This is a genomic window from Psychrobacter sp. TB67 (assembly GCF_000511065.1).
Classification (GTDB): Bacteria; Pseudomonadota; Gammaproteobacteria; order Pseudomonadales; family Moraxellaceae; genus Psychrobacter; species Psychrobacter okhotskensis.
Genome location: NZ_AYYA01000057.1, coordinates 1 through 57,671, shown reverse-complemented (window position 1 = coordinate 57,671; position 57,671 = coordinate 1). Strand labels below are relative to the sequence as shown.

General features: G+C 43.7%; 50 protein-coding genes and 1 riboswitch (1 of these 51 running past the window's edge). Of the genes, 34 read left to right on the top strand and 16 right to left on the bottom strand.

Features of this window, described 5'->3' with window-relative positions; all coding sequences use genetic code 11:
• From rimP to pnp, 10 genes are all read left to right on the top strand, one after another.
• Window positions 1-2, top strand: a 2-nt sliver of a protein-coding gene (gene rimP / locus W293_RS0111495) for a ribosome maturation factor RimP (protein ID WP_025652588.1). Its footprint begins 499 nt before the window's first position; a 2-nt sliver of its 501-nt coding sequence is all that appears in the window; its start codon lies beyond the left edge, outside the window; the stop codon is cut by the window's left edge — 2 of its three bases fall inside, at window positions 1-2.
• Between the two features lie 136 nt (window positions 3-138).
• Entirely contained in the window at window positions 139-1,623 is a 1,485-nt protein-coding gene (gene nusA / locus W293_RS0111490; RefSeq protein WP_025652586.1) for a transcription termination factor NusA, read from the top strand.
• A gap of 166 nt (window positions 1,624-1,789) precedes the next feature.
• The gene (infB, locus tag W293_RS0111480; RefSeq protein WP_025652585.1) at window positions 1,790-4,516 is read left to right on the top strand and encodes a translation initiation factor IF-2; all 2,727 of its coding nucleotides are present in this window, start codon (window positions 1,790-1,792) and stop codon (window positions 4,514-4,516) included.
• A gap of 185 nt (window positions 4,517-4,701) precedes the next feature.
• Window positions 4,702-5,115, top strand: coding sequence for a ribosome-binding factor A (locus tag W293_RS0111475; protein WP_025652584.1), 414 nt, complete (start codon window positions 4,702-4,704; stop codon window positions 5,113-5,115).
• Window positions 5,112-6,170: a tRNA pseudouridine(55) synthase TruB gene (gene truB / locus W293_RS0111470; RefSeq protein WP_025652583.1), complete on the top strand. Its 1,059-nt coding sequence runs from the start codon at window positions 5,112-5,114 to the stop codon at window positions 6,168-6,170. Before W293_RS0111475 ends, truB begins: the two co-directional genes overlap by 4 nt.
• Before the next feature lie 408 nt (window positions 6,171-6,578).
• Window positions 6,579-7,103: a type 1 glutamine amidotransferase domain-containing protein gene (locus W293_RS0111465; protein ID WP_025652582.1), complete on the top strand. Its 525-nt coding sequence runs from the start codon at window positions 6,579-6,581 to the stop codon at window positions 7,101-7,103.
• A 74-nt stretch (window positions 7,104-7,177) separates the two neighbouring features.
• On the top strand, window positions 7,178-7,339 hold the full coding sequence (locus W293_RS17260) for a hypothetical protein (protein WP_156915649.1): 162 nt from the start codon (window positions 7,178-7,180) through the stop codon (window positions 7,337-7,339).
• Window positions 7,340-7,514: 175 nt separating this feature from the next.
• Window positions 7,515-7,688, top strand: a complete 174-nt coding sequence (locus W293_RS17375; RefSeq protein ID WP_198015448.1) for a hypothetical protein — start codon at window positions 7,515-7,517, stop codon at window positions 7,686-7,688.
• 405 nt (window positions 7,689-8,093) lie between these two features.
• Entirely contained in the window at window positions 8,094-8,360 is a 267-nt protein-coding gene (rpsO, locus tag W293_RS0111450; RefSeq protein ID WP_025652581.1) for a 30S ribosomal protein S15, read from the top strand.
• A 658-nt stretch (window positions 8,361-9,018) separates the two neighbouring features.
• A complete protein-coding gene (gene pnp / locus W293_RS0111445; protein ID WP_037025879.1) occupies window positions 9,019-11,139 on the top strand; it encodes a polyribonucleotide nucleotidyltransferase in 2,121 nt (706 codons plus the stop codon).
• A 583-nt stretch (window positions 11,140-11,722) separates the two neighbouring features.
• Here the strand turns inward: pnp and W293_RS0111440 are convergent.
• The 6 genes from W293_RS0111440 to W293_RS0111415 form a co-directional block, all read right to left on the bottom strand.
• Window positions 11,723-12,367, bottom strand: coding sequence for a hypothetical protein (locus tag W293_RS0111440; protein WP_025652579.1), 645 nt, complete (start codon window positions 12,365-12,367; stop codon window positions 11,723-11,725).
• A gap of 200 nt (window positions 12,368-12,567) precedes the next feature.
• Complete coding sequence (locus W293_RS0111435; RefSeq protein WP_025652578.1) at window positions 12,568-13,488, bottom strand: haloalkane dehalogenase; 921 nt, start codon at window positions 13,486-13,488, stop codon at window positions 12,568-12,570.
• A 139-nt stretch (window positions 13,489-13,627) separates the two neighbouring features.
• Window positions 13,628-14,251 (bottom strand): hypothetical protein, encoded by a 624-nt coding sequence (locus W293_RS0111430; RefSeq protein ID WP_025652577.1) that lies wholly within the window; start codon window positions 14,249-14,251, stop codon window positions 13,628-13,630.
• Between the two features lie 28 nt (window positions 14,252-14,279).
• Entirely contained in the window at window positions 14,280-14,846 is a 567-nt protein-coding gene (locus W293_RS0111425) for a hypothetical protein (protein WP_025652576.1), read from the bottom strand.
• A 145-nt stretch (window positions 14,847-14,991) separates the two neighbouring features.
• Entirely contained in the window at window positions 14,992-15,249 is a 258-nt protein-coding gene (locus tag W293_RS0111420; RefSeq protein ID WP_025652575.1) for a YheV family putative metal-binding protein, read from the bottom strand.
• Window positions 15,250-17,457 carry a M3 family metallopeptidase gene (locus tag W293_RS0111415; RefSeq protein ID WP_025652574.1) on the bottom strand — a complete coding sequence of 736 codons (2,208 nt, stop codon included), beginning with the start codon at window positions 17,455-17,457 and terminating at the stop codon, window positions 15,250-15,252.
• 600 nt (window positions 17,458-18,057) lie between these two features.
• Here W293_RS0111415 and W293_RS0111410 point away from each other — a divergent pair.
• From W293_RS0111410 to W293_RS0111400, 3 genes are all read left to right on the top strand, one after another.
• A complete protein-coding gene (locus W293_RS0111410) occupies window positions 18,058-19,170 on the top strand; it encodes a hypothetical protein (protein WP_025652573.1) in 1,113 nt (370 codons plus the stop codon).
• Between the two features lie 296 nt (window positions 19,171-19,466).
• Entirely contained in the window at window positions 19,467-20,225 is a 759-nt protein-coding gene (locus tag W293_RS0111405; protein WP_025652572.1) for an endonuclease/exonuclease/phosphatase family protein, read from the top strand.
• A 52-nt stretch (window positions 20,226-20,277) separates the two neighbouring features.
• Entirely contained in the window at window positions 20,278-21,273 is a 996-nt protein-coding gene (locus W293_RS0111400; RefSeq protein WP_025652571.1) for an NADP-dependent oxidoreductase, read from the top strand.
• On the opposite strand, the gene W293_RS0111395 is transcribed toward W293_RS0111400, so the two are convergent.
• From W293_RS0111395 to W293_RS0111385, 3 genes are all read right to left on the bottom strand, one after another.
• Window positions 21,270-21,887 (bottom strand): alpha-ketoglutarate-dependent dioxygenase AlkB family protein, encoded by a 618-nt coding sequence (locus tag W293_RS0111395; RefSeq protein WP_025652570.1) that lies wholly within the window; start codon window positions 21,885-21,887, stop codon window positions 21,270-21,272. The genes W293_RS0111400 and W293_RS0111395 overlap by 4 nt on opposite strands.
• An 11-nt stretch (window positions 21,888-21,898) precedes the next feature.
• Window positions 21,899-22,789 (bottom strand): alpha/beta fold hydrolase, encoded by an 891-nt coding sequence (locus W293_RS0111390; protein WP_025652569.1) that lies wholly within the window; start codon window positions 22,787-22,789, stop codon window positions 21,899-21,901.
• A 90-nt stretch (window positions 22,790-22,879) separates the two neighbouring features.
• A complete protein-coding gene (locus W293_RS0111385) occupies window positions 22,880-24,793 on the bottom strand; it encodes an ABC transporter ATP-binding protein (protein ID WP_025652568.1) in 1,914 nt (637 codons plus the stop codon).
• A 341-nt stretch (window positions 24,794-25,134) separates the two neighbouring features.
• Between W293_RS0111385 and W293_RS0111380 the strand changes: the two genes are divergently transcribed.
• From W293_RS0111380 to W293_RS0111365, 4 genes are all read left to right on the top strand, one after another.
• A complete protein-coding gene (locus W293_RS0111380; protein WP_025652567.1) occupies window positions 25,135-25,983 on the top strand; it encodes a DMT family transporter in 849 nt (282 codons plus the stop codon).
• 181 nt (window positions 25,984-26,164) lie between these two features.
• Window positions 26,165-27,055 (top strand): fructose bisphosphate aldolase, encoded by an 891-nt coding sequence (locus W293_RS0111375; RefSeq protein ID WP_025652566.1) that lies wholly within the window; start codon window positions 26,165-26,167, stop codon window positions 27,053-27,055.
• 125 nt (window positions 27,056-27,180) lie between these two features.
• Complete coding sequence (locus W293_RS0111370) at window positions 27,181-28,248, top strand: hypothetical protein (protein WP_156915648.1); 1,068 nt, start codon at window positions 27,181-27,183, stop codon at window positions 28,246-28,248.
• Between the two features lie 6 nt (window positions 28,249-28,254).
• A complete protein-coding gene (locus tag W293_RS0111365; protein ID WP_156915647.1) occupies window positions 28,255-29,391 on the top strand; it encodes a hypothetical protein in 1,137 nt (378 codons plus the stop codon).
• 64 nt (window positions 29,392-29,455) lie between these two features.
• On the opposite strand, the gene thiC is transcribed toward W293_RS0111365, so the two are convergent.
• A complete protein-coding gene (gene thiC / locus W293_RS0111360; RefSeq protein ID WP_025652563.1) occupies window positions 29,456-31,444 on the bottom strand; it encodes a phosphomethylpyrimidine synthase ThiC in 1,989 nt (662 codons plus the stop codon).
• 248 nt (window positions 31,445-31,692) lie between these two features.
• Window positions 31,693-31,817: riboswitch (TPP riboswitch) on the bottom strand.
• 314 nt (window positions 31,818-32,131) lie between these two features.
• Between thiC and pstS the strand changes: the two genes are divergently transcribed.
• The 5 genes from pstS (at window position 32,132) to phoU (ending at window position 37,465) form a co-directional block, all read left to right on the top strand.
• Window positions 32,132-33,298, top strand: coding sequence for a phosphate ABC transporter substrate-binding protein PstS (gene pstS / locus W293_RS0111355; protein WP_025652562.1), 1,167 nt, complete (start codon window positions 32,132-32,134; stop codon window positions 33,296-33,298).
• 209 nt (window positions 33,299-33,507) lie between these two features.
• On the top strand, window positions 33,508-34,461 hold the full coding sequence (gene pstC, locus W293_RS0111350) for a phosphate ABC transporter permease subunit PstC (protein ID WP_025652561.1): 954 nt from the start codon (window positions 33,508-33,510) through the stop codon (window positions 34,459-34,461).
• Between the two features lie 61 nt (window positions 34,462-34,522).
• Entirely contained in the window at window positions 34,523-35,428 is a 906-nt protein-coding gene (gene pstA, locus W293_RS0111345; protein ID WP_025652560.1) for a phosphate ABC transporter permease PstA, read from the top strand.
• Between the two features lie 56 nt (window positions 35,429-35,484).
• Window positions 35,485-36,417 (top strand): phosphate ABC transporter ATP-binding protein PstB, encoded by a 933-nt coding sequence (gene pstB / locus W293_RS0111340; protein ID WP_407074171.1) that lies wholly within the window; start codon window positions 35,485-35,487, stop codon window positions 36,415-36,417.
• A 259-nt stretch (window positions 36,418-36,676) separates the two neighbouring features.
• Window positions 36,677-37,465, top strand: coding sequence for a phosphate signaling complex protein PhoU (gene phoU / locus W293_RS0111335; RefSeq protein WP_025652558.1), 789 nt, complete (start codon window positions 36,677-36,679; stop codon window positions 37,463-37,465).
• Between the two features lie 104 nt (window positions 37,466-37,569).
• Here the strand turns inward: phoU and W293_RS0111330 are convergent, their stop codons facing one another.
• Together W293_RS0111330 and argH are read right to left on the bottom strand one after the other, a co-directional pair.
• The gene (locus W293_RS0111330; protein ID WP_025652557.1) at window positions 37,570-37,860 is read right to left on the bottom strand and encodes an oxidative damage protection protein; all 291 of its coding nucleotides are present in this window, start codon (window positions 37,858-37,860) and stop codon (window positions 37,570-37,572) included.
• A gap of 189 nt (window positions 37,861-38,049) precedes the next feature.
• On the bottom strand, window positions 38,050-39,423 hold the full coding sequence (gene argH, locus W293_RS0111325) for an argininosuccinate lyase (protein WP_025652556.1): 1,374 nt from the start codon (window positions 39,421-39,423) through the stop codon (window positions 38,050-38,052).
• A 101-nt stretch (window positions 39,424-39,524) separates the two neighbouring features.
• Here argH and W293_RS0111320 point away from each other — a divergent pair, with 101 nt between their 5' ends.
• The 6 genes from W293_RS0111320 to W293_RS0111295 all read left to right on the top strand — a co-directional run bounded on the left by W293_RS0111320 (window position 39,525) and on the right by W293_RS0111295 (window position 45,639).
• A complete protein-coding gene (locus W293_RS0111320) occupies window positions 39,525-40,676 on the top strand; it encodes a histidine kinase (RefSeq protein ID WP_025652555.1) in 1,152 nt (383 codons plus the stop codon).
• A 176-nt stretch (window positions 40,677-40,852) separates the two neighbouring features.
• A complete protein-coding gene (locus W293_RS0111315; protein ID WP_025652554.1) occupies window positions 40,853-41,590 on the top strand; it encodes a LytR/AlgR family response regulator transcription factor in 738 nt (245 codons plus the stop codon).
• Between the two features lie 206 nt (window positions 41,591-41,796).
• Complete coding sequence (gene hemC / locus W293_RS0111310) at window positions 41,797-42,831, top strand: hydroxymethylbilane synthase (RefSeq protein ID WP_025652552.1); 1,035 nt, start codon at window positions 41,797-41,799, stop codon at window positions 42,829-42,831.
• Between the two features lie 145 nt (window positions 42,832-42,976).
• A complete protein-coding gene (locus tag W293_RS16810; protein WP_025652551.1) occupies window positions 42,977-43,963 on the top strand; it encodes a uroporphyrinogen-III synthase in 987 nt (328 codons plus the stop codon).
• Between the two features lie 97 nt (window positions 43,964-44,060).
• Window positions 44,061-45,077, top strand: a complete 1,017-nt coding sequence (locus tag W293_RS0111300; protein WP_025652550.1) for a hypothetical protein — start codon at window positions 44,061-44,063, stop codon at window positions 45,075-45,077.
• 70 nt (window positions 45,078-45,147) lie between these two features.
• Window positions 45,148-45,639: an acyl-CoA thioesterase gene (locus W293_RS0111295; protein WP_025652549.1), complete on the top strand. Its 492-nt coding sequence runs from the start codon at window positions 45,148-45,150 to the stop codon at window positions 45,637-45,639.
• Between the two features lie 95 nt (window positions 45,640-45,734).
• Here the strand turns inward: W293_RS0111295 and ribBA are convergent, their stop codons facing one another.
• Window positions 45,735-46,847: a bifunctional 3,4-dihydroxy-2-butanone-4-phosphate synthase/GTP cyclohydrolase II gene (gene ribBA, locus W293_RS0111290; RefSeq protein ID WP_025652548.1), complete on the bottom strand. Its 1,113-nt coding sequence runs from the start codon at window positions 46,845-46,847 to the stop codon at window positions 45,735-45,737.
• A 285-nt stretch (window positions 46,848-47,132) separates the two neighbouring features.
• Complete coding sequence (locus W293_RS0111285) at window positions 47,133-48,425, bottom strand: replication-associated recombination protein A (protein ID WP_025652547.1); 1,293 nt, start codon at window positions 48,423-48,425, stop codon at window positions 47,133-47,135.
• A 324-nt stretch (window positions 48,426-48,749) separates the two neighbouring features.
• Between W293_RS0111285 and W293_RS0111280 the strand changes: the two genes are divergently transcribed.
• Window positions 48,750-49,250 carry a hypothetical protein gene (locus W293_RS0111280; RefSeq protein WP_051395139.1) on the top strand — a complete coding sequence of 167 codons (501 nt, stop codon included), beginning with the start codon at window positions 48,750-48,752 and terminating at the stop codon, window positions 49,248-49,250.
• A 257-nt stretch (window positions 49,251-49,507) separates the two neighbouring features.
• Window positions 49,508-50,485, top strand: a complete 978-nt coding sequence (locus tag W293_RS0111275) for a hypothetical protein (RefSeq protein WP_025652545.1) — start codon at window positions 49,508-49,510, stop codon at window positions 50,483-50,485.
• Window positions 50,486-50,573: 88 nt separating this feature from the next.
• Here W293_RS0111275 and gltA read toward each other — a convergent pair whose 3' ends face one another.
• Window positions 50,574-51,854, bottom strand: a complete 1,281-nt coding sequence (gltA, locus tag W293_RS0111270; protein ID WP_025652544.1) for a citrate synthase — start codon at window positions 51,852-51,854, stop codon at window positions 50,574-50,576.
• Window positions 51,855-51,881: 27 nt separating this feature from the next.
• Window positions 51,882-52,319, bottom strand: coding sequence for a hypothetical protein (locus W293_RS0111265; protein ID WP_025652543.1), 438 nt, complete (start codon window positions 52,317-52,319; stop codon window positions 51,882-51,884).
• A 580-nt stretch (window positions 52,320-52,899) separates the two neighbouring features.
• Here W293_RS0111265 and sdhC point away from each other — a divergent pair.
• The 4 genes from sdhC (at window position 52,900) to W293_RS0111245 (ending at window position 56,872) form a co-directional block, all read left to right on the top strand.
• Window positions 52,900-53,286, top strand: a complete 387-nt coding sequence (sdhC, locus tag W293_RS0111260; RefSeq protein ID WP_084212321.1) for a succinate dehydrogenase, cytochrome b556 subunit — start codon at window positions 52,900-52,902, stop codon at window positions 53,284-53,286.
• Between the two features lie 2 nt (window positions 53,287-53,288).
• Window positions 53,289-53,693: a succinate dehydrogenase, hydrophobic membrane anchor protein gene (sdhD, locus tag W293_RS0111255; protein WP_025652541.1), complete on the top strand. Its 405-nt coding sequence runs from the start codon at window positions 53,289-53,291 to the stop codon at window positions 53,691-53,693.
• A 428-nt stretch (window positions 53,694-54,121) separates the two neighbouring features.
• On the top strand, window positions 54,122-55,972 hold the full coding sequence (gene sdhA / locus W293_RS0111250; RefSeq protein ID WP_025652540.1) for a succinate dehydrogenase flavoprotein subunit: 1,851 nt from the start codon (window positions 54,122-54,124) through the stop codon (window positions 55,970-55,972).
• Window positions 55,973-56,161: 189 nt separating this feature from the next.
• Window positions 56,162-56,872 (top strand): succinate dehydrogenase iron-sulfur subunit, encoded by a 711-nt coding sequence (locus W293_RS0111245; RefSeq protein ID WP_025652539.1) that lies wholly within the window; start codon window positions 56,162-56,164, stop codon window positions 56,870-56,872.
• The last annotated feature ends 799 nt before the right edge of the window (window positions 56,873-57,671 follow it).

Here is a 57,671-nt window from a genome sequence, read left to right as displayed (position 1 = left end):
AATTGCAATATTCAATGGTAATGTAGTATTAATCCATATTTTGACCCCTAAATAGCGTATAACTGACGGTGACAATACAACGTCAATATGCCAATTATAAAATTTAAGTCAATTATAAAATGATAGGACAGGTATAGCATGAGTCGTGAAATCTTAATGGTAGTAGAAACTGTCAGTAATGAAAAGGGCTTAAATCCTGAAGATATCTTTGAAGCGATAGAAGACGCTTTGGTGGTATCGACTAAGAAAAAAGTATATACCGAACAGCCAGAAGTGGCGGTGCGGGTATCAATCGATCGTGCAACTGGCGATTATGATACGTACCGTTATTGGACAGTGGTTGCCGATGAAGACCATGAAATGCCAGCCTGTCAGCTGGCTATTACCGATCTTGATCAAGAAGAATGGTCAATTGGGGATATCAAAGAAGAGCAGATTGAGTCGATTGAATTTGGTCGTATTGCTGCCACCCAAGCCAAGCAAGTTATCATCCAAAAAATTCGTGAAGCTGAGCGTGCGCTAGTAGCAGACGCTTTCGAGCCACGTGTTGGTGAGATGATGTATGGCGAAGTCAAAAAACAGACACGCGATGGCTATATTATTGATCTAGGGGATAATGCTGAAGGCTATCTGTCACGTGATCAAATGCTGCCCCGTGAGCAATTACGTGCAAAATCTCGTATCAATGCCATTTTATATCATGTCAACCGCGAAAATCGCGGTGCACAGTTGCTTTTATCACGTACCCATCCCGAAATGCTCTCAGCTTTGATGCAAAAAGAAGTGCCTGAGATTGCCGAACAAATTATTGAAATTCGTAACGTCGCTCGTTTGCCGGGTACTCGTGCTAAAATAGCGGTCAAAACCAACGATCATCGTATTGATCCGGTTGGCGCTTGTATTGGTATGCGTGGTACGCGTATCCAAGCGGTTCAGCAAGAGCTTGATGGTGAGCGTATTGATGTGGTGGTTTGGTCAGATGATCCAGCCCAATTTATCATCAGCTCTTTAGAGCCTGCGGATGTTAGTAGTATCATCCTAGATGAAGACATGCAGACCGCTGATATCATCTTTAGCACCAACGATCAGTTAGCGCGCGCCATTGGCTCACAAGGTCAAAACGTCCGTCTGGCCTCTGAGCTAACGGGTTATAAGCTCAATATGATGCTAGAAGAAGAGTATCAGCAGCGCCAACAAAACGAATCAAAAGCGTTCATCGAGTTATTTTATGAGCGCTTAGAAGTTGATAAAGATTTGGCCCAAGCGCTCGTCGATATTGGTTTTACCAGTATTGAAGAAGTGGCTTACGTACCGGTCGAAACCTTCTATGACATCGAAGGTCTCGACGACGAAGCGATCGACATGATTCAAGAACGTGCTAAAGAAGTCGTCATCGCTGATGAGCTGGTTAAACAACAGAACATGAAAGAGCCAAGTCAAGAACTGCAAGATCTTGAAGGAATGACGGTCAGTTGGGCTTATAAAATGGCACAAAAAGACATCATTACCGTTGATGACTTGGCAGAACAAGCCGTCTTCGATTTAGAAGATATCGAAGGATTAGATACCGAAACCGCAGGAAAACTCATCATGAAAGCTCGGGAATCTTGGTTCAATGAATAAGCGGTAACTGCATATCGCTGTCTTTTAGTGATATGCTATCGATAATAAAGTGCTGGTATTTATGTCGCATCATCAAATGCAACACAACCATCAGCCTTAACCCAATCATTTGTAGCCAACAACTGAATTGAACATATAGCAAATAATAGACAGTAGGTGATAATAAATGGCAGATAAGACCGTCAAAGAACTGGCAGATATGGTAGGCAAAACCGCAAGTGCTGTACAACAGCAACTGGTGGACGCTGGGCTGCCTGCTCGCGCAGAGGGTGACCTAGTCACCGAGCTTGAGCAAGAGAAGTTGGTGACGTATTTAAAGCAAAGTCATGGTCAGCAAGAAAAGCGTCGTATTAGTCTCAAGTCTAAAACAACGAGCACTGCGCGTGTGACCGGCTCTTCAGGTAAATCGAAGAGTGTCAATGTGGAAGTGCGTAAAAAGAAAGTGTTCGAGAAGCCTGATCCAGAAAAAATGGCTGAAGAATTGGCTGCGCGTGAGCAAGCGATGATCGAATCGCAAGAGCGTGCTGCTAAAGATGCTGAAGAGCGTGCGGCGACTAAGAAAAAAGCCGAAGAACGTCAAGCGGCAACCTTAGCGGCAATGCGTGCAAGCTTAGGCTCTAGCAAAAAGTCAGACGATAAGAATGACGATATTTCTACTTCAGTGGTTGTGAAGAAGGGTGGCAAGGCGACTGTAGAAGTCAAGCCGAAAGAGCAACCGAAGAAAAAAGTCGCGGCGACGAAACCAAAAGTTGAAACCGCCGCTGAGCGTAAAGCTCGCGAAGTACGCGAAAAAGAAGAAAATCGTCTACGCGAAATCGAGACAGAAACACGCCGTGTTCAAGCGGAAGAAGCGCAGAAGCGTACACTTGAGCAAATGCGTAAAATGGCTGGTAAATATACGGACCAGCCTGCTGCGGAAGTTCGTAAAGATGAGCCACTAGCCGAAGGTTTGGTCGGTGACGCACTAGAAGAATCATTCGAAAAAGAACGTCGCGAAATCAAGCGCGGTACTAGTAGTACTAGTGCCCGTGGTCGTGGTCGTCGTAAGAATCAAGACGAGCGTGAAATGAAAAACCGCAAAAACGGTTTACGTTCAACGCAAGCGTCACAGCATAAGTTTGAAAAACCTGTCGAAAAAATCGTTTATGATGTCGAGATCAGTGAGCAAATTACCGTCGCAGATCTTGCCCAACGTATGGCAGTTAAAGCTCGTGAAGTCACTAAATTACTCATGAAAATGGGTGAAATGGCTCGTGAGTCAGATACCATTGATCAAGCGACAGCCAGTCTAATCGTTGAAGAGATGGGTCATAACCCTGTACCAGTCAGCGACACCAAGGTTGAAGACGATTTACAAGTTGCAGTCAATGAGCGCAGCAGTAACGTACAAACGCGTCCACCAGTTGTCACTATTATGGGCCACGTCGATCATGGTAAAACGTCTCTACTAGATAAAATTCGTGAGACTAAAGTTGCCACAGGTGAAGCTGGCGGTATTACTCAGCATATCGGTGCTTACCACGTTAAAACCGATCGTGGTGTGATTACTTTCTTAGATACTCCAGGTCACGCAGCCTTTAGTGCAATGCGTTCACGTGGTGCGCAAGCGACAGATATCGTCGTAATCGTTGTCGCTGCTGATGATGGTATGATGCCTCAAACAGAAGAAGCAATTGATCATGCACGCGCCGCTGGCACACCGATTATCGTTGCTATCAACAAAATGGATAAGCCAAGCGCTGATCCTGATCGTGTCCTTAATGAATTGACTGCTAAAGAAGTCGTTTCAGAAGAGTGGGGTGGTGATACACCAATGGCGCGTATCTCAGCCAAAACCGGTGATGGTATTGATGGGCTATTAGAGCTTATTAGCTTACAAGCAGAACTAATGGAGCTAGAAGCACCGTTAGATGGTGCTGCGCAAGGTGTGGTGATTGAATCAAGACTTGAAAAAGGTCGTGGTCCTGTTGTTAGTGTCCTCGTCAAAAAAGGCACACTAAAGCAAGGCGACTTGGTCTTAGCGGGCGAGTATTATGGTAAAGTCCGTGCGATGACTGATGAACATGGTCAACGTATCCAGTCAGCTGGCCCTTCTATTCCAGTAGAGATCTTAGGCTTGCCTGAAACGCCGGCTGCTGGTAGCGAATTCTTAGTCGTCACTGATGAGAAAAAAGCCCGTGAAGTCGCTGATTTCAGAACCAATCGTGAGCGTGAGCGTCAGCTTGAACGTCAGAACGCCATGCGCTTAGAAAGCATGTTCGATCAGATGGAACAAGGCGATGTGTCATTCTTGAACATCGTACTTAAGACCGATGTCCGTGGTTCGCTTGAAGCGTTACTATCGGCATTGAATGAGCTGTCTACTGATGAAGTAAAAGTCAGAGTCATTAGCTCAGGTGTCGGTCCCATCTCTGAGTCTGATGTTACGCTTGCCGAATCTAGCGAAGCGGTACTGTTAGGCTTCAACGTTCGTGCAGATGCGACCGCACGCCGTAAAGCAGACGCCGCTAACATGGATATTCGTTATTATAGCGTTATCTATGGCTTGATTGACGATGTGAAAGCAGCCATGAGTGGCATGCTTGCGCCTGAACATCGCGAGAAAATCTTGGGTGTTGCTGATGTTCGTGAAGTATTCCGCTCTAGTAAGTTCGGTGCAGCTGCCGGTTGTATGGTGGTTGAAGGCACGATCTATCGCAACAAGCCTATCCGCGTATTGCGTGATGACCAAGTTATCTTTACCGGTCAATTGCAATCGTTACGTCGCTATAAAGAAGACGTCAACGAAGTACGCACTGGTATGGAATGTGGTCTAGCGGTTCGTGGCTATGATGTCGAAGCTGGTGATAAGATCGAAGTCTTTGAAATCCAAGAGTTCGAACGTACTATCTAAGCCTTCTTGTAGCATTGCATTATATGTGCTGAGCAAGTTAAGCTTAGACTACCGTAATAACGATATGCTTAGGCCTAACAGGTACATCCTGCTAGGCCTTTTTTGACAAATATCAGTTCTTCAGCTTATTCGTAAGCCAATATAGCAACCAATAAAAAAAGCTATTTTAAAAACAAGGTAATAACATGAACCAACGTTTACAACGCTTAGCGGATCAAATCCAGCGTGAGCTTGCCGTTCTTATTCGCGACGCAGTCAATGACCCACGTCTGACGGGTTTTGTCACCATCTCTAGTGTCAAGGTCAGCCCAGACTTAGGGTATGCGGACGTCTATGTCACTATCATGGAGCCAGAGCTTAATGATGCGATGACCAAAACCAACCACGAAGAAAGCATCAAGGTACTGAATAAAGCCGCCGGTTTTTTGCGTACCGAATTGAGCCATAGCCTCAAGACTCGTACCACGCCGCGTCTGCGCTTTCATTATGATGAAGTAACGGCTCGTGGCAACTATATGATGGACTTAATCAGTCAAGCGGTTATCAAAACTGAGCAGAATGAAGATGAAGTCGATAGTAAAGAAAATGATGACTCATGACAATGACTAGTCAAAAGACAACGGATAAACAAAAGGTCTCCGGCGTTATCTTAATTGATAAGCCGCAGGGTATGACCTCACAGCAAGTGGTCTCAAAAGTGAAGTATTTGCTTAAGTCTCCTATCCATGACAGCAAAAAAGCAGGTCATACGGGTACGCTTGATCCAATGGCTACCGGTCTCTTGCCTATTTGCATGGGTGAGGCCACAAAGTTTAGCCATTATCAGCTTGATGCTGACAAATCCTATCAAGCGACGATACTGTTTGGTAGTCAGACAGATACCGGTGATGCAGATGGTCAAATCGTTGCACAGGCGGCTATTCCAATATTTGATGAAGCGCTATTAAAAGACGTTGCCCAGCAGTTTTTAGGCGCTCAGCAACAAATTCCACCAATGTATTCGGCCTTAAAGAAAGACGGTAAAAAACTCTACGAATACGCCCGTGCGGGTATCGAAGTCGATAGACCACCAAGAGATATCGTGATCAAAGCAATCGAGTTAAAAGCTATTGATAATGAGCAGGTTCAATTGACGGTGACTTGTACCAAAGGTACTTACGTGCGTGTATTGGCAGAAGATATTGCCAAGGTAATGGGTACATTAGGACATTTAATCGCACTGCGCCGTACGCAGGTTGGCAAGTTTGGTATAGCTGAAGCGACTTCTTTATCAGCGTTAGAGGCGCTATCGTTAGATAAGCGGCAGGCACAAATCCTTCCGATCGATGCGTGTGTTGATATAAAGGCTGAGCTTACATTAAGCGCCGAACAGTATGCCCGTGTCCATATGGGGCAACGCTTGAATGTCTTTGAGCAGCTTACTGATAATTTGCGTGATTATATTTCAACCAGTATTAGCCATCAGCCTTCTGTGTCAGCAAGCAATGCTACCCAATTAGATAGTGAGGTTATTAATAGTGACGATGAACAGCAACCATTAGCCCATGAGATATCAGTTGATATACGCTTGCTAGATGAGCATGGGCAGTTTATTGGCTTGGGTGCTGTTAGTCTTAATGGTCGACTACAACCTAAAAAGTTAATTCAGCGTTAGAATCTTCTTTGCTAAGCTCATCATTGTTCGTACGTTTCGTATGACTGTAAGCCCATGAATCCTCCTAAAACTTACTAACAGTTTACACTAATCACATATCCTCACATTTTATTGCAGGTTTCACCTATGGTGAGACCTGTTTTTTTTGTACAGTAGATACACCAGCTAGGGAAGACTGGATCAAAAATAAACTGGAAAAACAATATAACAATAAAAAATAAGAATAAAAAGTATGTAGAAAGGACATTCTTTAATAAGAAAAAATATGTCAGAGGATGACTATTATTAATGCAAAAATCATTTATCAAATCATAATAAACAACAAAAATTATCGCGCAATAATAAATTCGATTATAAAAACTCAAATGTAAATAAACAGAAACAAGTATAGACAGAAAAGGAAATATTATGAAAACGATCGCTTTTTTACTACACAATAATTTTGAGCAAGCAGAATACGAAGACGTTAATAACCAGCTGAAAGACAAAGGTTACAAGACCCTTCTGATCACTACTAATGAAGATAAAGAAGTGCAAGCTATGCAGCAAGATGTAAATAAAGGTGATACCTTTACTGCTGATATCTTCGTAAAAGATGCAAATGTTTCCGATTATGATGCATTGGTATTACCAGGTGGTACGGTCAATGCGGATACCATTCGCGGTAATAAAGAAGCCCATGATATTATCAATGCTATCAATGATGCAGGTAAACCATTAGCTGTGATATGCCACGCTCCTTGGGCGCTTATCAACACGGGCATTGCTAAAGGCAAAACACTAACAGCCTATCATACGCTGCAAACCGATCTAGAAAATGCTGGTGCGACGTACGTCGACAAGACTGTACAAGTCGATGGCAATTTAATTACTTCGCGTAATCCAGACGATATCAGTAACTTTGTCGATGCTATCGATAAAGCATTGTCTTAAATTTTGCTTCATTTATTGAAAGATGAAAAATTAAAAATTCTCAACTATTTATAATTACAATTAAGGAAAATATTATGTCTAACTCTAACCCAAATGATGCTGAACTTGAGCAACAACGTGCTGAATCGGCAACCGCCGCTCTTAAGAGCCAAACTGAAAACAACCATACCGAAGAATCAGAAGCGGCCGCTGATCGCATCGCTGATAATTTAGAGAATGCAAAAAAAGATAAATAAAAAGGCTCTGCGTTATGTAGCGGTCTACGCTATTTAATGTAAGCATTATTTTATATAAACATTATTTCGTTGAGTCTTTACGCATTGATTCGAATATTCATAAGTTTGAATGCTAATAAGTATGAACGGTGCGGTAAAGAGTTCACTTAATGAAAATGCTAATCTAGGAGTCATTATGAGTAATTCATCAAAAAACATGGATTCACAAGAACAAGAGATTGAAAAGCTAGCAGAAGATATCAACCCTAGCGAAGATGCTAGCCCTGATAGCTTAGCAGAAGCCACTACAGCCCCTCTTGCTGATGACGAGCTAGGTGGAAATGCAAACGAAGATGACGTGAAAAAGTAAGTCATTAGACTTTTCTAACAATTTATCAGGATCTTGCAAAATTATAGCTGTTATATAAGATTTCTGAATCGATGAATTCTATCGGCATAAAACTATTATGAAAAACTGCTGCTAGTTCAGCAGTTTTTTGTTATAATTGCCGTCACATTTAATAATGCTTTTAGATTAAGCCGATTATTTAGCTCACTGCTCGAAGCAGATTAATGAGTTGAGTGAATTTTTGCTGATATCTGGCTTATTTTTAAATGGTTTTATCATACATTGGGCTTGTCGTACACTAGGTCAACTCTAGTAATGCAGGGTTGTCCTGAATGGCGCACAAGTTACTTTATTTACTATTCTATTGCTTGTAAGATGGCTTAATTTGAGTACATCTTGGAGCTTTTAGCATTGCCGGAGATATTTATGCTAACTAATACCGATCGTGAACAAATCATTTCTCAGTACCAGCGCGGCGAAAACGATACTGGTTCTCCAGAAGTTCAAGTAGCTTTGTTGAGCGCACGTATCAACGATTTGCAGAACCATTTTAAAGCGCACAAAGCTGACCATCATAGCCGTCGCGGTCTTATCCGTATGGTTAACACGCGCCGTAAATTGCTTGATTACCTAAAAGGTAAAGATCTTGGTCGTTATACCACCCTTATTAGCCAGTTAGGTCTACGTCGTTAATTTAACGACAATAGTACGAGTGGTCGCTAAAATAACAGATGCCATCTTATGGCGCTATTTCAGATTTTTTGCTAAACCGCTTGGAACTTGCTTGTTGCTATCGATAAAATAGATTTTCTCTAAAACGGTGTGGAATAGTTTCACGCCGTTTTTTTATGCTTGTTAGTATGGATGATCGCGCTCGAGTGTTTAGATGATATAACGCTACCATATTTTGCAAAAATAACCGTTAATTTAATATCTAATATAGGCCATCATTCAGGGCGATTTATAGACAATAGCTCTGTTTTGCAATTAATTGGTCAATGCCTATAAATCACTGTAAAATAATGTCTTGTGAGCTTTATAGCATTGCTACTATTCGTCACAGTAGAGCAGTAAAGAGATAGTGAATACCATAGATGTATGGTTTCTACTGGGTATAAGATTTAGCCGTATTGGAAAAAAACCGAATTTGAACAACTAAAAATATGTAATAGTACGATGTCTACTATAGACAAATGCGTAAGATAAGTAGGTGACACTATCAGCCTGAGCAATAATACTTATAGAAAAAAGACTTGTTGATCAGTAGCTAGATAAAAAGAATTTTAATGACAGATATCAGCGTGTTTATAACGTTGATGTTATTTTCGTCAGTCAACATTAGGAAGACTATATGACAATGTTTAACACTATTAAGCGTGAATTCCAGTACGGCAACCAGCAGGTTGTTATCGAAACTGGTCGCGTAGCACGTCAAGCAAACTCTATTTTGGTTCACATGGGCGGCGTTACCGTACTAGTAGCAGCAGTGGTAAAGTCTGACCCTAAAGAAGGTCAAAACTTCTTTCCATTGACCGTGAACTATCAAGAAAAAATGTATGCTGCCGGTAAGATTCCAGGCGCTTATGGCAAACGCGAAGGTCGTGCGAGCGAAAATGAAACGTTAACGTCACGCTTAATTGACCGTCCGATTCGTCCGCTATTCCCTGAAGGTTATGTCAACGAAATTCAAATTACCGCAACGGTTATCTCATCAGATAAGACTCAATCTGCCGATATCGCAGCCCTCATTGGTGCTTCAGCCGCATTGGCGATCTCTGATGCGCCATTCAATGGCCCTGTCGCTGCGGCCCGTGTTGGCTTTATCAATGGTGAGTACGTACTAAACCCAACGCTTGAACAACTTAAAGAAAGTGACCTTGATCTAGTGGTTGCTGGTACTAAATCTGCAGTGCTAATGGTTGAATCTGAAGCGGCAGAGCTGTCTGAAGATCAGATGCTAGGCGCGGTATTATACGGTCATGAGCAACAACAAATCGTTATTGATAACATCGCTTCTATGGCGGAAGAAATCGGTACGGCTAAGCAGCAGTACGTCGCCCCTGTACGTGATGCAGCGTTAGAGAGCAGCATGAAAGAGCAGTTCGGCGAGCAAGTGGCTGATGCTTATACGATTACTGATAAGCAAGAGCGTTATACTAAGCTTGATGACATTAAGCAATCCATTATCGATGCGCTTGCTGGTGATGCGGAATCTGAAAATTATGCTGATACCGTTTCTGAATTAAAAGAAATCTATAACGATCTTAAATATCGTACGGTTCGTGACAATATCTTGTCAGGTAAGCCGCGTATTGATGGTCGTGACCTTGAGACCGTTCGTGCGCTTGACGTGCAAGTTGGCGTACTACCATACACGCATGGTTCAGCGCTATTTACTCGCGGTGAGACCCAAGCATTGGTTACTACGACTTTAGGTAACAGCCGTGATGTCAATATGATTGACTCATTAGCGGGCACTATCCGTGATCATTTCATGCTGCATTATAACTTCCCGCATTTCTCTGTTGGTGAAACGGGTCGTGAAGGTATTCCAAAACGTCGTGAAATTGGTCATGGTCGTCTAGCACGCCGCGGTGTACAAGCGATGCTACCGGACAGCGAACGCTTCCCATACGTCATCCGTGTGGTATCAGAGATTACTGAATCAAACGGTTCTTCTTCTATGGCCTCTGTCTGTGGTGCCAGCTTGGCATTGATGGATGCAGGCGTACCGATTAAAGCACCAGTTGCTGGTATCGCGATGGGTCTCGTAAAAGAAGGCGAGCGTTTCGCTGTATTGTCAGATATCTTAGGTGATGAAGATCATCTTGGCGATATGGACTTTAAAGTGGCTGGTTCTAAAGACGGTATCACTGCGCTTCAGATGGATATCAAAATCGAAGGGATTACTCCTGACATCATGGAGCAAGCGCTAAAGCAAGCCCATGCCGGTCGTATCCATATCCTAGACGCGATGAATAAAGTATTGCCAGAGAGCCGTACTGAAATTAACGCCCATGCCCCTAACTATGCAGTTATCGAAATCAATCCGGATAAAATCCGTGACGTCATCGGTAAAGGCGGCGCGATGATTCGTCAGCTAACTGAAGAAACTGGTGCCGTTATCGATATCGATGATGGTGGTACGATTCGTATCTTTGGTGAAAACAAAGCAGCAACCAAAGCCGCTATCGGTAAAATCGAAGCATTGACTGCTGAAGTTGAAGTCGGTAAAACTTACGAAGGTACCGTTGCTCGTATCGTTGATTTCGGTGCATTCGTAAATGTCTTGCCAAATACTGATGGCCTCGTACATATCTCGCAAATCGCAGAAGAGCGCGTAGAGAATGTCTCTGACTATCTAAAAGAAGGTCAAACCGTTAAGGTACTCGTACAAGACGTGGATAACCGTGGTCGCATTAAGTTGACTATGAAAGGCGTTGAGCAGGGTTCAACCTCAACTGCTGAATAAGTATTTTTTTGGTTGATGTCGCTTAGTACAATTTTGAAAACCGCTCTGATTTATTCAGAGCGGTTTTTTTTGTGGCTTAATAATTATTAAATAGTCATTTCCATTTGTGTCAGGTTGAATATTGCTATCTCTATCCAATCTATAGTCAAAATATCTTAAAAACGCGACGGTATTGCTGATATCAGTTTTTTGTAGTCTCTGTCTGCGCAGCCACAGCGAGCAAGAAAAATGTCTATCAGCAGTGCGTGATATATCGATATTACTCTTTACTCGCTACATTTAATGACATTGCCTTTTAATAAAATCATACCTAAGCAACGGACAATAAAAAATCCAACGCCAAACGCTTATAGTAGACGTTCAACATTGGATTAATAAAATTCTAGACTAGGGCGTATCTTCAATTCAAGCGCTTGTATCTAAATGGCCTAAAAATAGCTAAATTTTGCCAAACATCGTCAAATAGCTGATTAATATCTCGATATTATTTGCGCTATTTTCCTCGTTTAACGGCAATTTATTTCATTTTTATGACCATTTTTGAAATGAGGACACGCCCTAACTGGCTAATTAGCCAGAGTAATCATTCCTGATCCAACTTGTCAATCATACCTTGGTATTTCTCTTTTTTTGCAGCGATTTTTTTGCGTCTCTCTTCAGCAGTCGCGACTAAATTTTTTGCGACGTCTAAGCTCTTATCAAAGGCCGCTAATTCAAGATCTACCGCATTCAACAGTTTACCAAGCATCATAGCCGTTGCTTTTTCAGAGACATCGTGAGTCATCCCACTAGCGTCAGAGGTAAAGTCATCTTTGAGTTTTGAGGCCCATTGGTAAATACCTGCCATAGTAATGCCAGATTTATCCTCTTGGTCAGCGCCGTCTTTTTTACTAGCTTTATCTTTTTTGCTGGACTTGCCGTCTTTAACCATTTCATCGTCTTCATTTGACTTAGACTCTTTATCAGCGCTGCTAGCCTTGTCTTTTTTGTCAGATTTCTGCTCTTTTTCAGAATCTTTATTCTTACTTGATTTCTCTGACTTGCCCTTTTTAGCAGCACTGTCCTCTGTACCTTCTTCGTAGTCATGCTCAGTGTTGTACTCTTCAAAGTCGCCGTCCTCAAATACCACGGTATCATCTTTGACCACTTCTACGCCAGTAACGGCTTTGTTGCCTGTAGGGTTTTTCTTATTTCCAGCATTACTATTTTTTGCATCATTGTTTGACATGATTTATTATCCCTATTTGTATTTTGAGTAAAAAGTATTTGTAGTAGACACTCATAAATACTAAGCCAAGGCTGTTTTTTAATCAATATACGGATATAAATCTACTGTTTAATGTCTACAGGAAAACACATGTCATGTTATAAACGCTTAAATAGTCACACTAATGTTGTAGGCGATAACGAAGAAAATACCAAATTTTATTAATAATTGCTGAGAGGATTATCAGCAATAAACTCAACCAGCAGCTCTGCTACTTTTCCCCCTTGATCTTCTTGCAAAAAATGACCAGCGTTATTAACTGTGGTATGGTTTTGACCTTTCGTTCCCGGTATCAGCTTTTGCATGATTCGATCGCCACCAGCCGTGACAGGATCAGAATCACTAAACAGCGTAATAAATGGCTTCGTCCATTGGCTGAGCTTACCCCAAGCCGCCCGATTATTCTCTGAGGCAGGATCATCTGGCGTGGTGGGGACAAGAAGCGGAAACTGTCTAGCGCCTTCTTTGTATGACTCATCAGGGAAAGGGGCGTTGTACGCATCGATAACCGCCTGCGATAGCTCGGTAGTGGTGCCGCTCTTAATGATGCCTCCGACATGAAACTGTGGGGTGTCCTGCGAGAATTGCTGCCACTGGCGAAAGCTCTCTCCGGGATTATGATCCCCAGTGGGCAACATAGTATTGCCAGCTGCTACCCGAGAAAATTTTTCGGGATTATCGGCGACTAAGCGCAGACCGATTAGGCCGCCCCAATCTTGACAAAAAAGCGTGATGTTTGTTAAGTCTAATTGATCAAGCAGCGATTGCATCCAGTCGACATGGCGCTGGTAAGTATAGTCAGTACGTGCCGCTGGCTTGTCCGAGCGTCCAAAACCAGGTAGGTCTGGAGCAATAACGCGATATCCTGCGGCGGTCAATATCGGTATCATTTTGCGATAAAGATAACACCACGAAGGCTCGCCATGTAGCAACAGTATAGGCTCAGCGTCTTTTGGACCTTCATCGAGGTAATGTACGCGCAGTTCACCGCCTTCACCATCATCAACCATGAGATAGTTCGGCGCAAAATCGTAATCGAGTAGGTTGGCAAAGTATGAATCGGGGGTTCTAAGCGTTTTCATAGGGTATCCTTATCCTGATGATAAATAATCGTGCATTTGCAAACAGCCGATGCCAATTTAGCATAGCACTGACGCCACTATCTGTTGCATATCTTTTGAGTACTATGGCGTCCTATAAACACACTCTACAAATCGCCAATTAGCTTACGATATCAATGCTCTTAGGCACATGCACGTCAATACGTAGCTTAGGTAGATCTTGTAGTTGCTGCCTCAGTAAAGGCAAGATATCGAGATACCAGTCTAATGGCAGTGAGTTTGCGACGTTGGGTTCATTGAGGGACAAGCTACCAGCTGAAAAGTTCTTAGATGAAGGTTCGTTAGATGAATTACTTATATTACTACGTAGCCGATTATCGATAAGTGGGCGAGCGAGTAGGGCAGCTCTGCGGATACCATGATAGCGAACAAGGGGGATAAGCTGGTGATGTAAGTCGATTAGAGCGTCAGTAAGCCAGCGTGTGCGTGTCGGATGATAAGGATGATCTGAGATAACAAGGTTGGCAATATAACTGGGTTGATTGCCATTACTGCTGATGCCAAGGCCAGCCTGCTCACGTGTACGCTTATGCAATAAACAGCTACCAGCACTTAAACTACCGTCACGACACGCGCGATAATAACGTTGATAGTTATCAGGGAATAACGTTTTAGCTCGAGTAAGAATAGGGTCGAGTAGTGTACCAGCAGTATTAACCGGTAAGATAAGCAACTGGGCACTGCTATTTAAAATAGGGGCGTGCGTCAATTGTAAATTCGCCATAGTCAGCCCCTTTAAAAAAATTATGTATTCATTCTACTTTAGTCTGTCCGGCGTTTTCTGCTTCTAATTGTGCGATTTGTTGTTCAATCAGCGCAATTTGATCTTCCTTCATCTCAGTCAGCTTTTTATTCATTGCCAATTGCTCAGCCGCCAGTTTTTCTTGGGCAGCAAAGCGTTTGCGCTCATCTTCTAAGCGATCAATCTCTTCTTTGGCCAAGCTATCGGTTTTTGGTAAAGGGGCGTTTAAGATAGCAGCAGGCTTCGGCACTTGAATGGTCAAGTCAGTGCGCGTATCAGCATCGTCAGAATTTTGATCAATGACAGCATTTTCATTCTGTATAGCGTCATCATTATTGGCCTCGCTGAGGACGTTTTCTACTGGCATAGTAGCTTGCGTAGCTTCAGTTTGCTCAGAAATTGACGGTGAGCTGCTGCTGGTTTTATTATTCTTAGGCACAGATTGTGCCCAAACTAAATAGCCGATAGTAATAAATAGCAATACTAATATAATCGCCATCCAGATTTTACGACGTGATTTAGCGGCTTTCACTTTTGCACGTTTGCTTAATAAAGGATGCTGTTTTTTATTTTTCATACTACGGTCAATTTATGTCAAAGATATAAGTAGTCATACTATAGCAAACTCAAAATAAAAAGCCTATCTATTGCTAGATAGGCTTAAAATACTGTTAAATGATAAAGCACTTAAAAGCTTTTAGATATGACTATTATTTGTTTGCTTAAGTTTTAAACTTTACCGTACCACTGGTACCTGTAGACATCGCATCACGAGCGAGCTGGTCTTCAGCATGATTTTTGGCACTGATGGCATCAGGGTCAGGGCGATGCTCTGTATGACCACACTGGGTACATTCGATATACTCGTCTGGTGCAGGCGTGACAATATTGACTTGTACCACCGCATCCAGCGCCTGACATTTCGGACAGCGAACACCCGCTAAAAAACGCCGCTTTGGACGTGACGATTGATAACGCATTTAAATCACCTCGCGATTGCTTTGAGCATTGGCGGCATCGATATTTTTAACATCGCTAAAGCCACTGTGACGCAATAAGGCATCGATGCTGGCACTGCGACCACGGAAGTTTTCAAAGTTGGTCTTGGCGGGAAAACTACCACCAACCGACAAGATACTCTCGCGGAAAGCTTTACCAGTGACAGGGTTAAAAATACCCTCTTCTTCAAACTTACTAAAAGCGTCTGCAGAGAGCAGCTCCGCCCATTTATAAGAGTAATAACCTGCCGCATAGCCTCCCGCAAAGATATGGCTAAAACCATTGGCAAAGCGGTTATAGTCAGGCGTTTGCATGATGGCAATGTGGCTACGCACGGTATTTAGTGTTGCTAAGATACCGTTATAATCAAGCGCTGGCGTCTGTGCATGAATTAATAAATCAAAAAGTGCGAACTCGATTTGACGCAAGGTTTGCATGCCGCTTTGGAAGTTCTTCGCTGCCAATAATGCTGCGAGCTTATCTTTAGGCAGCGGCTCACCAGTCTCGACATGGCTACTAATCAGCGCAATCCCTTCGGCATCCCACGCCCAGTTTTCCATAAATTGGCTCGGCAGCTCGACCGCATCCCACTCGACACCATTGACGCCAGCGACATCGCCCACTGTTACTTGGGTTAAGAGATGATGTAGCCCATGACCAAACTCATGGAACAAGGTCAGCACTTCATCATGAGTCAATAAGCTCGGTTTGCCATCGAGGGCAGGCGTGAAGTTACCGACCATAAAGCAAACCGGTAGCTGTTGATGGTCTTGCTCATCATAAGTATAACGCGACTGAAAACCACTCATCCAAGCACCACCGCGCTTACCACTGCGGGCAAATAAGTCAAAATAAAAGCCACCAAGCAAGTTATCGTCAGCATCAAACAATTGGTAGAAGCTTACATCGTCGTGCCAGCGCGATACGGATGTGCTTTCACTGTCTATCTTATCACTATTTTGCTCTTGGACTTTGATACCGTATAAACGCTCAACGATGTCAAATAAGCCGTTAATGACTTTTGGTAATGGGAAGTATGGACGTATCTCTTCTTGCGATAAACTAAATTCGCTTTGTTTTACTTTTTCAGCGATATAGGCACTGTCCCATGGCTGCAAATCATCAATACCATAATCTCGTGCATATTTTTGTAATTGTGCTAAATCCTGCTTAGCGGTTGGGGTCGCTTGCGTGGCCAAATCGCGTAAGAAGGTTTCAACTTCCGTTACGCTATCTGCCATTTTGGTCAATAGCGAAACTTCTGCATAATTATCAAAACCTAATAGCTTGGCTTTTTGCTCACGTAATTGTAGGATTTGACCCATGATATCGGCGTTATTCAGCGATGCGCCTTTGCTATCGGTGTGCTCATCAAATTCAGAGGCGCGGGTGACATAAGCGCGATACAGCGTCTCACGCAGACTGCGATCGTCCGCATGAGTCATAATGGCAAGGTAAACAGGAATATTTAAACTTGCCACATAGTAAGGCGTCGGCAAAGTATCGATATCCGCTTGGGTGAGGGCACCGCTGGCAAGTTCGCGGGTTTTATATTGCTCACCTGCATCGGCCAATAGGCCCAGCCCACTGTCTGTCAAGCCCGCCAATTGCGCTGACTCTAATGGCAATGCATAGGCTTGCGTCGCGTCTAATATATGGTCTGAAAAGGTCGCCGACAGTGTTGACAGCTCACTTTGAATAGCTGCAAATTGTTCTTGCTCAGCTTTAGGTAGCGCCACGCCTGACATCTCAAAGCTTCTAAGCGCCAACTCAATAGCACGAGCGCGTGCAGGCTCAAGCGCGGCAAAGAACACCTTGTCATTCACAATGGCTTGGTAGCGGCTAAATAATGGCTGATGCTGCCCTACACGAGTGCCATAAGCAGACAGCTTAGGCAACAGCTCATGATGAACATGGCGAATCTCATCATTGCTCATCACGCTATTAAGATGTGACAAAATGCCCCAACTGCGATCCAAAGCCAGATTGATATGATCAAAGTTCATCACATCACTCAGAGCTTGCTCAGCAGTGATATCAGCCGCATTAGTATCATTTTGCGTCGTTGCTGACAGCGTATCCAAAAAGCCATTGGCATCATCAATAGCGCTCATGACTTGGCTTTGTAGTGCACTTGAAGAAACGTTGTCAAAATCGACAAGGTGTAAATCTGGAGAAAGGGTAGTCATAAAAGTATCCGGTATGAGTAATTAATAGATAAAGAGTATCAATGGTTGTTAATGTGAGGTTGTTCTTATATAGACAGTTTTATATGGGGTGAATTTTCTGACAATATCTATTGGTTGCAAATCGACTGATTCATCTTATAAAAATTATTTTATTCTATAAATTCTATCTAAAGGGTTATCTAAATGATGGGTATTATGCCGCGAGAATACAACCCGCTTCACTCATAATACATCATCCACAATACAATCAATGTTTACTTTGCTAGTAAACCTAGCGTTTAACTACAGATATCAAATCTCACATACAATATAGATTGCTCTGCTTACAAAGTGTCATCATTTGCTTTCAAATCAGCCCTATAGCACGTGAGATTAAGTTGGTAGCATCGTAGTGGTACTTCTTTCTAAAGAAGGATAAACCAAACCCTTAGCTAGAAAAAGATAAAAGTTGGATAAGAAATTTATAAAAAGAACTTGATCAAGGAATGCTGAGGTTCTGTATTAATTATTACCGTAAAACTCATTGAATTTTGATAATTCATATAAAAGTATTTCTACTCATAAGATCAATAACTAATAATAAAACAAGGAGCAATATTTATGAAAGCGACTCTCAAAAGTTTACGCGAAACCAAGGCTAATCCTGCGGTCAGTATTTTTGTTAAAACTCACCGCGAACATCCTGATAATGACAAAGATCCTATCGCCCTTAAAAACCAGTTAAAAGTTGTCGAAGAGCGTCTCACCAAAGAGTACGATAAGCGCACAGCAACGACTATTTTGGACAACATTCACGCCAAAACTAATGAGCTAAACCATAATTATAACCTTGATACTTTAGCGATATTTGCCAGTGTTGATGACGTACAAGTAATTCGTATGCCGATTGATACGACCGAACGCGTGGTCATTTCAAACAGATTTGCTACTCGTGATTTGGTTCGCGATATGGCAAGCGCGGTACATTACTATACAGTGGTACTGACCCGTGATAGTGCCCGCTTGATTGAAGCATCTAATGATCGCGTTGTTAGAGAGCTTGATAAAGATGATGACGTGCAAAACAATATGGAAAGTATTGCCTTTCCTATCGAGAATAACGGTCTGTATACAACCAGTGACGGTGGCTCTGACCGTTCTGCAAGTAACGAAAGCAGTCATTTAAAAGAGTTCTTTAACCAAGTGGATAAGAGCGTACAAGAGCTGTGGGGCGAGCATAAAATGCCTCTCGTCATCGTCGGTGACGCAAAAAATATCGGCTATTATAAAGAAGTATGTGACCGTCCAGAAAACATCATTGCCACGGTATCAAACGCCACCAATCTAGAAGATGGTAGCGCCCAGCATATCGTCGATTGTGTACAAGAGGCGGTAGAAGAGTACCGTACTTCATTACACCAAGCGGCCATGGGTGAAATTGATAAAGCTCGCGGTGCCAATATGTTGCAGACTGACTTACAAGAAGTCTATCGCAGCGCCTTCCAAGGAGCGGGCGAGACCCTCTATGTGCGCCGTGGTTATATACAATCTGCCAAGATTGACGAAAAAGCACAGACTTTAAGCATCGCTAATGATGCTGCTGCAGAAGGTGTCACAGATGATGCGATTGGTGAAATCATTGAGCACGTGATTCACAATGGCGGTGAGGCTGTGTTTATGCCGCAAGACATCATGGGCGAAGACCAACCGATTGCTCTGGTGACCCGTTACTAATTTTAGTCATATTGGCTGCTAATGACATGTACTTATGAATTAGCCATTGGTAACGTATCGGTATAAGATGAGAGCATTGGTTCGATACGAATCAATGCTTTTTTGACTGAATGGCTATCAGGTCTTATGGTTAGTAATTTCAATCATCAAGCTGTACTTGCCTGCTGTTGGCTATGATTCTAAATTAAACCACTATAAATTAAACGGTGAGTAAACGCCCTTTTAAAGTTACTGTCATTTTAACGTCATCCACTTTAAACATGACTCCCATTTTTTACACGACGACTGATACATTTATGACTAATACAAGCTCTTTTGTTCTAACCAGCTATAACATTCATAAAGGCATGTCGCCTATGAATCGGCAAGTAAAAATGCAAGGTATTGCCCATGCGCTTGAGGGTATAGGCTCGGACGTTCTGTGTTTGCAAGAGGTACAAGGTCAGAATCTTAAGCGCAATATGCAATACAACGAATATCCTGATCAATCACAGCATGAATGGTTTGGCGAATATCTACAGCTGCAAAACAGTTATGGTAAAAACTCAGAATATGAAAACGGTCATCATGGTAATGCCGTGCTCAGCCGCTTTCCGTTAGATCCAAAACATAACGTCAATATTACGGTAAATAAATTGGAGCAGCGTGGGGTCTTACATTGTGAGGTGCAGCCAGTAGGTTGGGAGAGACCGGTCGTAGTATTGTGCGCGCACTTAAATTTGTTTGAGCGGGATCGTCTTAAGCAGTATGAGGCCATTGCCAATTATGTGCGCAATGAGATTGCCCCTGATCAACCGCTGATCTTAGCGGGTGACTTTAACGATTGGAAAAAACTGTCTTGTGATAAGCTGGCGTCCAGTCTCGGCATGACCGAAGCTTTCAAGCATTGTCATGGCAAGCTGTCACCTACCTTTCCAGCTAAGCTACCGGTGCTCAGCTTAGATCGTATCTATGTGCGTAATTTAAGGGTTAAAGATGCATGGGTGCACACTGGCAAACCGTGGTCAACGCTGTCCGATCACTTGCCCATCAGTGCAGAGCTGGTGTTGCCATAAGCAGAGAATTCACTAAAAATAAAACAATAGCAGCATACAAGGATGATAAACCATGTCTAATACTCAAATACCAACCACTCAACATGCGGTACTCATTCGTGAGTTTGGTGAACCTGACGTTATGAACTATGAGGACGGTGTCGCCATTCCAGCTTTGGCGGATGAGCAAGTCTTGGTAAAAGTTGCCTACGCCGGCATCAATCCTGTTGACTATAAAACCCGTCAAGGTAAAGGTTGGGGCGCTGATAATATTCAAAAAGATAAGTTTGATCATGATCAGCCAGCGATTTTAGGTTTTGATGTAGCCGGCACTATCGTCAAAAGCAATAACGAGCAGTTTGCCGTTGGTGATAAAGTTGCCGCTCTGACTTTTGATGGGGGTTGCTATGCAGAGTACGTAGCAGTCGATGGCAAGTTGCTAGCCAAAGTGCCAGAGGGCGTCACATTAGAACAGGCAGGTGCACTCCCTTGTGTCGGTCAAACGGCGCTACAATTTGTTGAGTTCGCTGATATCAAAAAAGGCGAGCATGTGGTCATGAATGCGCCCGCTGGTGGGGTTGGTCAGCTGGTCATTCAGTTATTAATGGACAAGGTCGACGAGGACAATATTAACGTCACCGTCATCTGCTCAGCAGAAAAGTATACCAAGCTTGATACTTTGATAGATAAAAGCAAGCTGACCGGCTGGATTGACTATACCAAAGAAGAGGCATTTCCTGATTTGCAAGCCGATGTATTGCTAGACTTGGTCGGCGGGGATGCTGGGGTACGCGCACTCGATGTACTCAAATCTGGTGCACGCGTCAATGTGTTACCAACGATTTGGGTTGATAAGCTCGTCGATGCTGGCAGTCAAAAAAGCCTAAACGTGGCAGGTTATAAAGCCCAGCGTAGTGGGCAGGATATGGCGAGAGTGTTAGAACAATTGGCGACTGGCAAGCTTAAATTACATATTCAGCAGACCTATTCGCTCTCTGAGGTCGTTGCCGCGCATACTGAGCTACAAAAAGGCGATACCTTTGGCAAGATAGTTTTAAAAGTAGACTAATCTGGCAGCATCTGTCGAAACGTGAGACTAATGCGTCCAGTGTTGACAGTTTTAGTCTTGGTGATAGTGTGTTTCCAGTAGGTCTGAGTATCGCCATGCATGACGATAAGCTGACCAGACTCAAGGTAAAGCTCGACTTTATCTTGAGTTTTTTTATGTTTAAAAACAAATTTGCGCGTGGCACCGAGCGATAAGGCAGCGATAATAGGTTGATAGCCCAATTCTTTTTCGTCATCAGCATGATAGCCCATACCGTCACTACCTGAGGGGTAATAATTCAATAGGCAAGAATTAAAATTAGCGGTAATCCCAATATTTGCTAGCTGTTGCTCAACATGTTGTTTCACGTGAAACACGGTTTCTGACCATGGAATGCTTTGACGGGCATGTCCTGAGTAATGATAGCTGCTGCTATCTCCACCCATCCAAACGATTTGGCGCGTGGTGACGTGGGTCTTACCAAACAACGTGACAATGTCAGCCTGCCAAGGCAGTTCACTCAATAATATGTCATAAAGCTCATGGCTATTATCAATGACGATACCCAAGTCATTCGCCCGACCATCATAGGGTAGTATATTGTCAGTGGGACTAGGGGTAAATAAATCAGTCATAAGCTCAAAACTTAACGATTAAAATTCTGTAAGATAACAGTGGCGCATTGTTCCGGTGCTTCTATAGGTAATAAATGTCCGTTCTCAGGCATGATGTTAAGCTGGTCAGTGGGTACAAATTTTCGCCAATTATCGCGGACTTTATCATTGATAAAGATAGTGGGCTTACCGATGATGAGTTGGTAAGGCACTTTGGTTTTCGCCAGCTTCTTTAATGCACCGTCGATATAAGGGATGCCAAAATAATTCGCTATCTCTTGCTCGGGAGTGAAGATAAATGCATAACGGCCATCGTTTTGCTGTACTAAGCTTTGCTCGGCAAAGAGGTATAAGTGCTCATCAGAGATGCGTCGATAAGCGCTTTTTTCTCGTAGGCTGTCATAAAATTCATCAATATTTGCCCAAAATTTTTGCTTAGTTAACGCGCTTTTAAAAGGTTGACGCTTAAGCTTAACGCGGCGAGGTATCAGCTTATAGAGCAGCGCCTGTGATTTGGTAAAAGTGACGGGCTCTATCAAGTACAACGCAGAGAATAGATCAGGACGTTTGGCCGCTGCCATAGCCGTCGCAGTAGCGCCCTGCGAATGACCTATGCCCACAACAGGACTATCTTGCGTTTGCTCTAAAAATTTAATAAGCAGATCAGCATCTTGCTCACGGGTTAGTACCCGAGCTTTTGGCTTGTCATACCAATAGCCACGCATCGCTAGCGCGCTGATATCAAAACCAGCAGCCAGCTCGGTCAATAAGGGCTGATAATTACCGACCGTAAAACCATTACCGCCATAGAAATGCGCTTTGGCTCGTTTATCATTATCATGGGTCGATTCAGCCAATGAGTGTAAATCGTAGTAACGGGCGCGTTTTTTATTTAGCGTGATACTTTTAGCAAATTGTTCCATAACACTCGTACTTCCCTGTATGACCATTTTTCAATTTTAAGTTTAGTTTTCAAGCTACAGTTTATTGTGAGATTTAAGGTGGTACCAATTTTAGCTCTCTTCTCCTAAGAAACCACCGCTTTGACGCTGCCAAAGCCCCGCATAGACGCCATCCAATGCCAGTAGCTCTTCGTGACTGCCTTGCTCAATGATTTGACCTTTATCCATGACTACCAGTCTGTCAAGCGCGGCAATCGTAGAGAGACGATGAGCAATGGCAATCACCGTTTTGCCCGTCATGATATCGTTCAAGCTTTCGGTAATGGCAAACTCAATCTCAGAGTCTAGCGCACTGGTCGCCTCATCCAAGAGTAGGATCGGCGCATTTTTTAGCATAACACGTGAGATGGCAATACGCTGGCGCTGACCGCCAGAGAGTTTGACGCCCCGTTCACCAACTTGCGTATCCAAACCCGTATTGCCTTTATCGTCATACAAATCTTTGATAAATTCCCATGCTTGTGCTTGCTTAGTGGCACGGATGATTTCTGCATCGCTGGCATCAGGGCGACCATAAGCGATGTTTTCACGAACGGTGCGATGGAGCAATGAGGTATCTTGCGTCACCATACCGATCTGTTGACGCAGAGACTCTTGAGTGACTTCATCAATCGCTTGTCCATCGATGTAGATTTTACCTTTATCAACGTCAAAGAAGCGCAATAATAAATTCACTAAGGTTGATTTACCCGCACCTGAGCGACCAACCAAACCAATCTTTTCACCCGGTTTGATGTCTAGATAGAAATTATCGAGCAGTTTGATTTGTGAAGGAGCAAGCGCCGTTCCGGCAGTATTCACTTCATCAATGCGCTCGCCTTCGTTATCACCATTTTCACTTTCATAACTAAAGTCAACATGGTCAAAGACAATGTGACCATCAGTCACTTTTAGCTCAGGTGCATTTGAAACATCCACAATCGTTTGCGGTGCTGACAAAGTACGCATACCGTCTTGGGCAGTACCAATGCTTTCAAACAGGCTAGCAGTTTGCCACATAATCCACTGCGTCAACCCATTGAGTCGTAATGCCATCGCCGTTGCTGCGGCAATAGCACCGACGCCAATATCGCCTTGCTGCCATAAATAAAGACCAATCCCAGCCGTACTACTTACTAAAATGACACTGATCAGATGGGTGGATATCTCTAAATAACTGACCCAGCGCATCTGCGCATGAACCGTACCTAAAAACTGACCCATGGCGTTTTTGGCATAGCCCAGCTCACGGCGCGAATGGCTGAACAGCTTTACCGTCATGATATTGGCGTAAGCATCAGTGATACGGCCAACCATCAATGCGCGGGCATCAGCCTGTATGATAGAGGTCCGTTTAAGCTTGGGAATAAAGAAACGTAAGGTAAAGCCAACCAGTACGAACCAGATAACAAAAGGTATGAGCAATAAGCTGTCTAAATTGAATAAGATAACCCCAGTCGTAATAAAGTAGACAATGACATACATAAACATGTCAGTGACTGTCATCACCGTATCGCGTACGGCCAGCGCCGTTTGCATTACCTTGGCTGACACACGACCAGAGAATTCATCTTGATAAAACTGCATTGACTGCCCAAGCATGTGCTGATGAAAACGCCAGCGCATCTGCATCGGGAACACACCTTGAATCGACTGAAAATGAATGAACGACGATAAGGCAATCCAAAACGGGCTCAGGAGCATGACCGCTAGCATCAAAAGGAGCGTATCGCCTTTTTCAGTCCATAGTGTTTGCGGTGTATACACCCCTAACCAGTCAACAATGTTGCCAATCCATGCAAACAGCATCGCCTCATAGATACCGATACCTGCGGACAAAATCATAAAGAATAGCAGCCAGATACGTAAGCCTTTGGTACATGCCCACAAAAACTTCATCAGCCCTTCGCGAGGTGAGGGCAATGGCATAGGCGTATCAGGAAAGGCCGGTAGACGGTTTTCAAAAAATCGAAATAGAGCATTCATAGGCAAGGGAAGAGCGTCAATAGCAATACGCTAAGACAGATACCGGTAGGCATTATCTTAAACGTGTATTTGAGTGAATGGGAAATGCTGCTATTTTAACAAAACTTCGTAATCACGCCTGCATGCTAATTGTAAATTGACAATCAGTGGCTGTACTCGTTTATTACTGATTGGCTCAACTCTCATAAATACATTGCTGTATAAAAAATATTTTGTTACATTCTAGTGCTTATTTTCTATTTGGCTGTCATTCATCTCATTTTTATCTCCATTTTAAAAATGAGGACACGCCTTGGATAAATAATAAACACATAAAACTGCGACTTAAAAGGTAGACGTTCATGCTGTATTTAACCATCGCGGTACTATGCAGTGTCGCCGTTTCAGTACTCTTGAAAACATTACGTCAACGAGATATCGATATTCGCCAGACTATCGTCGCTGGTTATCCAGTGGCTTTTTTATTGACATGGTTTTTATTGAAGCCAGACATCAGCGGACTTAGTCTGTTAGGAAGCGCGTGGGGGATTATCATAGCGCTTGGCGTGCTACTGCCTGCGGTGTTTATCATTCTTGGGCGCGCGATTGCTGCGGTTGGTATGGTGGCAACCGATGCCGCTCAGCGTTTATCATTGATTATTCCTATCGTTGCTGCCTTTTTATTATTCGGTGAGGTACTGACAGGTACGCGTATATTTGGTTTGGTATTAGGCTTTTTGGCACTAGGTGCTTTGGTGTATCGTCCTCAAGCGGGCGGCATAACTAAACAAGCTCGCCAAACGCCGCTTTGGTTACTTGGCGTCTGGGCAGGCTACGGCATTATCGATATTCTATTCAAGCAAGTGGCCAAGCAAGGGTCTGCCTTTCCACTGACGTTATTTGTCAGTTTTGGGCTGGCAGGGCTGTTACTGTTTATTTATTTGCTGATCACGCGGGTGCGCTGGCAGGGCAATGCACTCATGGCAGGAGTACTGCTGGGTGCGCTGAATATGGGTAATATTTACGCTTATGTACGGGCACATCAAGTATTGTCTGAGTCACCAAGCATTGTGTTTACTGGTATGAATGTGGGTGTCATCGCAGTGGCAACTATGATAGGTGTTGGCGTATTTAAAGAGCGGCTCAATCGCATTAATATAATAGGGCTATTATTGGCGGTTGGTTGTGTGGCAGTACTGTTTTTAGCATAACCGTTTAGCCTAAATTCATCCATATCGTTGCGATTTATAAAATTGTTAACTTATCAGATATAGGCATGCCGGGCATCCTATGATAAGGTTATCTAAAAATAGTAAGACTGATATAAGCTGACAAAAAGCGCTTTGCTTTGAGACATTTGACCTCAACGAATAAAAATAGGATGCACGCCCAATGGAATACGAAAAGCAATTACAACGCATAAAAAATGGTTCAGGCTTCATCGCGGCGCTTGACCAAAGTGGAGGCAGTACGCCAAAAGCACTCGAAAATTATGGCGTGAGCAGCGACGATTATGACAATGATGACACCATGTTCGATCTCGTACATGAGATGCGAGCCCGTATCATCACTTGTGAAACCTTTGATAGCGAGCGCGTGCTTGGGGCAATTCTATTCGAAGATACCATGGAGCGTGAGGTTGAGGGTAAGTCGACGGCCAACTATCTGTGGGAAGACAAAAACATCGTACCGTTCCTTAAGGTTGATAAAGGTCTGGCTGAGCAAATGAATGGTGTGCAAGTCATGCGCCCGATACCTGATTTAGATGCACTATTGGACAAGGCCAAAAACTATCCGGTATTTGGTACTAAGATGCGCTCAGTGATTTATGAGCCCAATGTCGATGGTATCGAGCTGGTCGTACAGCAGCAGTTTGATGTGGCCAAGCAGATTCTTTCAAAAGGCTTCATGCCTATTGTCGAGCCAGAAGTGAATATTGACAGCGCTAAAAAACATGACTGTGAGCTGATACTTAAAACCAGTCTTTTGCACAATCTTGATTTTTTAGACGATGGTCATCAAGTAATGCTGAAACTGACCTTGCCAGAGAAAGAAGGCTTTTACCAAGAGCTGGTTGATCACCCAAAAGTGCTAAAAGTTGTGGCATTGTCGGGCGGTTACAGCCGTAGTGCTGCGTGTGCTAAGCTTAAGCAAAACCCAGGTATGATTGCCAGTTTCTCCCGTGCCTTTACTGAAGGGTTGAGTAAGCAGCAAAGTGATGAAGCATTTTCTGAAACGATTAATAACTCAATCGAAGAAATCTATGAGGCGTCGAAGGTTTAAAGCCTTCAACCTTTATAATTGATTTTGAATCCCAGCTGACTTTAGGTTTGCTGGGATTTTTTTAATGGCATTCACAGTAGATATTTATTAAACTTGTGTTTGTTTTCATGGTTTTTGGAGAGGTTGTGTTTCGCTTTATTACTTTAGGATTGTTTTTATTAAGTTGGAGTGTTTCTAGTCAATCTATGGAGCCTGTAGGCTATTCAGGTACTTGGGCAAGCGCTGCTTATTTTAATAATGCCATCGATGTTATATCAGAGACAGTTAATATCGATATTACAGATGATGCTAATAATGCTGGTTATACAGTGAGCTATAAGCTGTATAACAATCGTGAAGGGCTTCAATTCCCATTGGTTTTTGAAGTATTCGATGAATTTGGACAAAGTAATGAGTTCGAAATTACTGTCGATGGTCAATCAGTGCCTGTCGTAACGGTTACTGAAGATAATAACGGGCTTGAGACATCTGATTTCTATATGCCAACCAATACTGGTTTAGAGCAATTCAGAGCAGATTCAAAGTATATCAACCTGGATTTGTCGTCAGGGTTGCATACTATTACAGCTACTTATGACGTCCAGCCGCATTATTATGGCAGTGATTGGACTGGGATAAGCACTTACTCTTATTCGTTAGTGCCGATGAATGAGAGCGTCAGTGATGATAAGCAGTTTAAAGGGTCATTTATTAAGCTAAATTTCAATGGTGGTTTAGACTATATCAGTATGGATATCGATGGCACGAAGAATACTTTACCTTCTAATAACCAATGGCATTTCAACGATAATCTTGCGAAAGAGATTGATTTTATTATTCAAGCACCTCTGAATCCTGTGGCAAAAGTTTTGACGGCTGTTTCGCCATTCATAACTATAAGTTTCGCGCTATTTGTATTGGGTGGACTGCATTTACGTATGATGAAACGTAGACAGCAAGCCCAGCCCGAAACCCTTTGGACAGTCATGCTGGTGGGTGGTTTTCTAGTGCCTCTGCTTAGCCTGATAATTTATTACCTCTATCTACTGGTGACAGATATGATCATTGGTCAAGGCGCAACAGGAGAAAGTCGCGATTTGTTCTTTATATGGGTTTTGCCGTTAGGCTATATAGTAATAACACCTATTTATTTGATAATTAGTTTTGTGGTTTTTATGATGGTTAAACAGACGGTTACTAAAACAGTAAAGTAATTATAGTTGAAGGCTGTAAATAGCTTTGTGATTCGCGAACAGCTAGCTGACGAGCCATTTGAGAGAATATTAATGCGTAGGACCATTTTAGGATTGCTTTTATTAAGCCACAGTATGTTTAGCTATGCCAATATGGCGTCTCCCATTATCGACGGTACTAATGCCAGTACGGCATATTCAAGCAAAGATATCGATATATTGTCTGAAAACATAGATATCAATATTGCTGAAGGTTTTAATCAAGCTGACTATGATGTCACTTACGAAATTTATAGCGCTAAAAAAGGCGATCGAATACCTTTGGTTTTTGAGGTGTTCGATAGCATAGGTAATGATGCAGACAAAAGCTTTATAGTCGAAGTCGATGGGCAAGCGGTACCAGTACTTATCAATTATGATTATAAAAGTCATTCAAAATCATTGCCCGCTTATCATGATCCAGAAACGGATACGGCCGTACAGTTCCATAATGACGCTAAATACTTTGAGATAAACTTAAGCGAAGGCAATCATGTCATTAATGTTAAATATTCTGCCTATCCTACAGTAAACCGTAGTGATTGGACCAATCAATATATCTATAGCTATTCATTAAAACCTGCCAAAACTTGGAAAAGCTTTGGTGACCTGACCGTTACTCTAAAGATTGCTGATGAATCGAAATACTTGAAGACTAATCTTGGCGAACCTTTAAGTGGGATGATAAAAGCAGATTCGAAGTGGGTCTTTGATCATCTGCCTCAAGATGTTCTTGAGATATCTTATCAACCACAACCAATGCCTCTAGCACAGTGGTTAATTAATTTAGACTCATTAATACTTCTGTTGTTTTTAATATGTTTGTTAGGGGGTGCTCACTATGGACTTATGTATTGGAGCCGGAAGAAAAGTCTTAAAATAGCATGGATGGTCACATGGTTAGGGATTCTGATAGTTCCATTTATCGTATTGATGATAGTTTTCTATAAGATTTATCTTATAGATTGGTTACTGGGCGAGCATGCCAGCAGGTATCATGGTTATACTATTTTTATTATTATCTTTGGCTATCCACTGATTTTGCTTGTTTATTTAATCATTATGAAGTTATGCGATTCTTATTTGAAACGGGTTTTTTTACAACCCTCACAAGTAAGTACCTAAAAAGCTTGAACCCAGTGGATGGATTCAAGCTTTTTAAGTTAGCCAGTTTTCAGTAAGTAAAGCACTACACCTCTTTAATAACATGACCTACATTGATTGAATCATCCGATTTCGGAGTTGATTTTTTATTAGCGGCATCTTTATCCAGTCCTGCTGCATAATCCCGCACGTTTTGAGTGATTTTCATCGAGCAAAATTTAGGTCCACACATCGAGCAAAAGTGCGCCGTCTTATGCGCGTCTTTAGGCAAGGTTTCATCATGGAACTCACGGGCGGTATCTGGGTCGAGCGCCAGATTGAACTGGTCGTCCCAGCGGAATTCAAATCGTGCTTTAGATAACGCATTATCACGTGCCTGCGCACCGGGATGACCTTTAGCCAAATCAGCCGCGTGGGCTGCGATTTTATAGGTGATGATACCGTCTTTAACATCTTTTTTATTAGGCAGACCTAAATGCTCTTTTGGCGTCACATAGCACAGCATTGCGGTGCCAAACCAGCCGATCATAGCAGCACCAATGGCGCTCGTGATATGGTCATAACCGGGTGCGATATCAGTAGTTAGAGGTCCTAGTGTATAAAATGGCGCGTCGGCACAAACCTCAAGCTGCAAATCCATATTTTCTTTAATACGGTTCATTGCTACGTGACCGGGACCTTCAATCATGACCTGTACGTCATGCTTCCAAGCCACTTGGGTCAACTCGCCAAGGGTACGCAGCTCACCAAATTGCGCCTCGTCATTGGCATCTTGCAAACAGCCTGGACGTAAGCCATCGCCTAGACTAAACGCCACATCGTACTGCTTCATGATTTCACATATATCTTCAAAATGAGTATATAAAAAGCTCTCTTTATTATGAAACATGCACCACTGCGCCATGATAGATCCGCCACGCGAGACGATGCCCGTTAAGCGTCCAGCAGTTAGCGGCACATACCGCAGCAGTACACCGGCGTGAATTGTAAAGTAATCGACACCTTGTTCGGCTTGCTCAATCAAGGTATCACGAAAGATTTCCCACGTTAAATCTTCTGCCACGCCATCGACTTTTTCGAGTGCTTGATAAATAGGGACGGTACCAATCGGCACGGGCGAGTTACGAATCAGCCATTCGCGGGTTTCGTGAATATGATTGCCCGTAGATAAATCCATTATGTTGTCTGCACCCCAGCGCGTCGCCCACGTCATTTTTGACACTTCTTCGTCGATAGATGAGCCGAGCGCTGAGTTACCGATATTGGCATTAATTTTCACCAAGAAGTTACGGCCGATAATCATTGGCTCGGACTCAGGGTGATTGATGTTGTTGGGGATAATGGCGCGGCCAGCGGCTACTTCGCTGCGCACAAATTCAGGGGTAATAATAGTTGGCGTGTTGGCACCAAAGTTCTCGCCATCATGTTGGCGCATATCGGTCAGTTCGTGCTGCTTTTGCGTTTCACGAATGGCGATGTATTCCATTTCAGGCGTAATAATGCCGCGACGGGCATAGTACATTTGCGTGACGTTCTTTCCTGCTAATGCACGGCGTGGTTTGTCGATATGGGCGAATCTAAGATTGGCGGTACTGATATTGCGGGCGCGCGCCAGTCCGTAAGAGCTCGACAATCCGTCCAATTGTTCGGTATCACCGCGCTCAGCAATCCAGCCTTCGCGTAGCTTTGGTAAGCCTTTCGTTAAATCGATCTCGACATTAGGATCGGTGTAAACGCCAGAAGTGTCATAAACATAAAAAGGTGGGTTTTGTTCCCAATCGGTTTCAGGCACGCCTTGTATCGGAGTAGGGTCAAGGGTGATTTCGCGCATCGGTACTTGAATGTCAGGACGTGAGCCCTCGATATAGACTTTTCTAGAAGCGGGAAGGACACGGTGTAGGTCGCGCGCGTCTTCTTCAAAGCGGTCATCATTGGCGGTACGGTGAGCAGGGGTTTTGAGGGCATCGGCTTTTTTATCCGCTTTACTGTCAGTTGTTTGACTAGCATTGGCAGTAAGAGGGGCGTCAGTAGCTGGGATGTGGGTTTGGGCTGTTTGTAAATCTGAAGTAGTCATATGCTGTCCTAGCGTGTTGGTTTTTGAATAAAAGCAACACCGCCAGTAGCTGCGGGGATTGGCCTATATGATACGGACAAATTCAATCGTAAAACAAACCTGCTAGCGCTATCAAACCTAAACGTAGTCAGTGATCTTTAGCTGATTGATGGACGCGACTGATTATTAAAGCGCTATATCCGCATAACAATGCTAGTAGATAGTGGCGATAATAAAAAGGCATTTCTGCGCGCCCTTTGTACTTATATAACATAGGCTTAAGACTTCCCTGCGTCGGTACTAACCGCATCAGGTTCGGCGGGTGATCTCTCAGCGAATGTATCAAAAGGCTTATGAAATAAGCTCGTAATACACCGCACCCCGAGTCTGTCAGTGTTGTAAATCAGCCTTCATATTAACAAAATTCTCTACCAACGGCTAATAGTATTTGGATACAAATATTCTGTGTCAAACACAAGGTTTCATATTTTCGTGAATAATTTTTTGAGTGTTGATAGATGAGGGTGCTTAGTACTATTAGGCTGTAGGCAAATCGCTGTTGGACTGTAGACAAATTATTCAAATATTATGTAAAGCGAATGAAGGATTCTAGAAGTTGTCATTAAACTGTCATAAAGATTTGGCAAGATAACACGCATATCACAAGCAATGCTTTTTTATACCGTTGTTAAACTTCAGGAGTCCTACATGCGTTATTCGTTATTAGCAGTGGCCGTCAGTTGTACATTAATGCTTACGGCGTGTAATAAGTCAACAGATACGGCGGAGCCAACTGCTGATACTAGCAGTAGCGCTGTGACAACAGCTGAAACAACCTCTCAGACAGCATCTTCTGCTACGTCAGATTTTAAATCTGCTGAAAATATCGCTATGAATATTACAGGTGCAGGAGCGTCGTTCCCGCAGCCTATCTATGCGAAATGGTCATATGATTACAATGCTGCGACCGGTGGCCAAGTCAACTATCAGTCGATTGGCTCATCTGGTGGTATCAAACAAATTCAGTCAAAAACAGTAGACTTTGGTGCTTCTGATGCCCCAATGACGCCTGAAGAGTTAGACGAAGCAGGTCTGATTCAGTTCCCAACAGTCATCGGTGGTGTTGTACCAATCGTCAACATTGATGGCGTTGAGCCTGGTGCACTGAAGCTAGACGGTACGACTTTAGCTGATATCTATTTGGGTAAGATTAGCAACTGGAATGACCCTGCGATTAAGGCGATGAACCCAGATTTGACCTTGCCAGATGCCCCAATCACAACAGTATTCCGCTCAGATGGTTCAGGTACGACGTTTAACTTTACCGATTATCTCGCCAAGGTATCACCAGATTGGAAAGACAGCGTTGGTGTTGATAAAACGGTCAAGTGGCCAACCTCTGCGACTGGTGCAGGCGGTAAAGGTAACGAAGGCGTTTCAAGCTACGTAAACCGCATGAAAAACTCTATCGGTTATGTTGAGTATGCTTACGCTAAGCAAAATAAAATGTCACATACTGCACTGAAAAACGCAGCTGGTAACATCGTACAGCCATCTGCTGAGACGTTTGCTGCAGCAGGTGATATCGACTGGTCACAACAAGAAGGCTTTTATAAAGTCATCACCAACTCTGAAACTGACCAAGCATGGCCTATCGCTGCTGCGACCTTTATCTTGGTACATAAGCAACCAGAAAATCCTCAGCAAGTCGCTGGCGTATTGAACTTCTTTGACTGGGCTTATACTCAAGGTGATGACAGCGCCATGGAACTAGACTACGTACCATTCTCTGACACGGCAGTAGCCTTGTTCAAAGAGAAGTGGAACGAAGTGAAAGGTAGTGATGGACAGCCTGTCTACAAGCCAGCTCAGTAATTTGTTTCTGCTAAATACTATTTAGCAACCGACAAGTTATCCTCTCGAATAACTATTCTCCGGTAGTTGTTTGAGAGGTTTTAACACAGCAAATTTGATGAATACATCTTGATAGATATGTTTACTCATACCGTTTAAGTTTGTTGTGTTAAAACCTGAGATACATCTTTTTAATATTTCGATTCATCCCATTCAATGCTGAGACACTTATGACAGACTTAAGGTCCCAACTGGCTAAACAAAAACGTTACGACGCTTTATTTGTTAACTCTACCAAAGCGTTTGCCATACTCGTCCTTCTATCTCTAGGGGGCATTTTGGTGTCTCTAATTGTTGGAGCATGGCCGAGTATTCAAGAGTTTGGTTTGGGGTTTTATACCAGTAATAATTGGGACACGGTTACCAATGAGTACGGGGCATTAGCGCCTATTTACGGTACCTTAGTCACGTCATTTATCGCCATTGTTATCGCGGTTCCAGTCAGTTTCGGTATTGCGATATTTTTAACCGAAATGTGCCCTAAGTTCCTAAAAAAACCACTTGGCATCGCCATTGAGTTGTTGGCTGGTATCCCATCTATCATTTATGGTATGTGGGGATTGTTCGTATTTGCGCCATTCTTTGGTGATCACATTCAGCCATGGTTCATTGAGCACGTCGGGCCTTTGCCTATTGTCGGTAAGCTGTTTGCAGGTGCGCCTATGGGACTGGGTATGTTTACCGCCTCCCTAGTACTTGCCATTATGATCATACCGTTCATCGCTGCCACCATGCGCGATGTCTTTTCTGTCGTACCAGATTTACTGAAAGAGTCAGCATATGGCATGGGCGCGACGACTTGGGAAGTCATGTTCAAGATTATCTTGCCTTATACCAAAGCTGGTGTCGTTGGTGGTGTGATTTTGGGTCTTGGTCGTGCATTGGGTGAGACGATGGCAGTTACTTTCTTGATTGGTAATGCGTTTAATATCAGTCCAAGCCTATTCACGTCTGGTGTGACGATTACATCGGCCTTGGCCAATGAGTTTGCTGAAGCGTCTAGTGAGCTACATCTTGCGTCTTTACTACATCTAGGCTTAATCTTATTTGTCATCACCTTCATTGTGCTGTCTTTAGCAAAACTGATGCTCATGCGCATGGATCACAAAGCAGGTAATCGATAGGTCTGTTACCGATTTATTGAACCTTGATAGATATTGATAAAAGATATGGGAAATAAATATTATGCCTGCTAACAATGCGATCAATGCACCACTGCCTACTAAGCCAAACGGCGCTACCCGCTACAATCAAAGCCTGTATAACAAGCGTCGTTTGACCAACAAGTTAGGTCTAGGCTTTGCTATGTCAGCGATGATTTTTGGCCTCTTTTGGTTATCATGGATTTTGGTGACTTTGTTTGTTGAAGGCTTCCAAGGCATGGTGCAGTTGCCAATCTTTACCGCTGATACGCCGCCACCGATGAGTGCGGGTGGCTTACGCAATGCTATCGTTGGTTCGGTCATGTTGGCGTTTTCAGGCTTGTTTATCGGTGCACCTATTGGTCTTATGACAGGTATTTACTTATCTGAGTTTTCTAAAGGCAGTATGCTGGGCAAGGTCACTCGCTTTTTAAATGATATTCTATTGTCAGCGCCATCGATTGTCATCGGTCTATTTATCTATGCGCTGATGGTAAAAGGTCAAAGTTTCTCTGGTTGGGCGGGCGCGTTGGCATTGGCGCTGATTGTTATTCCAGTGGTCGTGCGTACGACAGAAAACATGCTGAACTTGGTACCGAATAGTCTACGCGAAGCAGCTTATGCGCTAGGGACTCCTAAATGGAAACTGGTCACTCAGGTAACTGTAAAAGCTGCGCGAGCGGGACTGACCACAGGTGTGCTACTGGCCTTTGCTCGAATCACTGGTGAGACAGCGCCGTTACTATTTACCGCACTTAACAATCAATACTTCAGTACAGATATGGGTCAGCCTATTGCTAACTTACCCAATACCATTTACCAGTTTGCGATGAGTCCTTATGACAACTGGCATACATTGGCTTGGTCGGCGGCCTTACTGATTACCTTGTCGGTATTGATATTGAATGTTTTGGCACGGTTTATTGGCAATCGGGGTCACAGTAAATAACAGCTACCAAAAAATCAGGCCTCGTCGGTTTTTACTTAAATTTATATCAAGTCAGGTTGGATACTATTATGAATGATGTCATCAATAAAGCGCCTAAAAAAACGGCGGTTAAAAAGTCTCATATCACTGAAGACAATCTATTAACCAACCCTTTATCGACCAGTGCACAAATGGCTCAGCCAAATGTGGCAAGCTTTAATAAGCAAACCCTGCATGATATTCCGCAGAATATGCCGCCAGCAAAGCTAGAAGTTCGAGATTTAAGTTTTTATTATGGGGATTTTAAAGCCCTTAAAAACATCGACATCGATATTCCGGATAAAAAGGTGACGGCGTTTATTGGGCCTTCAGGGTGTGGTAAATCAACGCTGCTGCGTACTTTTAACCGTATGTATGATTTGTATCCGGGCATGCACGCAGAAGGCAGTATCAACCTTGATGGCAAAAATATCTTAGGTAAAGACGTCGATGTTAACCTGCTACGCGCGCAGGTCGGTATGGTCTTTCAAAAGCCAACGCCATTCCCAATGTCGATATACGATAACGTCGCCTTTGGTGTGCGACTTTATGAAAAGTTAAGCAAAGCTGAGCTGGATAATCGCGTGGAATGGGCGCTAAAAAAATCGGCATTGTGGCCAGAAGTAAAAGACAAGCTAAAAGCGTCAGGCTTGTCTTTATCAGGCGGACAGCAGCAACGACTGTGTATCGCCCGTAGTGTTGCTACCAAGCCTGAAGTGCTGTTGCTTGATGAGCCAACCTCTGCATTGGATCCTATCTCAACGGGTGCAATCGAAGACCTGATTGAAGATTTAAAAAACGACTACACCATCGCTATCGTCACGCATAACATGCAGCAAGCGGCAAGGGTATCGGACTATACGGTCTATATGTATTTGGGCGATATGATTGAGATGGGCGAGACGGATCAGATATTTACCAAACCGGCGCAAAAAGCCACAGAAGATTATATTACCGGTCGTTATGGCTAAGCGCATTGATGATTAAGGTGGGCGACGCTTAGAGTCAGCAATATTGTCGCGTTTTTAGGATATTTTAACTATAGATAAGCTGCACTAATAATAAGACGCTGATAACAAGCAAACAGGATGAGTACTTATTGTGAGCAATCATTCGAAGTTTTTAGCATTGACCGAAGTATATCGGCAGCTCGGGTTTGAGCACTCAAATCATGTGCGATTTAATAGGCATACGGTGTCATCAAAACCTAGATTTCAGGGAATACGTTCTATGCAAAATGACAAGCATATCTCCAAAAGTTTTGACCAAGATCTTGATGAAGCGATTCGACTGTTTCTGCATATGGGTGACAGCGCGGCCAATCAGGTCGCCAAGGCCATCCATGCGTTGACCGATAAAAACCAGACGCTGGCACAAGAAGTGATTGATATGGATTTTGACATCAATCGCATGGAAGTCGATTTGGACGAACATATTTTATTGCTGGTTGCCAAGCGTCAGCCCGCTGCTAGTGATTTGCGTTTGGTCATGGCTATTAGCAAGGGTGTGGTCGATTTGGAGCGTATCGGTGATGAAGCAGTAAAAATTGCCCAGATGGCAATCAAAATTATCGCGCAAGGTAAGACTGAATATGGCTATGCGGAAGTGCAGCATCTGAGCAACCAAGTTCGGTTAATGGTACACAATGCGCTAGAAGCTTTTAGTCAGTCGAATGCTGAGCAAGCCTTTGAAGTCATGCGTAACGACAAAGTGGTCAATGATGAGTATCAGTCGGCCATTCGCGCCTTGATGACCTACATTATGGAAGACTCGCGCTACGTCTCAAAAGTCATGAATATCATGTGGGTACTGCGCGCGCTTGAGCGTATCGGTGATCATGCGCAAAACGTGGCAGAGCTGGTTATCAATTATATTAGCGGGCAGGATGTGCGGCATTCAGATTATGCTGAGGTCGAAAAAGCGGTGCAAGAAGCCAATGATCGCATGGCGGCTCGTCAAGCTAGTGCCACGCAAGTTGCTGATACTGATGCTGAGTCAGTAGACAAGCATAAGGATTAAACAGCTATTCAGCTTATCAGGCATTTAGTCTATCAATAAAATCTCAATAAAAAACGCGCCATATTATTTATATAGCACGTTTTTTATAGCAGAAAATCAAAAAATTAGCTTTCTGGCGTCCAACCTTGCGCGCGCTCATAATCTTCATTGTCTAAAAATTTATCACGTTGCTCGGTCAAAAACTGCTTGGCTTTAGGATCCATCATGCTTAGGTGGTTTTCGTTAATGAGCATGGTTTGATGCTCAAGCCACTCTTTCCAAGCTTTGTCAGAGACCGTTTCTTGCAGCTCTTGACCTTTTTTATTAGGAAAAGGGGGATGTGGCATCTTTGGTAATTCTTGCTGATATTTGCGGCAAAATACCGTATTGGCTTGGGGATTAAAACTCTCAGCCATAATGGACTCCTTATTAATTATCAAATGATTGAATCAAATATTGGTATCCCCCTATGATAACGGTCTTGGTAGATTTAACCAAGCCTATCAGGTGTATAGAAGGTAACCATTCATTTTTTTAACGCTAATAAAAAACCCGCCTAGAGAGCGGGTGTTTTTACTAGTAGGCTTATATTTTTATCAAATGTTTTATGCAAACACTTTTAAACGCGCGCGACCATTAACGACGGCTTGCTTGACCTGATTGGGTGCGGTACCACCTAAATGATCGCGAGCGGCCAATGAGCCTTCTAGCGTTAGATACTCAAAGACATCGTCACCGATGGCATCGCTAAATTGCTGTAGCTGTGCCAAAGATAAATCGCTCAAATCGACCCCTTCTTTGATCCCTAAAGCGACGGCATGACCAACCACTTCGTGAGCATCACGGAAAGCGACACCGTTACGCACCAAATAATCAGCCAAATCAGTCGCTGTCGCATAGCCTTTCATCGTAGCAGCGCGCATGTTTTCTTTATTTGGCGTGATATTTGGTAGCATATCAGCGAACGCTAATAGCGAACCCGTTAAGGTATCGACGCAATCAAAGAGTGGCTCTTTGTCTTCTTGGTTGTCTTTATTATAGGCAAGCGGCTGGCTTTTCATTAGACTTAATAGCGTCATTAACTGCCCGAAGACACGGGCGGCTTTACCGCGAACCAACTCAGGTACATCAGGGTTTTTCTTTTGCGGCATGATAGAGGAGCCGGTACAAAAGCGATCTGGAATTTGCACAAAGTTAAATTGCGCGGACATCCAAAGAATAATCTCTTCGCTCATGCGTGACATGTGCATCATTAGAATAGAAGCTGCTGAGGTAAACTCAATGGCAAAATCTCGGTCCGAAACCGCATCGAGTGAGTTTTGACAAATACCTTCAAAACCTAGCAGTTTGGCCGTAATCGTACGGTCAATGGGGAAGGTCGTACCCGCAAGGGCGGCGCTACCGAGCGGCATTTGATTGATACGGCGACGCGCGTCAACGAGGCGTTCGGTATCGCGGTATAACATCTCAAACCAAGCCATTACGTGATGACCAAAGCTGACGGGCTGCGCGGTTTGCAAATGGGTAAAGCCTGGCATGATAGTATCAGTATGCTGCTCAGCCAAATCTAGCAAGCCGCTTTGTAAACGTATCAATAGAGCGATGATATTGTCGGTCTCTTCACGTAGCCACAGGCGGATATCGGTGGCGACTTGATCGTTACGGCTACGACCTGTATGTAGCTTTTTGCCTACCGCACCGACGATATCTGTCAGGCGTGATTCAACGTTCATATGCACGTCTTCAAGCGCAATCGACCAGTTAAACTCACCGGCTTCAATCTCACGTAGTACTTGTTGTAGACCGTCAATAATAGTCGCAACGTCCTCGGCGCTCAAGATATCGCACTCTTTAAGCATGGTGGCATGCGCAATCGAGCCTTGAATATCATGACGGGCAAAACGTTGGTCAAAACCAACCGAAGCGGTGAAGGCGGCAACGAAGCTATCAGTCGCTTCACTAAAGCGTCCGCCCCACATCTGTTGGCCTTGGCTGTTTTGTGGCGCTGCGTTTGTTATAGGGGCATCTGTGCTAAAATCAGTGGCAGATGAATTTTTATTTGAATCGGGATTACTAGGATTTGAAGAATTGGCGTTCATATCGGTCTAAGACAAGTCAAGAGAATAAGAGCTCAAGTATAGCAAATGATGAGGTTGCCTTACTAGCTGCGCGCTTAGAGTTTTTTATTCCCAAGCTCATGGATGTCATGAGACCTTGGCAGTGGCTGCTGTATATCTTTTTTTGGTCACTGTTTGTGACGGTGATTGACCGTCATGACTTGGCAACTTGGTCAGAATTTATGATTAAGTTTATGAGCCGATTTGTGCAAAACACAGTGAGCATCATCCCTTCATTGTACTTAATTGATTATTTACGCCCTGTCTTTACACGCATGAGCATCGTTAAAGCCAGTATTTATGTACTGATGCTACTTATGGTCGCCTCTGGCATAACCATGACATTAGTCATGCTGATCATGCTCAATGTGGGCTGGATTGAATACAATCTGCAAACTTTTATTATAGAGGTCCTGTTCGATACCATCATTGGTGGTGGCTTTACCTTGGTATTCTTGCTGTATTTTTTACGCCGCTATCGTGAAGTCAACGCGCTCAAGCAATCGTTTGAATATAAATTGACAGCGCAAAACGATGTGATTAAAGCGCGCCTTGCCCCGCATTTTTTCTTTAATACCATTAATACTTTGGTGTCCCTTATCGAGTCTAACCCATCACGAGCCGCCGACTTATTACAGCACGTGTCAGCATTATTTCGTGCCAGTTTTGAAGGCGCACGCGAGATTAGCTTTGAAGAAGAAATCGCCCTTTGTGAGCATTATCTTGCCATTGAGTCTATCCGCTTAGCAGATAAGCTGATCATGAGTTGGCAGCTTCCCGATGAGGATGTGATGTATGATATGGTCATCACCGCGTTGACGCTACAGAGTGTGATTGAAAAAATGCTGCTGAATGTGGTTGAGATGACGACAGAGACTATTTATATGGATATCGAGGTAACGTGGCAACAGCACCGCGTGACCATCACAATCCATGTGCAGCTGCCCCAAAAAACCTTGATGATTAATTACGATTTGCGCCAGCATATGAATTTTTATATTCAAGCTGAGCGCTTACGGGCTTATTTTGGCGAAAGTGCGGACATTCAAAGTACGGTGACCAGTAAACAAATTGTCACTGTTATTGACTATCCTCTGCAAGACGTCAGTTTATAATACTTTTCTGGTTTTATTCCTATCGGTAACTGACCGTGGCATATTTATTGCAGCATTTATTATACTACTATCGTCGTTGGTTCTAGATGATGGCGATAAAAGTTTAGGAATAAATGCTATTATGTTATTGATACTATTAAAAAATCTACTAAGTATGCCGTAAGAGAGGAGTTTCCATGCGGATTGTAGTTTGTGATGATGAGCCATTGGCACGTGAGCGTTTGGTTAGGATTGTGCAGGAGTCGGGTCATCAAGTGGTTGCGCAAGCAAAGACAGGCGCAGAGGCCATTGTTGCGGTAAAAACTCAACAGCCAGACATCATTTTACTAGACATTCGCATGCCTGAAATGGACGGTGTACGCTGTGCGCAAGAGCTGTCCAAGCTGGAGCATCCACCAGCGATTATTTTTGTCACCGCTTACGATCATTACGCGATTGCGGCGTTGAAAGCCAATGCGATTGGTTACTTATTAAAACCGGCTAACAAAGATGAATTGTTAGAAGCGCTTAATAAGGCTAAAAATCTAAATGCGGCCCAGCTAAATGAGATTCGTAAGCTCGAAGACCCAACGGCACGTCCCGTGCGAGAACATATCGCGGCGCGTACCCATCGCGGTGTCGAGTTGATTAAGCTCAAAGATATTTATTATTTTACCGCGGATCAAAAGTACGTCAAAGTTCGTCATAAAGACGGTATTGTATTGATTGACGAGACCCTAAAAGAGCTTGAGCAAGAGTTTGAAGACCGCCTCTTTCGGGTACACCGGAACGCTATCATCAACCTCAGCTTTTTGGACTTTTTAGAGACCCTAGATGCTGGACAGTATCAGATACGCTTTAAAGGGATTGATGAGACGCTAGCGGTTAGCCGCCGTCACCTACCAGCGTTACGTGACAAAATCCAAAGTATGTAACAGACCGTTGCGATAGCGAAATAATCAGCCCATATCATCAAACCCTTATTTATGCTTAAATAGGGGTATTTTTTTGCGTCAGCAGTCATGACATATGGTTTTTATCACCTATTTGATAGGGTGGATTTGCGTGAGGGTTTAGCATCCATTTGGCGTCCATTTGGCATTGACAGCGCATTATCGTACCGAACTTATTGAGGCCCTTTATGAGCAATCCGCAGCAACCTGCTTTGACTACCTTAAATATCGCCACGCGTCAGAGCCCATTGGCGTTATGGCAAGCTGAGCATATTCGTGATCGCCTGTTAGAGATGTATCCTAGCTTGACCATTAATTTGCTAAAAATTGTCACTAAAGGTGACAAAATTTTGGATACACCCTTGGCTAAAATCGGTGGTAAAGGCTTGTTTGTCAAAGAGCTTGAGCAGGCATTGTATGCTAAACAAGCGGATATCGCCGTGCATTCACTAAAAGACGTACCCATGCAGTTACCAGAAGGCTTGACGCTCGGTGTTTATTGCAAACGCGCCTCGCCCACGGATGCCTTTGTCTCCAATACTTATAATAGTATTGATGAGTTGCCACAAGGCGCGGTAGTCGGCACGTCAAGCTTGCGTCGTCAGTGTCAAATCAAAGCCTACCGCCCCGATCTGCAAATCAAAACCTTGCGCGGCAACGTTGGTACCCGTTTGGGTAAGCTGGATGCGGGCGAGTATGATGCGATTATCCTAGCGACCAGTGGGCTACAGCGCATTGAGCTGGATGAGCGTATCCGCGGTGAGCTTGATATCGATGCTTGCTTGCCAGCAGTTGGACAAGGCGCTCTGGCGATTGAATGCCGTGAGGATGATACTGAAGTGCTAAAGCTACTTGCACCGCTCAATGATGACAAAGCCCGTATTCGCCTTATCGCTGAGCGCGCGCTAAACCGTCATCTAGAAGGGGGTTGCCAAGTGCCAATCGCAGCCTATGCTGTTTTGCAAATGGCTGATGAAACCGCTGCTAACAACGATGACAATGGTAATGATGGCAACAATGATAACGGCAATGTATTGTGGCTACGTGGTCGTGTGGGGCAGACTGATGGTAGTGAGCTGCTAAAAGCGGAAAAACGATTAACATTAAGCGGCACACAAGATGAGCAAGAAGCGCAAGCCAATCAGCTCGGTATCGATGTCGCCGATCTGCTGCTCGCTGATGGTGCTGGTGCTATCTTATCAGCGATTTATCATCCTGAATAATACCTCAGTGCTAGTGCTTAAACAGTAAATAAGTACGGCGACTGGCTTGGACATATAGTGGTAATCGCTTATACGCCCTTTGATTACGCTAACTTTAATTTCATCAGCATTTTGTCATTGTCATTGTGATTATCATGGTAGGTTTATGTCTTACTCAACATCGCAGTCTACTGATTCCAATCGGTCCACTGAGAATTTATCAGCGCCGCAACAAGTGGTCATCAATACGCGCCCGATAGAGCGTGCAGCGCCACTGACCCAGTGTCTACAAGCGGCAGGACTGTCGGTCATTGAGATGCCGATGTTGACATTACAAGCGCGTGCCACGACCGATAAAGACAGACAAATGATGCGGCAGTGGCTGGCAGGTGATTATCAAGCATTGGTTATTGTTAGTCCGACCGCTGCGGCCTCTGGGTTAGCCATGTGGCAAGCACTTGAGGTTGAGCGTCAAAAACCAAATAAGACTACTGAGCTGGTAGAGTCCGCATTGATGGCGTTAGAAACGCCAAGTCATTTGATTGCGGTTGGTGATGCGACTGCTGCTGTCCTCAATAATGCCCAGCTACCCGGGGCCAGTTATCAAGTACGACAGCCTAGCATTGCCAATAATGAAGGTATGCTAGCGATGCCTGAGATAGAAAGTCTACAAGCAGGCGATAAGCTATTGATATGGCGCGGGCTTGGCGGACGTCGTCTGCTAGTCGATACCTTACAGGCGCGCGGTGTGCATATCGATAGTATTGCTTGGTACGAGCGCATCATGCCAGAGGATGCGCAGAGCCAGTATGAGCAATGGTTGCAGGATTTTTATGCACAAAATGCTTTGCAAGCTAATGCCACTGTAGATAGAGTAAAGCCAATCGTCGTGATCAGTAGTGGCACGGCCTTTGAGCATTGGGCCAGTATTGTTGAAGCCGCGGTAGTTAAGGTTTTAGACGAGAAGAATTTAGAAGCAATTGCAAATCAAAGCAAGACCGATAACGCGGCGCTTAAATTATCAGACTTCGCTTATGTCGTATTGGGCGAACGTTTGGCAAACATGGTCGCACAACAGCAGCTGAGCTATTGGCGTGTGGAAGATTTGGCACCAGAAACTATTCTGGCAGCCATTAACTCTAAAACTTTATAAACATATAACTGTGCTAATTGATGACATGCCTTAGTGCTTGATACATTTTTTCGCTCGCTTTAAACATGGTTAACCTTACCAATAACGGTACTGTCTTATGTCAACGAATTCTGAATCATTATCTAGGGATCCTTCTGCTATCCAGCAGCGCCGCCAAGCAAACACCTTATTGTTGCGTCTGCAATGGTTGGTGATATTGCTACTTATCGCGGCGTTATTAGGCCTATATATTAGCCATCAACGTTTTCAACACAGCGTCAATGAGCGCTTACAAAGCAATGAGCAGGTGATCAGTCGTCTAAATGAGATGGATGATCGCATATTCGCCATGAGTCAGCAGACCTTACCAGAGCCGAGCGTAGCGGCCAGTAACCAAGCTCAAAACCAGCTAGATTTACTGCGTATCCAAATACAGGCAGCCAATAGATTACTGGCTGACAATAATGATAGTGCAGCGATAGACTTACTACGCGGTCTGCACTGGCAATTAGCCCAAAGCAGCAATGAGATTGCCCCGGCGTTGACCGTGGTCATTAAGCAAAGCTTGCTCAAAGATATCGAACGTCTGCAAGCCCAAAGTGCACAACCAAGCCCATGGCAAATCCAAAATCTAGCGATTCAGAATATTCAAGATTTTTTGCACAGTCATGAGCGGGCAGCGAACAGCAATAGTAATGGCACTAACAATAATAATGGCAATGAGAGCACTCAAAAAAATACTCAGCAAAGTAGAGCAGTAGGCAATAATAATCTTACCTTGAACCGCCGCCAATTAACCATTCATGAAGTTATCATGACATTGAATTTAGCGAGCCAAGCCAGCAATATGCGTGAGCAGGATCAGCTTATCAGCTATCTGACGCAAGCTCGTAAGCAATTAAAAACCTTAGTACCACCATCTTCTATGACTGCTAGCAAACAACCTGCGCAATCAGCAGCAAAAAGTATGACGAGCGCTACTAAAAATACAAACGATTTGGCCAAAAATTTAGAAACAATGAAAGCGCCAAGCGACATTGCAGAAGTGATTAATTGGCTCGATCAACTTATTGCCAACGCACCGAAACCAACGCCACTATTGACCACGCAAATTCTAGAAAAACCGCCACGTTAATGACAACGTCAATGAGCAAATCTTGTTTAAAATAGTCGTCTATATCAATATTGAAAGATAAGGTTAAAACATGGATAAGAAAAATAAGACAGCCAATCGTGCCGTTGATGTATCAAGCGCTAGCCGCCCTGAGGAATTGGCACATTATCCTGTTATTCATCATCAGCCGATTCACTGGGGCGAGATGGATGCGTTTAACCACTTAAACAATGTCGTCTATTATCGTTATGCTGAGTCAGCGCGTATTGCGTATTTGCAGACGTTAGGGATGTTTGATGGCAGTATGGTGACAGTCCTCGCTCAGTCTAGCTGTCAGTATTTACGACCAGTCGTATATCCTGACACTTTATTATTGGGCGTACGCTGTCAACGCTTGGGCACAACCAGTATTGTTATAGAATATAGTTATTATAGCGCTTCGCAGCAAGCGCTGGTCGCTACTGCTGAGGCAGTCGTGGTGCGCTTAGAGAGTGATGGCAAAACTAAGTTGCCTTGGACAACCGAGGAGCGCAAGCGACTGCTCGCATTAGAAACAGCAGTCGGACACACGCCTAAATTTTAAAAATTAACCCCTAATAAATAAAAAAGGCACGCTAACGGTAAAGTAGCGTGCCTTTTTATGTGTGACTAATATTGAATCATCCAGCCAATCAAATCCTAAACTTGCTTTGGCGCATGCACAAAATCAACCACGTTCAGATCAAAGCCTGAAAGGGCATAAAACTTCATTGGTGAGGACAATAGGCGCATATCACGCACGCCTAAATGGCGCAAAATCTGTGCGCCAACCCCGATACTACGATAAGGCTGTTGGGTAATGGTAGATAGCGACTCATTATCAGCGGCTTTATCCAAGGCGTCGCCCAAATCAATCGGTTGATGACTGCCAATCCAAACCAACACGCCGCGATCTGAGGCACTGATTTCTTCTAACGCCGACTGTACGCTCCAGCCACTACGGCCTGTGGTATCATTTTTAGCAGCAAATAAATCACGCAAAGGGTGGAAGCCGTGTACACGTACCGTACTGACGCCTTCGCTGACATCACCTTTTACCAAGGCTAAATGCGTTTCATCCGCCCCAAATTCGCGGAAGCGATGTAGGGTAAAGGTGCCGTGTTCAGTCTCAAAGGGACGCGACTCAATCTCTTCTACCGTTTGCTCATTGGCAATGCGGTAGTTGATAAGATCAGCGATGGTGCCCATTTTGATGCCGTGCTCTTTTGCAAATATCTCGAGATCATCACGGCGTGCCATTGTACCATCAGCATTGATGATCTCTACAATCACTGCTGCGGGCTCAAGACCTGCCAATCGTGCTAAGTCGCACCCTGCTTCGGTATGTCCGGCACGGTGCAATACGCCGCCGTTTTGTGCCATGATCGGGAAGATATGCCCAGGCTGTACGATGTCTTCAGGTTTTGCTGCAGATGAGACCGCTGCTTGAATAGTGCGCGCGCGATCGGCCGCAGAGATACCCGTGGTGACACCTTCAGCTGCTTCAATTGACACGGTAAAGTTGGTGCTAAATTTTGCCTCATTGCGATCTGACATCAGCGGTAGTGCCAACTGTTGGCAACGTGCTTGTGATAAAGTCAAACAAACCAAACCACGAGCATGGGTAATCATAAAGTTAATATCTTCAGGGCGCACATGGGTCGCTGCCATGATGATATCACCTTCGTTTTCGCGGTCTTCATCATCCATCAAAATAACCATTTTTCCGGCACGAATGTCTTCGATAATCTCAGGAATCGTATCTAAACTCATAGGAAGTCTCAATATTTTATTATGTATAAATCAGTGTGATGTGGGATATAAATGTTTATCCGGCTATTGTAGCAGTAGATAGCGCCACGCGCTGCTGTGCTAAGGTAAAACCTGCCTTAGTTGGCGCAATATGCTATAAAAATGACCTACTCAATTGGCTGGTGTATATCGTTATGAGGTCATTTTAACGCTTTTCACCCCAGCATGCTGCATCATCTTGACAATCTGTCCATTAATAGCTTAAAAATAGTGATAAGTAATATCAATGATGCAGGCAGATAATCTTTATTGGTCATTACTCGCCGCTTGGCTTTTTAGCCAATCCATAAACTGCTTGCTGTGTTGTTCACGCTGATTGTCCGCAAACTCATAAAAGCTTGTCCCGATTAAATTGTCTGGCAAATATGACTGCGGATAATAGTGGTTGGGATAATCGTGCGGGTAGATGTAATCTTGACCATAGCCTTGATTACGCATCAGCTTGGTCACGCCATTACGTAGATGTAGCGGCACAGGAGATGCATCCTTTTCTGCCAACGCCATTGCAGCATTGATGGCTTTATACGTGCTATTGCTTTTGGCACTGGTCGCCAGATAAACCACCACTTGTCCTAAGATAATACGTGCTTCTGGCATACCAATCGACTGTACACTACGTAATGCTGCATCGGCGAGGAGTAAGGCATTCGGATTGGCATTGCCGATATCTTCACTGGCCAAAATCACTAAGCGCCGCGCAATAAAGTCAGCGGGCTCACCGCCAACGAGCATCCGCGCCATCCAGTACAAAGCCGCATCAGGATCGGAGCCACGGACGGATTTGATCATGGCAGATATAATGTCGTAATGCTGCTCGCCATCCTTGTCATATCGTACTAAGGCGGTTTGCGCCACTCGGCTAACCAGTTCGTCATCAATGATAACTGGCGACTGTTTGCTATCTGCCGTTTGAATCGCCAGCTCTAATACATTCAGCGCTTTTCTGGCATCACCATGTGCCAATTGACTGATGGTATTTTGTGCTTGCAGGTCGATAGTCAAATTTTGCAGAATGTTGTCTTCTTGCATGGCTCGTTGTAAGACCGCACTGATTTGTTCAGGCGTTAGTGGCTCTAGACGATAAACTTGGCAACGAGATAGCAGCGCATTATTGACACTAAAAGAGGGGTTCTCGGTGGTCGCGCCAATCAAAGTAATATCACCAGATTCTACCGCGCCCAGTAGCGCATCTTGTTGGGCTTTGTTAAAACGATGAATCTCGTCGATAAAAACCACTGGCGATTCAAAGTTTAAAGAATCTTTGGTATCTAGCACTTCACGCAGTTGTTTGACGCCAGTATTCAAGGCTGATAGCGCATGAAAAGGCCTGCCAACCGCGTCAGCCAACAGCATCGCAATCGTGGTTTTACCAATGCCAGCTTCGCCATGCAAGATAATGGACGGCAGGTGTCCTTGCTCCACCAAGCGTCTCAATGGCGCACCCTCTGCTAATAAATGTTCTTGACCAATGATAGCATCAAGAGTCGTGGGGCGCATACGCTGAGCAAGTGGGGTATCGGCATGAAAGTTAGGCGGCATAGGACTCTCTATTATAGGGTCGGCTGTTACAGGGTCTGATAATGATTATTTCATCAAAACGACTATTGATTGAATTGAAGACACACCCTAGACATTGGTAGTAAAAATAAGCTAATTTATACAGACAGTACTTCATTTTTATACAAACAGCTCTTTATTACTATTATGGTTGAGCTGCTAGGCTAACGCAGATTGGCGTTAAGAAAAACTGGCTAAGTGTACAGCTTATGTCCTAGACAATTGGTTTTTAATGCTTGGTTTTTAATGTCTGTATCCCTATTAAGGGCTCAGCACCATTCGCTAGCATAAGGCAATCCATTGATGATGTCTCAGCAGACTTTCAAACAGTTTTTACGGGCAAAATTTTCCAAAAAACAATCACGCAAGCTGACTGCTGGTGAAATTGTGCTGGCTCGTTCAGTGTTCGGTAGCAATATTAAACTTGATGATGTTCATCTTAAAACGGCGCTTTGGGTACTAAAAAACTATGCGGTTAGTCCCAATGGCAACATTTACTTTCATCCTGCAGATTGGATAGCAGATTTTAGCCATGCCTCTATTGGTAAGCAAAGTTGGCTGATACACGAGCTAACCCATGTTTGGCAGCTACAACAGGGCCTCAAGGTGGTACGCGGTGCGCTTATCAATCGCCGCTATGATTATGTATTAGAAACAGGCAAGTCCTTTTTTAACTATGGTATCGAGCAACAGGCGCGCATGGTACAGGATTATTTCGTACGTCAGCAGCTTGGGAAAGACTGTCACGATTTAGAAGCCTGTATTCCATTTTTGACCAGACACTCTGTGGACAATACTAAAAAATAGATAGCTCATTCAGCGGTTAAGCTCTATATTGTGATAAATAGCTATTTTTCTGAATACCCAATATTATAAATAGCGATGATGATAAAGCAGGCTAAATACTACAAACACCAGTATGGCTGCGCAAAAACCGAACGCATTAGCACTATACTGAAGCCATACACTGAAACAATGCACTGAAGCCATGAAATGTCGCGACAATCTGAGCTTTTAATAGGTTAGCTTCTAACGTTAGCTTTTAACAAAGGATATGTACTCTGATGTTTAAATTTTTGTCAGCTGAGTCTGATATCGATTCGCACAACGATAGTATCAACCAAGGTCGCCTTTGTCTGCGCCCATCGTCAATGTTGCTGGCGGCGACAATGACAGGGCTGCTATTCTTGACGGGCTGTCAGCAAAAGCCAGCAGAAGAGCCTGTGATAGATTATGACCAAACCACTGAAAAAACAAGCGTAGAAGACAGCGAGCCTATGCCGCAAAGTGATTCAGCTGCTGCCCGCATAGAGCAGTTCCAGCCCTTGTACGTCGCTCAAGCGCAAGGGTTGCAGCAGCGCTTGCAAGCAGAGTATGAGTCATTACAAGCTGCTGATGCGTCAGGTGGCGATGCTTTATTGCTTGAAGGAGCGCCTGACACTACGGCTAATGATGATGGCAATCTTGGCAATCAAGTGACTGCTAGTAATACACCCGATGATAGCGGCTTGCCAGCTACAGAGGCAAGCGACAATAATGTGTCTGAGCAAGCATCAGTACCAGCCGCTACCGAGAGCGATGTTACGGATGCTGACATTAACACCAGTACTGAGGTTGGTGAGCGCGATTTGACCGTGCTTAAGCGTATCAGTCTTGAGCCACGTAAGCCGGTGATGTTGTCGGAAGCACAGATAATAGAAAGCTATCAGCAAGCGATGGAAGCACTATATCAACCGGTAACGACACCACTTAGTGCTGAAGATATCAATACCTTAATTAATATAGCAACCTTGACCCCGCAACTGTTCGAGCATGCAGAAATCGCTGGCAGAGTCAGTGCAAAAAGCCCAGCGCTGGCGCGTTTGATAATTCAACATCAAGTCTGGGAGCAGATAGAAGCTCAGCAAGTGTTAGATATGCAGCAGATGAAAATCAATCAGCAGCAAGAGTTTGAAACACTGATGACTAAGTTCAATGAAACCATTAAAGACTACGATGAGCAAATTGCCAAATATGAGCAGACGTTAAAAGAGTTTCAGTAAAGTGTGATTTGTCATCACGTTATTAAATTTAGACCATAAAAAATCCCGCTACGAGAGCGGGATTTTTTATGTTGCTGATAAGGGCTTACTATTTGCGATCTTCAACTTTAACAAAATCGCGTTTTGTCTCACCAGTATATAACTGACGCGGGCGACCGATTTTGAACGGTGCACTGTGCATCTCTAACCAATGGCTGATCCAACCAGAGGTACGGGCTAGAGAGAAGATAACCGTAAACATTGACGTTGGGATACCAATGGCTTTTAGAATGATGCCAGAGTAAAAATCAACGTTTGGATACAAGTTACGCTCGATGAAGAACGGGTCTTCTAAAGCGATTTTCTCAAGTGCCATAGCAAGCTCAAGCTTAGGATCGTTGATACCAAGCGCGGCTAATACTTCATCACAAGTCTCTTTCATGACTTGTGCGCGTGGGTCAAAGTTTTTGTAGACGCGATGACCAAAGCCCATAAGCTTCACTTCACGGCTCTTCACTTTTTCCATGAATTCAGGCACGTTTTCTACCGAACCGATTTCATCAAGCATCTCAAGAACAGCTTCGTTCGCGCCGCCATGTGATGGGCCCCAAAGAGCCGCGATACCAGCAGCGATACAAGCGTAAGGGTTTGCACCAGTAGAACCCGCTAGACGTACAGTAGACGTTGAGGCGTTTTGCTCATGATCTGCGTGCAAAGTAAAGATTTTGTCCATGGCGCGAGTGATAACGTCATTGGTTTTATAATCAACATCAGCAGGCGTGGCAAACATCATGTATAAGAAGTTTTCTGCGTAATTGAAGTCATTACGTGGATACATGAACGGTTCGCCTTGTGAGTATTTATAACTCATCGCAGCAAGCGTTGGCATTTTAGCAATCAGACGGATAGCGGTGATTTCGCGATGATCTTCATTGCTGACATCTAGGTTTTCATGATAGAACGCTGATAAGGCACCAACGACACCAACCATAATGGCCATTGGATGCGCGTCACGGCGGAAGCCTTCAAAGAATTTGCGTAATTGATCATGAACGCCTGCATGCTTACGAATTTTTTCAAAGAAGTCGGCTTTTTGCTCGGCGTTAGGTAACTCGCCATGAACGAGGGCATAGGCCACTTCTAAGTATTCTGCGTTGTTTGCTAACTGGTCGATAGGGTAGCCGCGATGTAATAATTCGCCTTTGCCACCGTCAATAAAGGTGATTTTTGATTCAACAGGGGCGGTTACTTTAAAACCAGGGTCATAAGACCAAAAGCCTGACTCTTGCAAAGCTGCAACGTCGATAACTGGACGCCCTAAAGTACCTTTAATAATTGGAAGTTCGTATTCTTTACCATCTACGGTTAGTTTGGCGGTAGTGTCAGCCATAAATTCCTCTCCATTGGTTGTAACTTGTTAGAATAAAAATATACCGACGCACAGCCGCGCGCCATTAGTAGTCAAACGGTCAAAATGTTTTAACCCATTTAATATGCAGGCTATATTAGCAGCAATTCTCTCTGATTTGAAAAAACTTTTAGCAGCAATGGCACCAACTGGTGTGGTTTCATAGTATTTATCTACTGTAATTTTTGTATCAAAATATGTCTGCTTGGTTATTTTACTTAAAACACACCCTTTTATCGTGCTAAGCCAAATCTCATTATTTGCATAAGATCTGTATCGATTTGCCAAAATAGAGCCGTTGGCATTCTGGCTATTTATGCCAAAAACAGACTGCGTATGAGTAGTAGGCGAACGGAATGGGGTAGCAAATTCATCCAGCTGAGTCGTCAGGGGGGATTTAGTATTGCACAAATCCGCTTGTTTGTTAAATAAGCCTTCTAATTTCATTACTTTAGGGATAAATTTGTAATTGTCGCCCAGTCATTTTATAATTAGCGTTACTTAACTGGCACTCGCTCTGTGCGAATTGATAAGTGGTCGTGATATAGTATCGCTTAAAGCTGATTCTATCTGTATTTGGCGATGACCAAATGGTGACTGTTTAGACCAAAACCCTAGGTGATGGTCTCATGGATCTTGTTAACTGTCCTATTCTTAAGTAATTAGTAAATAATTAGCCTGTTTTAATGAATGCACTTGTGGTTCATAGTGATATAGAAACGACAGTCGTATTTTTCTGTATCAAAAGTATCAGTAAAAATAGAATAGTTAATCGATCTAATGAATGTTTATCTTTACTTGTTGGCTAGTGGATGGGCTGTCGTCAAGAGCTTATCAGTTTGATGAGTCCTGCTAAACCGTTTATCAAAACCTTTTATCATACGATCCTTTCTTCATATTTAGCACAAACTAAACGAAGTCAGCTAGCTCTTCCTTACTTTATTCGTCTCGTGTGTTGCTCAATGCCTAATTGACGCCATTAATGTCAAGCGTTGCTAGCAGATACAGGAGTATAACCGCAAAAAGGATGCCCGCTGTGAAAAGCAACCGACCTATTGATCTGCCTTTAAGCCAAGTGATTAGCGTTAATCGCTCACCGATCGCAATTGCCTCAATCTTGCATCGTATCACTGGTATTATCTTATTTTTACTGATTCCTGTCATGCTGTGGTTACTACAGAACTCATTGGCCTCGCCTGAGAGTTTTGAGACCGTGTTTGACAACGTACTCGTGCGCTTTTTGGCATGGATATTCGTGGCCGCGATTGCTTATCACTTTGTGATGGGTATCAAGCACTTATTCGCTGATATGGGCATGAACGAAGAACTAAAATCTGGCCGCACTGCCTCTATGGTCAGTTTTGTGATTGCAGCGATTCTAATTGTCGCGTCATTTGTATGGGTGATGTTCTAATGATAAAAAATAATTCAGGAGTCAAAAGCGCGACTGGTCTCACCGGATCAGGCTCACGTGATTGGATTGTTCAGCGCATTAGTGCTGTCGTCTTAGCCGTTTATAGTGTGGTACTTCTAGGCTTTTTCTTAACGCATGGCGATGTGACCTTTGTTGAATGGTCACAGTTTATGATGAGCTTGCCGATGCGCTTATTTAGCTTGGTGGCTATCCTTGCGTTAGCAGGTCATGCTTGGGTGGGAATGTGGACCGTCTTTACGGATTATATTACCACTGGTAAATTAGGCTCAAGCGCAGCAGGTCTACGTCTGGTGTTGCAGGCACTTATGATCATTGCCATTTTAGTATTCTTATTTTGGGGTATTATGATTTTTTGGGGTAATGGCTTCGCTGTCGTTGCTGTCTAAAGACTCAATATCTAAGCTTTATTTATCGGTAGGTTTTATCAATAACGCTATCAATAATTCAGGTTTTACAAACGAAGCTAGATTCTACAAAATAAGCTAGGCTTTAAAAATAAGGATGGACTGCTTGGTCAGTTTTATAGACGGTTAAAGTCTTTAAGAGCAGTCTTTCAGTAGCCATATAATAGTCACGAGTTTCAATTGTTTTTGGCTGAGACAGTCGCTTATATGAGGGTGAATATAAGTCAACTTTGCCAGACACGACGATGACTATGCACATTTTAGTAAGTGGTTTGAGGTGGTTTACCTCGTCAATTTTAAGTGGTTTGCTTGATTAGACAGAATAGACGTTCAATCAGCCAACTACCGTGACGTAATAAGTAACCCTTGTATTTACTTCGCAAGCATTAACAGGCATTAGGAAAACCGTAATGGCAACTAGACAAGATAATACCATTAGTAATATTAAGACCCTAAACTACGATGCCGTCATCGTTGGTGGTGGTGGCTCAGGTATGCGTGCGTCACTACATTTGGCCGAAGCGGGCATGAATGTGGCGGTCATTACCAAAGTATTCCCGACCCGTTCGCACACGGTTGCCGCTCAAGGTGGTATCGGTGCAAGTTTGGGTAACATGAGCAATGACAACTGGCACTTTCACTTTTATGACACCGTTAAAGGGTCAGATTGGTTGGGTGACCAAGACGCTATCGAATATATGTGCCGTGAAGCGCCAAAAGTGGTGTATGAGCTTGAGCACATGGGCATGCCGTTTGACCGTAATGAGGATGGCACGATTTATCAGCGCCCATTCGGTGGTCATACTTCTAACTATGGTGAAAAAGCTGTACAACGTGCTTGTGCTGCGGCTGACCGTACGGGTCACGCACTATTGCATACCCTTTATCAAAAAAACTTAGAGCAAGGTACTCAATTCTTTATTGAGTGGATTGCCCTTGATTTAATCAAAGATGAAGCCGGTAATATCAACGGTGTGGTCGCGCTTGAGCAAGAAACAGGGACGGTTGCGGTATTCCAGTCACCAATTACTGTTTTGGCAACTGGCGGCGCTGGTCGTATCTTTGAAGCCTCTACCAACGCTTATATCAATACTGGTGACGGTATCGGTATGGCAGTTCGTGCTGGCGTGCCACTTCAGGATATGGAATTCTGGCAGTTCCACCCAACGGGTGTGGCTGGTGCGGGCGTTCTATTGACGGAAGGTTGCCGCGGTGAAGGTGCTATCTTGCGTAATAAAGATGGTGAAGCCTTTATGGAGCGTTATGCGCCAACCGTAAAAGACTTGGCACCACGTGATTTGGTTTCGCGCTCTATGGATCAAGAAATCAAAGAAGGCCGTGGTTGTGGTCCGAATGCAGACTATATCGTTATGGATATGACGCATTTGGGTGTTGAAACCATCATGAAGCGTTTGCCATCAGTCTTTGAGATTGGTAAAAACTTTGCGAACGTCGATATCACCAAAGAGCCTATCCCTGTTATTCCAACCATTCACTATATGATGGGCGGTATTCCGACGACGATTCATGGTCAAGTTATCACGCCGGATTTAGATGCGGAGACGGATGAAGACGGCCTATATACCAAAGGCAATGTCGTTAAAGGGTTGTATGCTATTGGCGAATGTGCTTGTGTCAGTGTCCATGGTGCCAACCGTTTAGGAACCAATTCACTGCTCGATTTATTGGTTTTTGGTCGGGCAGCAGGTAAGCATATCGTTGATGAGTTCCATCATGCCGATCACAACTACAAGCCGCTTGATCCACGCGTTCTTGATTTTACCGTGAAGCGTTTAGACAAGTTACAACAGTCTACTGAAGGCTATAATGCTCAAGACGTTGCAGACGAGATTCGTGCCGTGATGCAAAAGCATGCTAGCGTATTCCGTACCCAAGCCATGATGGACGAAGGTGTTGAGAAAATCTTAGCGCTGGGTGACAAAATTGACCAAATCCATTTAGCTGATAAATCACAAGTGTTCAACACCGCTCGTATTGAAGCATTTGAAGTCGCAAACCTTTACGAAGTGGCTAAAGCAACCATGATCTCAGCGGCTAACCGTCACGAAAGTCGCGGTGCCCACAGTGTGTCAGATTATGACCGCCCAGAAGATGATGACTATGCACCAAACGGTCGTAACGATCATGACTGGATGAAGCATACACTTTGGTACTCTGAAGGCAATCGCATTGTTTATAAGCCTGTTCGTAAAGTACCGCTGACTGTTGACTATATCGAGCCAAAAGTTCGCGTCTATTAAGTCTAGACTGCGCGGCTTTTATATCTGTTATATAAAAGCCGCGCAAACGTTCTATCCCTTATTAATTTATTAAAAAGGTGACCGCCAGCTACATGCTCATGCCAGCGCTGTAATAAAGAGAGACCCTCTAGCGCTGACATGCGGCAACCTTTGTATGCCCGCCATCACCTACGTGTGGAGTTTAGCATTATGAGCCGAGGTACTCGCACCATCGAAATCTATCGCTACGATCCTGACTTGGACGCAGCGCCGCGCATGCAAACTTATACGATTGAGCTACTAGACTCAGATCGTATGTTGCTTGACGTGTTATTACGCCTAAAAAAGGAAGATGAAACCATCACCTTCCGTCGCTCTTGCCGTGAAGGCATTTGTGGCTCTGACGGTATGAATATTAATGGTAAAAACGGTTTAGCCTGTTTGTTAAACATGAACACGCTACCCGAAAAAATTACTATTCGTCCGTTACCAGGCTTGCCTGTTGTGCGTGATTTGGTTGTCGATATGAACCAATTCTACGAGCAGTACGAAAAAGTACACCCGTACTTAATTAATGATCAGCCTGCACCGCCAACGGAGCGTTTACAGTCACCTGAACAACGTGAAAAGCTAAACGGTCTGTATGAATGCATCCTATGTGCGTGCTGCTCAACCAGCTGCCCATCATTCTGGTGGAATCCTGATAAGTTCTTAGGCCCATCAGCATTATTACACGCTTATCGCTTTGTTGCTGATAGCCGTGATGGTGATACGCAAGCACGTTTAGCACGTTTGGACGATCCATTCAGCCTATTCCGCTGCCGTGGTATCATGAACTGTGTTTCAGTTTGTCCAAAAGGCTTAAACCCTACCAAGGCAATCGGTCATCTACGTAACATGCTGATTGATCAAGCAGGTTAAACGGGTTCATTGTTGCATGGTTGTATGCACACATCATCACGAAACACCGTCTCATTATTAGGCGGTGTTTTTTATTGAACAAATTTGCATAGTGATAGAATGTGTCGTGATCGAATGCAAGCGAGGTTTTTCTGATTGCTATCTAACTTGCTATTTAAGAAGACAGCCATCATATATTTTAAAGGACGATACGAGGCGCGAAAAAACGTTGCTTCTTACCGTTGTAAGACCAAAAAATATTATAGATAGTAGAGTTTTTCATCAAAAAAGCAGGAAACAACTGGTCAAAAGTAAGGCAGTATTAACAATACGTTGGTGGTATGTAAGAAGATGAGTTATATGAGCAAACTGTCTATATAATTAGCAGTATAAATATATGAAGTAGGAGGTTTATAATAGATATTCATTATGTAAATACCTACTATTGAGCAAACAAACTATGTCATGCGGGGTACGCATGCTAAGCTATACAGCAATGTATGTTTGTCAAAAAAGACGGTAAATATCTCTCATACAAAAACATTTCAGCGAAAATAGCCAGTTTATAGGCTAGCTGAACGATAGGATGTTTACCAAAGATATTACCATTAATGAATTGGTTATAGCTGATAGCAGTATATATAAATTAATGTTGTGAAACGAGTCTGATAAGAAAACCGGACGTTCACAAATAATTTGATTGAATGCCTATTATCTGAGATAAGTATTGTAGTAGCACTCGTTGTCGTTACTTGATATATGTTTTATCAATAGTGATAACGGCTTCTTTCTATAGCACAAATAACATTTAATACGAATA

Excerpts from the sequence above, each read along its gene's own strand:
- infB (WP_025652585.1), top strand. The coding sequence starts at position 1,790 with ATGGCAGATAAGACCGTCAAAGAACTGGCAGATATGGTAGGCAAAACC.
- W293_RS0111465 (WP_025652582.1), top strand. The coding sequence starts at position 6,579 with ATGAAAACGATCGCTTTTTTACTACACAATAATTTTGAGCAAGCAGAA.
- pstA (WP_025652560.1), top strand. The coding sequence starts at position 34,523 with ATGCCTGCTAACAATGCGATCAATGCACCACTGCCTACTAAGCCAAAC.
- truB (WP_025652583.1), top strand. The coding sequence starts at position 5,112 with ATGACAATGACTAGTCAAAAGACAACGGATAAACAAAAGGTCTCCGGC.
- W293_RS0111315 (WP_025652554.1), top strand. The coding sequence starts at position 40,853 with ATGCGGATTGTAGTTTGTGATGATGAGCCATTGGCACGTGAGCGTTTG.
- W293_RS0111405 (WP_025652572.1), top strand. The coding sequence starts at position 19,467 with ATGACTAATACAAGCTCTTTTGTTCTAACCAGCTATAACATTCATAAA.
- W293_RS0111440 (WP_025652579.1), bottom strand. The coding sequence starts at position 12,367 with ATGTCAAACAATGATGCAAAAAATAGTAATGCTGGAAATAAGAAAAAC.
- W293_RS0111280 (WP_051395139.1), top strand. The coding sequence starts at position 48,750 with ATGTCTCAGCAGACTTTCAAACAGTTTTTACGGGCAAAATTTTCCAAA.
- pnp (WP_037025879.1), top strand. The coding sequence starts at position 9,019 with ATGACAATGTTTAACACTATTAAGCGTGAATTCCAGTACGGCAACCAG.
- W293_RS0111285 (WP_025652547.1), bottom strand. The coding sequence starts at position 48,425 with ATGCCGCCTAACTTTCATGCCGATACCCCACTTGCTCAGCGTATGCGC.
- W293_RS17260 (WP_156915649.1), top strand. The coding sequence starts at position 7,178 with ATGTCTAACTCTAACCCAAATGATGCTGAACTTGAGCAACAACGTGCT.
- W293_RS0111420 (WP_025652575.1), bottom strand. The coding sequence starts at position 15,249 with ATGCGTTATCAATCGTCACGTCCAAAGCGGCGTTTTTTAGCGGGTGTT.
- gltA (WP_025652544.1), bottom strand. The coding sequence starts at position 51,854 with ATGGCTGACACTACCGCCAAACTAACCGTAGATGGTAAAGAATACGAA.
- pstC (WP_025652561.1), top strand. The coding sequence starts at position 33,508 with ATGACAGACTTAAGGTCCCAACTGGCTAAACAAAAACGTTACGACGCT.
- W293_RS0111380 (WP_025652567.1), top strand. The coding sequence starts at position 25,135 with ATGCTGTATTTAACCATCGCGGTACTATGCAGTGTCGCCGTTTCAGTA.
- argH (WP_025652556.1), bottom strand. The coding sequence starts at position 39,423 with ATGTGGGGCGGACGCTTTAGTGAAGCGACTGATAGCTTCGTTGCCGCC.
- W293_RS0111430 (WP_025652577.1), bottom strand. The coding sequence starts at position 14,251 with ATGGCGAATTTACAATTGACGCACGCCCCTATTTTAAATAGCAGTGCC.
- W293_RS0111330 (WP_025652557.1), bottom strand. The coding sequence starts at position 37,860 with ATGGCTGAGAGTTTTAATCCCCAAGCCAATACGGTATTTTGCCGCAAA.
- W293_RS0111300 (WP_025652550.1), top strand. The coding sequence starts at position 44,061 with ATGTCAACGAATTCTGAATCATTATCTAGGGATCCTTCTGCTATCCAG.
- W293_RS0111475 (WP_025652584.1), top strand. The coding sequence starts at position 4,702 with ATGAACCAACGTTTACAACGCTTAGCGGATCAAATCCAGCGTGAGCTT.
- W293_RS0111295 (WP_025652549.1), top strand. The coding sequence starts at position 45,148 with ATGGATAAGAAAAATAAGACAGCCAATCGTGCCGTTGATGTATCAAGC.
- W293_RS0111415 (WP_025652574.1), bottom strand. The coding sequence starts at position 17,457 with ATGACTACCCTTTCTCCAGATTTACACCTTGTCGATTTTGACAACGTT.
- W293_RS0111410 (WP_025652573.1), top strand. The coding sequence starts at position 18,058 with ATGAAAGCGACTCTCAAAAGTTTACGCGAAACCAAGGCTAATCCTGCG.
- W293_RS0111395 (WP_025652570.1), bottom strand. The coding sequence starts at position 21,887 with ATGACTGATTTATTTACCCCTAGTCCCACTGACAATATACTACCCTAT.
- W293_RS0111385 (WP_025652568.1), bottom strand. The coding sequence starts at position 24,793 with ATGAATGCTCTATTTCGATTTTTTGAAAACCGTCTACCGGCCTTTCCT.
- nusA (WP_025652586.1), top strand. The coding sequence starts at position 139 with ATGAGTCGTGAAATCTTAATGGTAGTAGAAACTGTCAGTAATGAAAAG.
- W293_RS0111245 (WP_025652539.1), top strand. The coding sequence starts at position 56,162 with ATGAGCCGAGGTACTCGCACCATCGAAATCTATCGCTACGATCCTGAC.
- W293_RS0111425 (WP_025652576.1), bottom strand. The coding sequence starts at position 14,846 with ATGAAAAATAAAAAACAGCATCCTTTATTAAGCAAACGTGCAAAAGTG.
- rpsO (WP_025652581.1), top strand. The coding sequence starts at position 8,094 with ATGCTAACTAATACCGATCGTGAACAAATCATTTCTCAGTACCAGCGC.
- ribBA (WP_025652548.1), bottom strand. The coding sequence starts at position 46,847 with ATGAGTTTAGATACGATTCCTGAGATTATCGAAGACATTCGTGCCGGA.
- hemC (WP_025652552.1), top strand. The coding sequence starts at position 41,797 with ATGAGCAATCCGCAGCAACCTGCTTTGACTACCTTAAATATCGCCACG.
- W293_RS0111435 (WP_025652578.1), bottom strand. The coding sequence starts at position 13,488 with ATGAAAACGCTTAGAACCCCCGATTCATACTTTGCCAACCTACTCGAT.
- W293_RS0111375 (WP_025652566.1), top strand. The coding sequence starts at position 26,165 with ATGGAATACGAAAAGCAATTACAACGCATAAAAAATGGTTCAGGCTTC.
- W293_RS16810 (WP_025652551.1), top strand. The coding sequence starts at position 42,977 with ATGTCTTACTCAACATCGCAGTCTACTGATTCCAATCGGTCCACTGAG.
- thiC (WP_025652563.1), bottom strand. The coding sequence starts at position 31,444 with ATGACTACTTCAGATTTACAAACAGCCCAAACCCACATCCCAGCTACT.
- sdhA (WP_025652540.1), top strand. The coding sequence starts at position 54,122 with ATGGCAACTAGACAAGATAATACCATTAGTAATATTAAGACCCTAAAC.
- W293_RS0111275 (WP_025652545.1), top strand. The coding sequence starts at position 49,508 with ATGTTTAAATTTTTGTCAGCTGAGTCTGATATCGATTCGCACAACGAT.
- W293_RS17375 (WP_198015448.1), top strand. The coding sequence starts at position 7,515 with ATGAGTAATTCATCAAAAAACATGGATTCACAAGAACAAGAGATTGAA.
- phoU (WP_025652558.1), top strand. The coding sequence starts at position 36,677 with ATGCAAAATGACAAGCATATCTCCAAAAGTTTTGACCAAGATCTTGAT.
- pstS (WP_025652562.1), top strand. The coding sequence starts at position 32,132 with ATGCGTTATTCGTTATTAGCAGTGGCCGTCAGTTGTACATTAATGCTT.
- W293_RS0111265 (WP_025652543.1), bottom strand. The coding sequence starts at position 52,319 with ATGAAATTAGAAGGCTTATTTAACAAACAAGCGGATTTGTGCAATACT.
- W293_RS0111390 (WP_025652569.1), bottom strand. The coding sequence starts at position 22,789 with ATGGAACAATTTGCTAAAAGTATCACGCTAAATAAAAAACGCGCCCGT.
- W293_RS0111400 (WP_025652571.1), top strand. The coding sequence starts at position 20,278 with ATGTCTAATACTCAAATACCAACCACTCAACATGCGGTACTCATTCGT.
- sdhC (WP_084212321.1), top strand. The coding sequence starts at position 52,900 with ATGCCCGCTGTGAAAAGCAACCGACCTATTGATCTGCCTTTAAGCCAA.